Origin of the sequence: Rhizobium sp. Leaf321 (assembly GCF_001423215.1) — a bacterium.
Taxonomy (GTDB): domain Bacteria; phylum Pseudomonadota; class Alphaproteobacteria; order Rhizobiales; family Rhizobiaceae; genus Neorhizobium; species Neorhizobium soli.
In genome coordinates, this window is the sequence record NZ_LMOF01000007.1 from 708,216 (window position 1) to 765,886 (window position 57,671).

Consider the following 57,671-nt stretch of genomic DNA (forward strand, 5'->3'; position numbering starts at 1 on the left):
GACCGGTGACGCCTTCCGGCATCTGCCCGATCGGCCGGCCGTCCATGACGGTGGCCATTTCCTGCGAGGTCCAAAGAAAGCTCACGATGCTACGCCCTCCGCCAGGTCCTGCAATGCCTTGCGCACTTCGACATGATCGGAGAACGGCAATGTCGTTGCCCCAACCGTCTGTCCTTCCTCATGCCCCTTGCCGGCAACGATCAGCGTATCGCCAGTTTTGAGCAGTCCGACCGCGTGACGGATTGCCTTTGCCCTGTCGGCGATCTCTTCCGCGCCCGGCGCTGCCGCCATGATCTCGGAGCGGATCGTGGCCGGCTCCTCGGAGCGAGGATTGTCGTCGGTGACGATCACCACGTCCGCAAGGCGGGTGGCAATCTCTCCCATGATCGGACGCTTGCCCTTGTCGCGATCTCCGCCGCAGCCGAACACAACGACCACGCGGCCGGTGGTGAACGGACGCACGGAGCTCAGAACGTTCTCGAGCGCATCGGGCTTGTGGGCGTAATCCACATAGGCAAGCGCGCCATCCTTCGTCTGGCCGACAAGCTCGAGCCGGCCGGATGCGCCGACGAGCTTTTCAAGCGCTGCCATGGCAACAGCGGCCGGAACGCCGGTCGACATCGCAAGTCCTGCGGCAACCAGCGCATTGGCCACCTGGAAGTCGCCCGCGAGCGGGATATCGACCTCATAGATCTTGCCGTCCGCATGGATCTCCGCGGTCTGCTTGTGACGGAAGTGTTCGACACGCTTCAGGCAGAGATAGCCGCCCTTGCGCCCGACGGTCCGGATGCTGAGGCCTGAAGCAAGTGCCACCTCGATCGCAGTTTCAGTCCAGCGGTCGTCAGCAAAGATCACGGCCGGAGCGCCCGCAGGTGCCAGCGTATCGAACAGCCGCATCTTGGCGGCCATGTAGCTCTCGACGGTCGGATGGTAGTCCATATGGTCGCGGCCAAGATTGGTGAAACCGACAGCCGACAGCTTGACGCCGTCGAGACGGCTCTGGTCGAGACCGTGGCTGGACGCTTCCATCGCCGCGTGGGTGACGCCTTCGGACGCGAGTTCCGCCAGCAGCTTCTGAAGCTCGACGGGATCAGGCGTGGTCAGCGAGCCGTAGTCGTTGCGATCAGGCGAGACGACGCCCGTGGTGCCGATCTGTGCAGCCGCATGGCCGGCATAGGCCCAGATCTGCCGGGTGAAAGAGGCAACCGAAGTCTTGCCGGCAGTGCCTGTTACCGCAACCATCGTCTCCGGCTGAGCGCCATACAGCCGAGCGGCAGCGATTGCTAGAAAGCGGCGTGGATTGTCCACGACCACAACCGGGATGCTGCTGTCTGCCGGATGGGACGCGATGGCGACAACCGCGCCCTTGGCGGCGGCATCGTCGACAAAGCGCGAACCGTCTGCCTTGGATCCGGCAAGAGCTGCAAACAGCATGCCCTCGGCGATCTGCCGGCTGTCGGAGGAAAGACCGAGAATATCCACATCACCGGCTGGTCCAGCCAGGATATCGGCCGCTTCCGGAAAATCGTCTCCGGCAAGATCGCGCAGTTTCATCGGTAATCTTTCCATCTAACAGCAGGCTCCCTCACGAATCGAGGGCCCGTTCTTGATCCTCAATAAGACACAAGCAGGGCAGAACCGTCATTGCCGAATTTTGGCTTTACACCGAGAATGGGAGCAGACCGCGCGATAATCTCCTTGACCATGGGTGCTGCGGACATCGCAGCGAGCGCGGCGCCATTGCCTTTGTCGGTCTTCGGCTCGTCGCTGAAGGACAGGACGACATAGCGCGGATTGTCCATCGGGAAGGCAGACAGAAACGCGTTGAAGTTCTTGTCGTGGGCGTAGCGGCCGTTGACGACCTTGTCCGCCGTTCCGGTCTTGCCGCCCACATTGAAGCCGGCCACGCGCGCATTGCGGCCCGATCCGTTGATGCCGTTCCATTCGAACAGAAAGCGCATGTCCTTGCTGGTCGTGGGCTTCATGACCTGGGTGGCGATCTCGTCGGCCTGCGCCTGGGTGCGGGGCAGGAATGTCGGCGGAACGAGCTTGCCGCCGTTGACCAGTGCCGCACCGGCAACAGCCGTCTGTAGCGGCGTTGTCGACACGCCGTGACCGAACGAGATGGTGATGGAGTTGATCTTCTTCCATTCACGCGGCTGACTTGGCATCGCGATTTCAGGCAGTTCGGTCTTCATCCGGCTAAGAAGTCCAAGCCGCGTCAGGAAGTCCTTGTGTCCCGCAATGCCGACCATGTCGGCGATCTTCGCCGTGCCGATGTTCGAAGAATACTGGAAGATTTCCGGAACGCTCAACACGCGCCCCTTGCCATGGAAGTCCTTGATGGTGAAACCGCCGATGCGGATCGGGAAGCGCGCATCGAACGAGCTCTGCAGGTTCATCTTGCCGTCATCGAGACCCATGGCGAGCGTGAAGGATTTGAAGGTGGAGCCCATTTCGAACGTGCTGTTCGACATGCGGTTCATCCAGCCCTTTTCAGCGTCCACGCCATTCGGGTCGTTCGGATCGAAATCCGGTGCCGATGCCATGCCGAGGATTTCACCGGTGTGAACGTCGATGACGACGGCGCCAGCACCGATCGCCGAGTATTTGCCGATCGATTCGGCAACGACCTGCTGAACGATTGCCTGGACGCGCAGATCGATCGACAACTTGACCGGCTCAAGCGGCTGATCGGAGGTCATGCCGACGGCCGCAAGGTCCGCCAGACCCTGGGAATCGATGTAGCGTTCCATTCCGGCGACGCCGCGGTTGTCGATATTGACGTAACCAACGAGATGCGCAGCAGTTCTGCCACCGGGATAGAAACGGCGCTTCTCAGGCCGGAAACCGATGCCCGGGATGCCGAGCGCCAGAATCTGGCTCTGCTGCTTCGGGGTCAGCTGGCGACGCAGCCACTGGAAATGCGAATTGGAGCGAAGCTTCGTATAGGTGCCCTTCACGTCGAGATCGTTCAGCACGGTCGCGAGCTTTTCGATCACCTCGTCGGCGTCGACGATCTTGTGCGGCTCGGCAAACAGCGAGACGGTGCGGATGTCGGTGGCCAGCACCTCGCCGTTGCGGTCGACAATATCCGGGCGCGACGCCATGAACCGGTCTGCCGGCAGAATGCTCGACGTCACCTCAGGCATCGCAAAGCCGTATTGCACGAGACGTCCGCCGATGACGCCGTAGAACGCGACAAAGCCGGCGATCAGGAGGCCGACGCGGTTTTTCGCCTGGGCGGACTTGCGCTTGCGCGTACCTTCGAACGACGCGCCGCGCATCGATGGGCGGCCACGGCCCCCGGCCGAAAAATGCGCCCTGCTCTTCAAAACCATGATTCGTGACAGGAAGGACATCAGCGTCTCACCGATCCGGTTGAATGAACATCAAGAGAAGAAGCACCACGGTTTTTGGGCACCGGTATTTTCGAAGGCGGTCGGGACTTTGCAGCCTCGACGCCCTTCAGCGCCGCTGCGACTTCACTGTCCTTGCCGGAAATGATGTCCTCGATGGTGGTCTCGGGCTGCGGCAGACGCGACTTCATCATCGGCAATTCCTTGGGCATGGCGAGTTGCGTCGTATCGGTCGCGCCAAGGCCGAGCTCGGTGCCATAGACGCCGATCAGCCGGTGAAGACGGTTCGGCTGGGTTAGAAGCGCCCAGTCGGCCCTCAAGAGATCGATCGTATCTTTCTCGAGCCTGATCTCGGTTTCGAGACGCCGGACCTCTTCAAGTTTCTCATCGGCGCGATGCTTGATCGAATAGGTCACGACAGCCGTTGCCGTCATGACGCCGATCAGCACGAGATCGAAGCTTCTCAACATCCGTCAGACCCCCAATGTCGAAAGGCTTGCGAGGCTCGGCAGGTCGAAGATCGACATGTCGGAGCCACGCGATTTTGCTTCGGTGCGGATACCGGCGCGCAGCTTGGCGGAACGGGCGCGCGGATTGATCTCTGCCTCCTCCTCGCTTGCCGCCACCATCGCCTTGCCGAGCGGATCGAAGATCGCTTCCTTCACCGCAACCATCGGCAGATGCCTGGAGCCGGAGGTCTTGGACGAGCGATCGGCGAAGAACTGCTTGACGATCCGGTCTTCCAGCGAATGGAAGGTGACGACCACGAGCCGGCCACCGGGCTTCAAGGCCTGCTCGGCGGCAAACAGCGCCTGTGCCAGCTCGCCGAGTTCGTCGTTGACGAAAATGCGCAGCGCCTGGAAAACACGCGTCGACGGATGGATCTTGTCCTTGGCTTTACGCGGATTGACGCTCTCGATGAGATTGACGAGATCGCGCGTCGTGCGGAAGGGCTCGGTCACGCGGCGCTTTTCGATGGCACGTGCGATACGACCGGAATGCTTTTCTTCGCCGAGAAAGCCGAAGATGCGGATGAGATCGCCGACCTTGGCGCGATTGACGACATCAGCCGCCGATACGCCATTGCTCGACATGCGCATGTCGAGGGGACCGTTGCGCTGGAACGAGAAGCCGCGCTCGGCCTCATCGATCTGCATCGAGGACACGCCGATATCGAGCACGACGCCATCGAGCCCGCCTTCCGGCGCATGATCGGCAAGCTGCGAGAACTGTGAATGAATGAGAGAGAGGCGACCTGCATGCGCGGCAACAAGAGCCTGCCCATTGGCGATTGCGGAAGGATCGCGATCAAGGCCAATGACGTCAGCACCGGCAGCCAGCAGGGCGGACGAATAACCGCCCGCCCCGAAGGTGCCATCAAGGATGACCTTACCAGGAAGAGGCTGAAGCGCCTCCACCACTTGGTGCAGAAGAACTGGAATATGGCGAACCGGTCCGCCTTCGGGCTCAGTTTGACCTTCGCCTGGATTCGCCGACATCCCGCTCTCCTGTACTATGCGGGACGTGAACTCAAACGTCCCTCCCGTGCTGCCGCCTGCGCCTCGTGAAATGCTTGCGGCTGCCAAAGCTGAAAATGATCCGAACGCCCGACGAAAGTGACTTCCGAGCTGATACCCGTGAAATCCCGGATGAAATCCGAGACCATCAGCCGGCCTTCCGCATCGAGCCTCATGAAGACACCGCCGCCGTGAATCAGCAGCGACATCCTGTTGGCGTCCGGTGAAAACGGATCGACGGACGCAATCTGCCGCTCGTAGCGATCGAGCAGATCCGGACCGCCGACGCTGATCGCCGGATAGATGAAATCCTGGAGGCAGTAGAGCTCCTGAATTCCGCGCTCGGAAAGAACCGCGCGAAAGCCGGCAGGCACAGAGACCCGCCCCTTCGTATCGATCCTGTTCGTCGCATTCGACAGGAAGCGGCTCATCGCAACAAACACCCGCCCCGTTCGCAAAAGACACGGGAAACGTCCCGCCAGACTGCTTAGATTCAAACAAGGGAGATCCGTGCGGATAAGCAGATGCTTGCCCGATTGCGAGATCGAAACTCTTGATTTGATGGGCAAAATGCCCTTGTGCAGTGCGAATTTGGGATACCATGGGACCATATGGGCGTCAATGGGAGAGGCCCTGCAAGCTCCTCCATGTTCGGATTTATTTATAAGCTGTTAAGTTTAACAAAGGGTTATTGAGCGCTTTGGAGAAACTGCCTTTGCGACCCTTCGCAAGTGATATTTTGACAGTTGCTAAGAGCCGGAAACGCAAGGCGCTTTCCGGCCTGCTCATATAAAAAGCGGCACCGAAATTGGGCAATTTGCATGTCAGATTGCCCCGTCGGGGACGGGCACAATTGACGAATCAGAAGAGAGTAGTGACCAGTTGGCCTGTAAGCCGGGTTCTGTATGGCCCCGGTGCGAACACCGGAACGTGGCAGCCATTCATCTGGGACGCCGTTTACACGTCGCCTCGCGCAACCCACCCGGATGACTGGCCCGGAAACAGGCTGTAGACGTACTTGCGCACGTCCCGCGTCATCCCTATTCGGTCTTGCTCCCGGTGGGGTTTACCATGCCGCTTCCGTTACCGGTCGCGCGGTGGGCTCTTACCCCACCCTTTCACCCTTACCCCGCTATCTCATCGACCCTTGCCGCAATGCGTCATCCGGTCGATCAGAAAGCGGGGCGGTTTCCTTTCTGTGGCACTGTCCCTAGGGTCGCCCCCGCCGGACGTTATCCGGCACCGTGTTTCCGTGGAGCCCGGACTTTCCTCACCCTACCGCCTTTCGGCATTGGTAAAGTGCGGCTGCCCGGCCAACTGGTCGCGCGGCTCTTAGCCGAGATGCGCGGATAAGGCCATAGGCCTACCGGTATTCCGCATGGAAATCGACCGGATAGCCATCGTCGATGATCGACCCGTTAAAGATCAGTTCGGCGCCGAGCCGGCCTATCTCGTCGGAACTCTTGGCGGCAGCGCCACAACCGCCGGTCAGAACACCGATCCGGTCGGACGCCGTCATGGCGATGGCCGGATAGTTGTTCGGCGTGAAAGACGTGACGCAGGCTGCCATGGAAGATCGCGACAGATCGAGCCTCGGCATCAGCCGTTCCATCACGTCGGTCAGGTGGCGCCGGGTCGTCTCGCGTCCGCCGCTCTTGAACCAGTCCCGTATCTCGGGCTCTGACGGCAGCAGAAGATCGTCCGGATCGCCGCCGATCTTCACATAGGTTTTGCCATCACGATAACGGACCGGAGGCAGAAGGTAGATCCCGTCATCCTCCTCGTTCCATTTCCAGATCAGCGATGGCATGGCCTTCAGCTCCTCCATCGCCCCCTCGCCGACCTCGTAGAACGCGATGGTCCTTGCATAGACTGAGAGATCGAGACGAGCGCCGACAAGTGCCTCGTTGATGGAAAAGCCGCCTGCCGCCACAAGCACCTTGTCGGCCGTGTAACTGCGCCCTTCCGCCGTCGTCACGGTCACGATCGCCCCGTCCTGACGAACAGCCGAAACGGTCTCGGCAATCAGCGTGGCACCCTGCCGCTCCGCAAGCATGACTTGCGCCTTCACCAGCCGGCGCGGATTGATATGACCCGCCCGCTTCTCCTCCCAGACGCCTTCGGCGCCATCCTGAAAGGCGAAATACGAAAACCGCTTCGAAAGCGCATCATGCCCCAGCGTTTCGGTCTCGACCCCGAGCCGCCCGGCGGCATCGAGCACGCGACCGACATAGGATGGCTGCCCGGCGCGCCCAGGCCCGACCATCAGACAGCCCACTTCCGAGTAGAAATCGATACCGCTTTCGGACGCGATCTCGCCGTAGCGTTCGATCGAACGATTGGCGAGGCGGGCCCAGACGGGATCCTGATCGATCGTCCGGGTGATGCGCGCCTCGTCGTAATGGCTCGCGAACACGCCGTCATGCCGCTGGTAATCGTCCGGCTCTCCGGGCCCGATCAACGCCACACCATCGGTCCATTTGGAAAGATGCCGGGCCGCTGCCGCCCCCATCATGCCGCTTCCAATGATGATGTATTTGAACCGCGCCGCCATGCCCTGTCCTTTCGATTCCCTAGCTCGAATTGCCGCTCTTTTCAGGCAGTTCTAACCGTTTCCGGAATCAGAATACCAGAGGCGCCAGCACCGCATACCCCTTCGGCGGAAAATCGAACGCGAAGGTCTTTTCGATCACATCGTCCTTGTTGTCTTCAAGAACCGCCTCGACGCGCTGACAGTAGCGCTTGGACGTCGGGTTCATACGCTTGGCGGCGTGGCCCGCATTGTATTTGAGGATCGTGCCGCAAATCTTGCCGCCACCCAGATCATGGGCGCCCGCCAGATACTTCATGCCGTAGCGGATGTTGGTTTCCGGATCGTAGAGGCCATAATCAGGGCCCTTGTAGCCCATCAGCCTTGCGGTCGCCGGCTTCACCTGCATCAGGCCGATCTCGCCGGCACTGCCCTTCACGGTCGGGCGAAAATTGCTTTCGATCTGCACGACAGCCTCAGCAAGGTCGAACGGCACATCGTATTGATCGGCATATTTGGCGATCAGCGTCGTATAATGCATCCGGCGAACCATCTGCCTCTCGGTGGCCGTCGGGGCAGCAAACCCGGTTTCGCGTGTCTCCCAGGGAATGGTCAGCGGTTTGACATAAACCCGAACCACGTCTCCGCCGTCTTCGGCACGCACAGATCCACATCCCGCGAAAAGCATGGCAATGCCTGCCGCGACCGCACAAGTCATCTTAGTCAATTCTAAAGTATCTCCGGAACAACAGGCTCGCGGGATATCGTGATACGCAAACATCCCTCGTCGCGACGCCGGACGACGACGCGAGGTTTTACAAGACCTGTAGGTTTATCTTGGCAGCCCCCGTCTGGGGACGCTGCGTTAGCAACTCTTTAGAAAGCCGCATTAAGGAGATCATGTGGCAATGCAAAAAAGCCCTGTCCGCAAACGCTTCCGACAGTTTCGCGAAGCTTGCGCCTAGCTGTATTTCGGCAGTGCCTTGAGCAGCCGATGCAGCGTGTCGATCGTCGAAAAATCGGCAATCCCATCGACCAGCGCGGGCCTGAAATGCCGTTGGAAAGCCTCGACGACGCCCTTCGTGCGATCGCAGAATGTGCCCGTGATTTCAATATCGTATCCGTAGAGCGACAGCATCGACTGCAGGGCCTCGATCGGCTGGCCACTTTCGCCGTGCTGGAAAAACCGGCCGCCGCTGATCTGACCGGGCTCGACCCAGTGACCGATCCCCGCCACATACAATTTCTGCCAGGGGAAATTTTCGCCCGGGTCGAGCTTGCGGATGGGGGCGACATCCGAGTGTCCGACGACCCGTTCCCGGGATATTCCCCAGCGATTGCCGCAGTCTCGACACAATTCGACGACCGCGTCGATCTGGATATCCGGAAAATGGGGAAGTCCGCCGGGATGTCCGGGATTGGCGATTTCGATCCCGATGGAGCAGGAATTGATGTCCGTTTCGCCGGCCCAGCTGCTTTTGCCCGCATGCCAAGCGCGCCGCGCCTCGGGAACAAGCTGCACGATCCGGCCGTCTTCATGGATGAAATAGTGACTGGAGACCTGGCTCGCCTCGTTGCGAAGCCATGCCAGCGCCTGGTCGGCATCAGGCATGCCGGTATAATGCAGAAGGATCATGTCCGGCTGGCGCCCGCCTGCCCTTTCCCCATGATTAGGAGAAGGCTCGACCGTGGCGCGGGCATGATCGGCGGCAGAGGAAGCCGGAATTGTCATGCCGCGCGGCGCTCTTTCTCGATCGCTTCATAGGCCGCGTTGAGCGCGGCCATCCGTTCGGTCGCAGCCGCATGCAGTGTTGCCGGCACGCCGCGTGCGATCAGCCGGTCGGGATGATGCTCCGAAACCAGTAGACGGTACTGTTTGCGGATTGCCGAGAAATCGTCGTTACGCGAAACGCCGAGCACCAGATACGGGTCACGACCGTCGAGATGCACGTGGCGGGCCATGATGCGGCGGAAATGTTCCTCGTCGATCCGGAAGATTTCGGCGATGCGCGCCAGAAACGCCAGCTCGCTCTCATGCACGAGACCATCCGCCTTGGCGATATGAAACAGACCATCGACGACGCTCTCAAGCATCGGGCAGTTTTCCATGTCGCCGCTGCTGCACAGCCCCGAAAGCTTCGTGGCATACGCCTCGTAGCCGGCAATGTCCTGGCGTGCGAGGTTATAGAGACGTGCAACGTTGCGCGCTTCCTCGGCCGGAAAATCGAAAATCTGCTGGAAGGCACTCACTTCGGCTTCGGTGACCACGCCATCGGCCTTCGCCATCTTTGCAGACAGGGCAATGATCGCCACCGAGAAGGAAACCTGGCGCCGTGTTTCCGGATCGCCCTCGAACATGGTGCGGATCGCATCGACGACTCGGTTGAGCACACCGCCCGCGGCATCGCCGACGGCACCGAGCAACCTTTCCCACAGGGAGGACAATTGGAGGCAATTGAAATCGAAAATCATCCCTTAAATGACCAGATAACCGACGTTTTGGCAAGCTGAGGACGGTCCGCTGAAGATTAAACTCTGTTCATGTTTTTCGAACAATCATGCTGAAGCCCGGTCTGTCCGGCAACGGCACAAAGTCGTTGACGGCCAATGGGTCGAAACGCCGACCAAAACGACCCGTCCTGCCGTGTGCCACGGCAGCCCGCGAGGCTGGTGATTTCTTTGAAACGATTAGATCGGGGAACGGACAGGAAAAACCTCGAAGCGACGGAATTTTCTTGAGAAATTCACTTTACAGGCTCTAGCTGGTGTCGCATCCATTCATCCCGTTTTGTCAGTTTCTTGCGCCCTGAGCGCATCAAGGAGGATCGATGTCCAAACAGAAAGTCGCACTGCTGACCGCCGGTGGCCTTGCGCCCTGCCTCTCGTCTGCCGTCGGCGGATTGATCGAGCGCTACTCGGATGTTGCCCCTGATCTGGACATCATTGCCTACCGCTCCGGCTACCAGGGCGTGCTCTTGGGCGACAGCATCGCGATCACATCCGAGATGCGTGAAAAGGCTCCTCTCCTTCATCGTTACGGCGGCTCGCCGATCGGCAACAGCCGCGTCAAGCTCACCAACGCCGCCGATTGCGTCAAGCGTGGCCTCGTCAAGGAAGGCGACAACCCACTGCAGGTCGCAGCCGAACGACTCGCCAAGGACGGCGTTACGATCCTTCACACGATCGGCGGCGACGACACCAACACGACGGCAGCCGATCTCGCAGCCTACCTCGGCGCAAATGGCTATGATCTCACCGTCGTCGGTCTTCCGAAGACCGTCGATAACGACGTCGTGCCAATCCGCCAGTCGCTCGGCGCATGGACGGCCGCCGAAGTCGGCGCGCGTTTCTTCGACAATGTCAGCAACGAGCAGACCGCCGCCCCCCGCACTTTCGTGATCCACGAAGTCATGGGTCGCCACTGCGGCTGGCTGACGGCCGCAACGGCGCGCGCCTATATCGAGCAGAGCCGCGGCAACGAGTATGTCGACGGCCTCATGATGAACGCCGAGCTGAAAAGCATCGATGGCCTCTATTTGCCGGAACTGGAGTTCGACCTCGAACAAGAGTCTGCACGCCTGAAGCGCGTGATGGAAGAACGCGGCACCGTGACGATCTTCGTCTCGGAAGGTGCCGGCATGAATACGATCATCGCGGAACGGGAAGCCGCCGGCGACACCGTCAAGCGCGATGCGTTCGGCCATGTGAAGCTCGACACGATCAATGTCGGCGGCTGGTTCCAGAACCAGTTTGCGGGCCTGATCGGCGCCGAACGCTCGATGGTCCAGAAGTCAGGCTATTTCGCCCGCTCGGCCCCGGCCAATGGTGATGATCTTCGCCTCATCCAGGGCATGGTCGATCTTGCGGTCGAAAGCGCTCTCAACAAGGTGTCCGGCGTCACCGGCCATGATGAAGACCAGGGCGGAAAACTGAGAACCATCGAATTTCCCCGAATCAAGGGTGGAAAACATTTCGATCTGACGGCAAAATGGTTCGGCGAGGTGATGGACCATATCGGCCAGCCCTACGAAACCGTATAACGCGTCGCGCTGAGCGACAAACGAGAGCCGTGGGCTCCGGAGGAATGTGATGACGATCGAAACATGGTTCGCATTTGCCGCGACCGCTGTGGCCCTCGTCATCCTTCCCAACCCGCTGACGAGGACAGTCGCGCTCTATTCCAAGCAGCGCGGCCGTCTAAGCGCAGTCGTGACGGTCCCCGCATTGGCCTTGGGACTGGGTCTCGCCTTCACCGCGGGCCTCGCGCCGCTACTGCTTGTCTGTTTTCACGCGCCATCGGCCATGACCGCGATCGGCTGGGTCGGCATCGCCTACGCCATGGTCTATGTACTCTGGTGCTTCCAGGACCCACAGGTCCGCGCGCCGCTCGCCGACAATGACAATCTGCCGACGCGGCGGTTTGACCGGATCTTCGCAGACGTCTTCGTTCGATGCGTTCGCACCCCCAGATACGCGATCATTCTTGCCGCGCTGACTGCACAGTTTCTGCGCCCTTCGCTGTCGCTCTCGCTCCAGGCCGAAGTGCTGACGGCGATTTTTCTCGCCTCCATCGCTGGCAGTGCGTTGGCACAGGCACTCATCCCCAGCCTTGCGCTGCGGGGCACAAAGCGATTTTCGAGGCGCAATCCAGCCTTGAACAAGCCCGGCACGGTATTCATCGCCAGGCGTGCCGTGACGGCTGGTTTCCGGCGAATCGCTGCTTGAGGAAACAGAAGGCGTCCAGCGACTTGCCGGGCGTCGCCTTATACGTTAATGGAAATCCTCAATCGGTGACTTTTTGGCGGGTACGGTAACCATTTCAAATGAGAGCAACCTGATGACGGTGGTCAGATTCGTCAGCCGTAGAGCTGCTGTGGCGCTTGCGATGTCTTCCGTTCTGGCTGGATGCTCCAGCGTTGAACGCGATACAAAAGTCGCTTCCGGGCAGCCGTCTCAGACCACGTCAGCTGACGGTCAGTACAATTCTTCTGCCGCCGATCAATCTCAACAGATGGCCCCGGGCCAGACGATGGCGCAGATCGCCAAGAGCGGTCGCATATCCGTTCCGGTTCCACCGACCGTAGAAACCGTATCGGCTCAGAATGCTGCCATGGCGTCTCCGACCATTGCACCGATCGTTGCCTTCACGCCGCCGCCGATCGCAACCGCAGTCCAGCCTGTGAGCCTTGCCTCCGCGCAGCCGCTCAAGCCGGCAGCCGCTTCGGTCATGACCCAGAAGTCGAGCCGTCTCGTGTCGCCACCGGTCGCGACCGCCGTTGCGTCTGGCCAGATCCAGCCCGCAGCAGCGCAGGCCATCGCGCTCGACGAGGAAGAACTGACGCCGGATATGGTCGCGCTGCAATCGGTCGTGCCGACACCGCGTCCGGCCACGCTTACATCGAGCGCTATTGCTGGTGCTGCAACGCCGGCTGCCGCAAGCTCCACGCTTGCCTATGCAGCCGCTCCCCGCGCTGTGGCTGCGGTCTCGGCCATGGGCAATATCAAGGACTTTCCGCCGGCTCCCGGCGAGCCGATGCCGGATACCGCGTCGAACGCGCCCGCAGACCTCAAGAAGCTCATCAAGCGCTATGCCGGTCTCTACGGCGTGCCGGAATCGCTGGTGCACCGCGTCGTCCATCGCGAAAGCAAATACAATCCCAAGGCCTACCACAAGAACGGCTATTGGGGCCTGATGCAGATCAAGTACTCGACCGCGAAGTCGATGGGCTATCAGGGCAAGCCGGAAGGCCTGCTGGACGCCGAGACCAATCTCAAATACGCGATCCGATATCTACGTGGCGCCTGGCTCGTTGCCGACAACAAGAACGACAACGCCATCCGCCTCTATGCCCGCGGCTACTACTACGACGCCAAGCGCCGCGACATGCTGCATGTGCTGAAGGCCGATCAGAGCCCCACGACACCCGTCGCCTTCGCGACTGCGCCAAACAGCAAGCCCGGTTCGTAACCCAGCGACCGGGGCGTCAGCCCAAGCCGCACCACCACGAGATCCGCCGACGGCATGACAGCGATTGTCTGCCCATCATGGCCCTGCAGATAGAACGTATCTGCCGGCATGGCTACGTCGTCGGGCTTCGGCAGCCAGGTCTGCATCTTCGAAAACCGTCCGTTTGAATGCGCATTCGGCTCCTGCATCAGGTGCACGAACCCCTCCGGCAGCAGCCGCAGTCCGTTCCACACCCCGTCGCGTGCCAGAAACAGTCCGAACCGTGCCCAATCGCGCCCGGTCGCATAAAGATAGGAACTGCCGGCAAACGTCCCCGCTGCATCCGGCTCCACGACGGCACTTGTCATCCCGAGCGGATCAAACAGCGCGCGAGACGGATAGCCAAGAGCCTCCGCGCGATCACCAATCCTGTCCATCCAGATCTTCGACAGCAGTACACTGGAGCCCGATGAGTAACGGAAACGTGCGCCCGGATCTGCCTCGAGCGGGATCGTGGCCGTGAACGCGGCCATGTCAGGTTCGAGGTAGAGCATCCGTGTGACATCGGCGACGGCACCGTAATTCTCGTTGAAACCAAGCCCGCTTTCCATGGCGAGAAGGTTGGCAAGCGTGATTTCGCGTCGTTTGTCGTTGCTCCACGCGGGCAGAAGATCACGATCTCCGAGCGACATCCGGCCGCTGATCATCAATGTGCCGATCAGCGCCGCATTGACGGTTTTCGTCATCGACCATCCCAGCAACGGCGTGTCCTTCGAGAAGCCCTCTCCATAAGCCTCGCCGACGATGCGCCCGTTTTTGACGACCACCACCGCCCGCATGCCAGGCCCGGTCAGTGCCTTATCCTCTAGAACCGCCATCACGCGCGGATCGCGTTCGACCCCCTGCCCCACCGGCCAGGCCGGAGCTTCATCGACGGAAGGTGATGATCGCGGCGGCAGCGCGACTTGCGGCAATGCCGAACCATCTGGCGAAACAGTGCAGCCGAGGCCAGGCCTGTAGGTTGCCTGATTGGTTCCGATGAAGCCAAGCAGCCCGGCGTCGACACGTCCGGCATCGCGGTCAACGGTCACCCGCATCATCAGGAGCAGCGGGTTGCCCGGCGCCTGCACGTCGCTCGCCAGCACCTCTTGCGGATCACGTCCGGCCAGAAACACGTTGGAGCAGACGATCTTGGCCGCATAGCCACTTCCGACCCGAAGCAGTTGCGGCGGCGCAATGATGATCCACGCCAGTCCCCCGAAGATACCAAGTACCAATGCCCCGGCAGTTCCCGTCACGATCCGCTTCATCAGGCGCATATGTCAAATGTCCTTGTTCACCAACAGCCCGCGTCATCCAGCTGTAGCATGCCGGGTTTAGGCCTGCGTTCTACAGATCGCGAAATAATTCATGCAGCGAGAGACGCAATGGCCGACGTCGTCAGGGAAACCGGTTTCACCAGCAATCAGAAGCTCAAGGATGCGCTGCTCCAGCACAAACTATTTTCGCGCGAAGGGCTGTCGGAACGGCTGTTCGGGCTCCTGTTTTCCGGTCTCGTCTATCCTCAGATCTGGGAAGATCCAGACGTCGACATGGAAGCAATGGAGCTTTCAGCCGAGCACGCGATCGTCACCATCGGCTCCGGTGGCTGCAACATGCTGGCCTACCTCTCCCGCAATCCGCGCAGCATCGATGTCGTGGATCTTAACCCCCACCATGTCGCGCTGAATCGGCTGAAGCTCGCGGCATTCCGTCATCTGCCGAGCCATATGGATGTCGTCAGGTTTCTCTCGGCGCAGGGTACACGATCGAACAGCGTCACCTTCGACAGACTGATCGCGCCGAATCTGGATCGCGCAACCCGCAGTTACTGGCAGAAGCGGTCTATCACCGGCCGTCGCCGCATCTCCGTGTTCGACCGCAACATCTACCGCACCGGGCTTCTCGGCCGGTTCATCGGCGCGAGACACCTTCTGGCGCGCCTGCATGGCGTCGATCTGACGAAGATGGAGCAGACCAAATCGGTCCGAGATCAGCGCCGCTTCTTCGACGAAGAGATCGCGCCCCTGTTCGACAGAAAACTGGTCCGCTGGATCACCTCGAACAAGAGCTCGCTGTTCGGACTTGGCATTCCGCCGCAGCAATATGACGAGCTGGCCGGCATGGCGACCGGCGGCAGCGATAACGGCTCAATCGCGACCGTGCTGCGGGAGCGTCTCGAAAAGCTCGCCTGTCACTTCCCGTTGAAGGACAATTATTTTGCCTGGCAGGCGTTTGTCCGCCGCTATCCCGCCGCCCACGAAGGCACGCTGCCCACCTATCTCAAGGCCGGCAACTACAAGGCTATCCGTGCCGCCACAGACCGGGTCGCCGTTCACCACGAGAGTTTCACGGCTCTCCTCAAGCGCAAGACGGCAGGCTCAATCGATCGCTACGTCTTGCTGGACGCGCAGGACTGGATGAACGACCAGCAGATCAACGACCTCTGGTCGGAGATCGACCGGACGGCCGCTGTCGGCGCCCGGGTGATCTTCCGGACGGCCGCCGAGCGCAGCGTCATCGAGGGGCGCCTCTCGCCCTCGCTTGCCGCCCGCTGGACCTATCTCGACGAGCGCTCGCAGGCCCTCAACCTGCAGGACCGCTCCGCCATCTACGGCGGCTTCCATGTCTACGCAAAGGCCGACTGATGGCAGAGACCGACGCAGGCAACCTCGGACCGGCCAATCGTGAAGAGATCGGCCATGCCGGCAGGATGGACCGGATGTACCGCTACCAGCGGCATATCTACGACCTCACCCGCAAATACTATCTCCTGGGACGCGATGGCACGATCGCAGGCCTTGCCCCGCCAGTCGGAGGAAGCGTGCTGGAAGTCGGCTGCGGAACCGGCCGCAACCTTTTCCTCGCCCACAAGCTTTTCCCGAACGCGAAACTTTACGGCCTCGATATCTCCGCGCAGATGCTCCAGACGGCAGACGCGAATTTCCGCGGCACGGAAATAAAGCCTATTCTGAAGGTCGCAGATGCCACGACATTCACGGCGGAGGAGTTCGGCGTCAACGGTTTCGACCGGATCCTCATTTCCTATGCCCTGTCGATGATCCCAGACTGGGAGAAGGCGATCGACGCCGCCCTTGCGGCGCTTTCGCCTCAAGGGTCGCTGCATATCGTCGACTTCGGACAGCAGGAAAACCTGCCGAACATCATGGGGTCTGCGCTCAAGTCCTGGCTCGCCCGCTTTCATGTGACCCCGCGCGCCACCCTCGAACAGGCGCTGGAAAAGCGTCTCGCAACGGCAAAGGCCGACATGATGTTCGAGGTGATCGGCCGCGGCTATGCCTGGCGGGCGATCCTTCGCCGCCGGGGATAATCACTAAGCGTATTCCAGATCTTGCTTTCTAACTGAATTTTTACGAGCTTATGGTAAACGGGACGCTACGCCTCCCTTTTGCCCACTCGATCGCGGACAAGGCTCTTTGTCTCTGCCCTAACACGGAACCTTCATGCCCCGGCTTCCAACCGTTCTTTCTGCTGCCGTCCTGTCTGCCGCGCTTCTGATGTCCGGTTGTACGTCCACAAGCTACGATCTGGTCGATACTGGCTCTGTCCGGCAGATGAAGTTCAAGGACACGGATCCGCAGGATTTCGGCGCCAACCATCCGGGCCGCCACGAGGTTCACGGCATCGACCTGTCGAAATGGAACGGCACCGACATCGACTGGCAGACGGTGAAGAAATCCGGCGTCGCCTTCGTCTTCATCAAGGGAACCGAGGGCAAGGACCGCATCGATTCCGCCTTCACCACCCATTGGCGCAACGCCGCCAATGCGGGCATTCCGCACGCGGCCTATCACTTCTACTACTTCTGCTCGACACCGGAAGATCAGGCAGACTGGTTCATCGCCAATGTTCCCAAGGAAGCAAACATGCTGCCGCCGGTACTGGACATGGAGTGGAACCACGCCTCGCCCACCTGCAAGCTGAAGCCGGATCCGCAGACCGTGCGGGCCAGCATGAAACGCTTCATGGACAGGATCGAGGCCCACTACGGCAAGCGGCCGATCATCTACACGTCGGTCGATTTCCACCGCGACAACCTCGTCGGCGCCTTCCCCAACTACCATTTCTGGGTTCGCTCGGTCGCCGCCCATCCGACCAAGATCTATACGGACCGCAAGTGGGCGTTCTGGCAATACACGGCAACAGGCGTTGTCCCGGGCGTCAAAGGCGCAACCGATATCAATGTCTTTGCCGGAAACAGCAAAGCGTGGAAGACGTTTATTGCGTCGGCCGACTGATGTGCTAACCCGCACAAGCTCTCTGGCAATGTATCTGACGTTACGCTAAAACCGGCGCGACCTGAGGGTCTGCGCCCATGTCCACCAGTGACCATGTCGCGCGGAAGAAATCGATTTTAGGAAACCGCTGATGTCTTCGACACTTGTCTGCCGCGCAGCTTTGGCTTGTGCTCTCGCCGCCTGCCTCTCTTCCACCGCCCTTGCCCAGACAGCCGCTCAGCCGACCGCTCCGCCAATTCCGGCAGCACCATGCGGCGGCGATCTTGCAACCTTCCTCGAAGGCGTCAAGGCTGACGCGATCAAGGCTGGCGCAACCGCTGCCGCAGCGGATCAGGCATTTGCAGGCGCCGAGATCGACCAGAAGGTTCTGTCACGCGACCGCGCGCAGGGCGTCTTCCGCCAGACTTTCCTCGAATTCTCGCAGCGCACCGTCAGCCAGGGCCGCCTCGATATCGGTCGTCAGAAGATGAAGCAGCTTTCGGACGTGTTCGGCCGCGCCCAGACCGAATTCGGCGTCGCACCTGGCGTCATCACCGCATTCTGGGCGATGGAAACCGATTTCGGTGCCGTTCAGGGCGATTTCAACACCCGCAACGCGCTTGTCACGCTGTCGCATGACTGCCGCCGTCCTGGCCTGTTCCGGCCGCAGCTGATCGCGCTGATCGAGATGGTCCAGCACGGCGATCTCGACCCGGCCACCAACACCGGCGCATGGGCCGGCGAAATCGGCCAGGTGCAGATGCTGCCGGAAGACATCATCGCGCACGGCGTCGATGGCGACAACAGCGGCCATATCAACGTCAAGACGAGCGGTCCCGACGCCATCCTGACGGCGGCCAAATTCATTCAGAGCATGGGCTTCACGCCCGGCCAGCCCTGGATCCAGGAAGTGACGCTACCGGAAAGCCTGCCCTTCGAAAAGAGCGGCCTCGGCAACGAGATCCCGGCCAGCGAATGGTTTTCCTATGGCGTCACGCCGCGCGACGGCGTCACGTCCTTCGGCAATCTGCCGGCAGCACTCGTTCTGCCGCAGGGCCGCAAGGGACCCGCGTTCCTGACCTATCCGAACTTTGGCATCTACCTGCAGTGGAACCAGTCGTTCATCTACACGACGTCTGCCGCCTATTTCGCCACCCGCCTCTCCGGCGCCCCGCCTTACCTGAAGGGCAACCCGGAACCGGGTCTCGACGATACGGGCATGAAGGCACTGCAGACCAAGCTTCAGGCGCATGGCTATGACGTCGGCAAGATCGATGGCATTCTGGGCTCCGGCACGCGCGTTGCCGTCCAGAAGGAACAGGCACGCCTCGGCATGCCGGCCGACGGCTGGCCGACCCAGGCTTTGCTGTCCGCGCTCTGATCAGCGGGCCTTGCATCACATGACATGAAACGGGTGGCGGGCTGACCGCCGCCCGTTTTATCTTCGAGCAGCATCAATAAAGGCATTCCATGTCATCCGCCGCAGCCAGACTGACCCCCGTCGCCTGGGCATTGCTGTTCGTGCTCGGCCTTCTCTGGGGCGGCTCGTTCTTCTTCGCCCGCATCGCCGTCCAGGAAGTACCGCCGTTCACGCTGGTGTTTCTGCGCCTCGGTCTTGCGGCGCTCGCTCTCCACATCTACCTGCACGGCCGCAACGGAACCTACTCCATCCTTGCCACCCACTGGCGCGCCTTTGTCGCAATGGGCTTCCTCAACAACGCTCTGCCGCACACGCTGATCTTCTTCGGCCAGACGGAGATCGGCGCAGGCCTTGCCTCGATCCTCAACGCGACGACGCCGATCTGGACCGTCATCATCGCCAACCAGTGGACGTCGGACGAAAAGCTGACCGGGGCGAAACTTGCCGGATGCGCTGCAGGCCTTGTCGGCACCTGCATCCTGATCGGCCCGAGCACGATTACAGATACGGCAGCACCGCTCTGGGCGCTGCTCCTGCCGATCGGCGCCGCGATCTCCTATGGTATCGCCGGCACCTACGGAAAACGCTTCCGCGGCATTCCGGCCCCGGTGACAGCCACGGGACAGCTCACGGCGTCGAGCCTGATGATACTGCCGGTCTCGCTGGTCGCGGACCAACCCTGGACGCTTGCTGCACCGTCTCCTCACGTCGTCATGGCTATCGTGGCGTTGGCGTTACTCTCGACCGCGCTCGCCTACCTGATCTTCTTCAGGGTCCTGGCACTGGCCGGCGCAACCAACGCTTCCCTCGTCACGCTGCTCATCCCTCCGAGCGCCATTCTTCTGGGAGTATTCTTCCTCGGCGAACGACTGGAATGGACTGATATTGCCGGCATGGCGGTCATCTGTGCAGGGCTCCTTCTGTTGGATGGGCGAATCCTTCGCACCCGCACAACGGCGACATAGTCCTCGCTCGAAACGGTGCTGTTAACCGTCTGATCGCGATATTTAACACATTGAAAACTTCCGTTAACGGGGCTTTCCGTTGTCAAATCAATAAGATGGAAAATCATCGGTCGGTTTTGGCCGCATCTTGATGCGCCGCAGCACAGTTTCCCTCTTCCCATTTGCCATGAAACAGACATAAACTCTGTCAGTCAACGCAAGGAGGCAGACATGGGAAGAACCTACCCTCTCAATGTCCTGGTGGTTGGTATTGCGTTTGTGTTCGTCGCTTCGATGTTGTTCATCTAGACGCATTCCAAAACAACGCATGCAACCGGTGACCGGTGATACCTCGGACTGACCGTTTGATAATCGGCAGCATTACAAAAGCGCATGTTCACGCATGGAACATGCGCTTTTTCATTGTCGGCGCTACGCAGCGTTACCGACGTTTGCATCCTTGTCAGGATGCCGGCCAAGCCGTTCCAGCACACCTGAGACCAGCGGGACGCGGTTCATCGTGTAGAGATGGAAGTGATCGTGACCGCGGCGCATCAGGTCAGCGATCTGCTCGGCTGCAACATCGGCCGCCACCTTGGCACGATCATCAGGCTTGTCGTCCAACCCTTCGAAGCGGGCATCGAGAAACGCCGGAACGGTGGCGCCGCAGCGGCCCGCAAAACGCTTCAGCTGAGTCAGGTTCTGGATCGGCATGATACCGGGCACGATCGGGATGGTGATGCCCGCCGCATGAACGGCCTCGAGATAGCGCTCGAACACTTCGTTGTCGAAGAAGAACTGCGTCAGGGCACGGTTGGCACCTGCATCTGCCTTGCGCTTGAGCGTATCGATATCGGCGGCCATGCTCGGGCTTTCCGGATGCATTTCCGGATAGGCAGAGACGGAAATATCCATGTCGCCATACTCGACCAGCATGCGAACGAGATCGGCCGTGTCGGAGAACCCGTCCGGATGCGGCGTATAGGCCGCGCCGACGCCTGCGCTCGAATCTCCGCGCAGCGCGACGATGCGACGAACGCCCGCTGCCCGGTACTCCTCGACAACAGACTTGACCTCCTCGCGCGCGGCATCGACGCAGGTCAGATGCGCAGCGGTCTGGAGTTTGGCATCGTTGATCATACGCTGAACCGCTGCGAGCGTCGGCTCGCGCGTGGAGCCTCCGGCGCCATAGGTCATCGTGACGAATTCCGGCTTGAAGGCTGCAAGCGCATCGACCGTTTCCCAGAGCTGCGTCTGCATCTCATCGGACTTCGGCGGAAAGAACTCGTAGGAGAGCTTGAACGGGGCCTTGGCTGCGGGTGTATCCATGATCAGGCTCCTAGATAACGGTTTCGGCGAGAGCGGGTGTGTCGGCTTTCGCCATCAGCAGGCGACGGTCGCCGGCAAGCCACACTGTCACTGTGAGGGCGCCTTCGCGGCCCGGGCTGAGGTCGATCACCTTCTGGACGTCCAGGCCCACTCTGTTCAGCCACTCGTTCATCGCCTGATGGGAGAAACCGAGGCGCAGATGCGCGTGCTCGTCACGCAGATGCTCCAGCGCATGCGGCGCAAAATCGACGATCAGCAATCGCCCGCCGGGCCGCAGCATGCGGGCGGCTTCGGCGATCGCAAGATCCGGCCGGTCGAGGAAATGCAGCACCTGGTGAATGGTGATGAGATCGAAATCCTGGCCTTCGACAGGCGGATTGAGAATGTCGCCGTGCCGGACCGATGCCTTGACGATGCCTGCATCGTCGAGATTGGACCGGGCGACAGACAGCATGTCGCGGCTGGCATCGACACCGATCGCGCGGCGATAGCGGCTTGCCAGCAACTGCAGGATCCAGCCCGTTCCCGTGCCGAGATCGAGCAGCGAATCAACCGGCGAAGGACCGATCAGCCGCAGCAGCGCCTCTTCGACCGTCTCGTCGCTGGCATGCAGACGACGAAGCTCGTCCCACTGCGAAGCGTTGCGGCTGAAATACTCCTGCGCCTTCGCCGAGCGCTGGTTTTTCACAGTTGTCAGACGCTCGCGGTCACGCACAAGCACCGGATCATCCTGCGAAGCGGAGGCGAGCAAAGTCTGGACCAGTGCAGCGCCGTTCCCTTCCTGGCGCAGCCGAAAGTAAGCCCAGGCGCCTTCCTGGTATCGCTCGATCAGCGCTTCTTCGGTCAACAGCTTGAGATGACGCGAGATCCGAGGCTGAGATTGGCCAAGAATCTCGGTCAGATCCGTGACGGTCAGATCGCCTGCGGCCAAAAGCACCAGCAAACGAAACCGTGTGGGCTCCCCTGCCGTCTTCAGCACATCTACCAGTTCATCGAGGACCAACCCCATACAACACGCCTTCACAATCAACATATAAAGATATGTTTATGTGATTTCAAATTGTCATGCAAGACGCAACGGGATTTCAGCCTGCATTCCTACAAAAAAACCCGGGGACGACCCCGGGTTTTTGTAAGCTTCAAACTGCGTCTGTCGCAGTTAGCGTGTCAGGCGCTTGTGGGCCTGGCTGCCGGGATTGAGAGCATCAGGGCCGAGACGACGGATCTTGTCCTCTTCGTAATCCTCGAAGTTGCCTTCGAACCATTCCACATGGCCATCGCCTTCGAACGCGAGGATATGCGTCGCCAACCGGTCAAGGAACATGCGATCATGGCTGATGATGATCGCGCAGCCGGCAAACGCTTCGAGCGCGCTTTCGAGAGCGCCCAGTGTTTCCGTATCAAGGTCGTTGGTCGGTTCGTCGAGCAGCAGAACGTTGCCGCCGGCCTTCAGCATCTTGGCAAGGTGGACGCGGTTACGCTGACCACCCGACAGGTTGCCGACCTTCTGCTGCTGATCGCCGCCCTTGAAGTTGAAGGCGCCGCAATAGGCGCGGGAGTTCATGTCGAACTTGCCGAGCTTGATGACTTCGGCACCGCCCGAGATTTCTTCCCACACGGTCTTGTTGCCGTCGAGAGCATCGCGGCTCTGGTCGACGTAACCGAGATGGACGGTTTCACCGATGCGGACAGAGCCGGCATCCGGCTTTTCCTGTCCCGTGATCATCTTGAACAGGGTCGTCTTGCCGGCGCCGTTCGGGCCGATAATGCCGACGATGCCGCCTGGCGGCAGCTTGATCGACAGGTCGTTGATCAGCGTGCGGCCTTCGAAGCCCTTGTTGATGCCTTCCATCTCGATCACCACCTGGCCGAGACGTTCGGACACAGGGATAATGATCTGCGCATCGCCGGGACGGATGCCGTCAGCAGCATCGACCAGCTGTTCGTAGGCCTTGATACGAGCCTTCGACTTGGCCTGACGGGCCTTCGGGCTGGAGGCAATCCATTCCTGTTCGCGGCTGATCGCCTTCTGGCGACCGGCATCTTCGCGGGATTCCTGCTGCATGCGCTTGGCCTTTGCCAGCAGGTAAGCCGAGTAGTTGCCTTCGTAGGGAATGCCGCGGCCGCGGTCGAGCTCGAGGATCCAGCCGGTGACGTTGTCGAGGAAGTAGCGATCGTGGGTGATCATCATCACGGCGCCGGGATAATCGCGCAGGTGCTTTTCGAGCCAGGCAATGGTCTCGGCGTCAAGGTGGTTGGTCGGTTCGTCGAGCAGCAGCAGGTCCGGCTGCGACAGAAGCAGACGGCAGAGCGCGATACGGCGACGCTCACCACCCGAAAGCAGCGTGACGTCCGAATCCTTCGGCGGGCAGCGCAGGGCTTCCATCGCCATTTCGACCTGCTTGTCGAGATCCCAGAGGTTCTGTGCGTCGATGACGTCCTGGAGCTTGGCGCCTTCGTCCGCCGTCTCGTCGGAATAGTTCATCATCAGTTCGTTGTAGCGCTCGAGCACCGCGGTCTTGGCAGCAACGCCGACCATGACGTTCTCGAAAGCCGTCTTCGTTGGGTCGAGATGCGGTTCCTGCTCGAGATAGCCGACGGTCGCACCTTCAGCGAGCCAGGCCTCACCGGTGAACTCCTTGTCCTGTCCAGCGATGATGCGCAGAACCGTCGACTTACCCGCGCCGTTCGGACCGAGGATACCGATCTTGGCATCCGGATAGAAGGACAGGTTGACGTTCTCGAGGATCTTCTTGGCGCCGTAGGACTTGTTCAGCCCCGACATGTGATAGATGAACTGACGTGCCATGGATAAATGTGCTCCGGGGAATTTGTTTGCCCGCTATGTAGGCGAAGACGGGCTTGGGAGCAACGCATACGAGGCGCAAACCATGCGCTTTCCGAACGGAATCGTGGCACCGGAGGCTTTCTAGCGCAGGTTTGCGTGGTCGATCCGGAAAAGCTGAAACGGATTTGCGGGACCGGTATCAAGCCGTGCGAGACCGGGCCAGTCCTTGCCCGCGGACAATGCGTCGTAGAGCGGCGCCGATCCAGGCTCAGCCTGCGCGGGGAAACGGCAGACCGCCACATAATCGAACGGTGCAAGCGCTTCGCGACGCATCTCTGGGTCGGTTGTGATGAGGGCTGTATAGGCGTTCGCCATCCCGTGTGAGGCCCGATGAAACGGAATCGGCCCGACCGTCAGCCCTGAAGGCATCGGGTTCCTCAGCACCGACATGGCAAGTGTCGGGGGTGCTAGAAGATGCCCTTGGCCGAGATTTGAGAGAGCGGACATGTCGCCGGCCTTGCAGTCGTCGATGGTCATCGCCTGAACGGCATCGCCATGTATCGTTTGTGGCCGCGAAAGGCCCCAGAGACCGACCATGAGCAGAAAGACGCCGGTCCCGACGCTGAACAAGGTCCTTGACGCTCGGCCGGGCTGCCTTGATGTCTGATCGATATGGCGGAGCGCCAGTGGCACGAAAAGTGCGGCGAAGACGAATGGAAAGCGGATATAGCGAAGCAGACCGGTTGCCAGAAGCACACTGACGAGTGCGGTGACGAACAGGATCGCAAGGGCAGGATTACCGGCGCGAACCTCACTCAAGACCCGTGGCGCCGCAAGAGCCAGTATGGTGAGGAAAATACCGATCACCAAGATGCCCGGCAACGGCGAGCCGCCTGCATAATGGAGCAGTCCCTGCTCCTGCGGCACCCGGTCGAACCATAGCTGCTTGGCGAGCGGATCCATCCCGGCATAGGGGCCCGCAAGGCATTCAGGAAAAGAGATTCCGGTTGCAACGATGACGCCGATCGAGGCAGCGGCAAGAACGGCGAGTTTTACCCAGCCGGATGCATCGGCGAAACATCTGCAGGCAATCCAGGATGTGCCGGACAGACCGACAAGAAGAACGATATAGGGTGCAGAAAACGCATCGCACTGCGTCGACATCGTACCCGAGGCACCAAGCAGTGCCAAAGCTGTTGGAACAGTGGCGATACATATTGTGGCCGACGCCGCCGAGAGCGTTTCGGCCGCCCTGGTCGCCCCTGCGACGAATGCCACAACAAGTCCGCCGAACATGATGACCAGGAACGGCAGACCTTCGAGTGCGATGGCGACCGACATGACGGTGCCTACCCCGACAACGATACCGCCGATACGATCGAAGCGGACAAGACCGTAAGCGACAGCCATCAGTGCAACGATCTGAAAATTGTGATGATCGATCCGACCGGGTGAAAATTCGAAGACCGCATACAGCATCACGAACGTCCCAGCCGCCAGCCGGAGATAGTGAATCCCCTCGGTGATCGGAGCAATGCGTTTCCAGATCATGGCAACAAACAGCCCATAGACCGAAAGCAGCATCGGAGGCCAGATCAACAGGGACGCGGAGATGGCGCCGTCGCGGCCGAGCAGCGGCGTCAGCAGAAGCGAAAGGCCGGCATAGGGAAGGTCGACGAGACGAGACCAGGGCGAGACGTAGATCCCTGGGCTGTCGATCATCGGCAATGTCAGGTCCCAGAAGGACCCGGATGCGGATAACAGATGGCGAATCTGAACGCCCCGGAGAACATCATCCACATCCGCGAAGAACAGCCGTCCATCGGAAAGGTCGAGTAGCAGCAAAAGGAGTGCCGTCAGATAGACAACGAAAAAGATCCGCAGAAGCGATCCTTCCTGCCGCGTCGATGACGCGCCTGCCTCGCCTCTCCTCGCGCCAGCCATCCTCGAAGCCACCTGCGTTTTGCCCTTCAGCACCGGCTTACCTAGCTTGAATTAACATTGCGCTACCGGATTGCCTCTGCGAAAGATCGAACGGGAGAAGCGGCCGGGCAGGACAAGCGACTGACAGCGTCGGTGCCGCAGGAATAGCGATGTTTGACACAACCAACTGGCTCGATAGTTCGACGGGCGCGCGCATAGCATTTCATCATCAACCCGAGACATCGGACGGCCGTGGCGTCATCCTCGTCTTGCACGGTCTCGCCGACCATTCCCGCCGTTACCGGCGGTTTGCCGAAGCGATGGCGACGCACGGTTTTCATGTCTATGCGCCCGATCACCGCGGCCATGGCGAGACCACGGCACCCGGCATACCGCTCGGCCGCTTTGCTGTGCGCGACGGTGCAAGGCATGTAACTGCGGATGTGAAAGCGGTTCGCGATCTCGCGGCTGATGCCCATCCGGACCTGCCGATCATTCTCGTCGGGCATTCGATGGGCGGCCTCATCGCCCTCAATGCCGCGATCGATTATCCGCAGGCCTTCGACGGGATTGCCGTCTGGAACTCCAACTTCGATCCAGGCCTTGCCGGGCGCGGTGCCCAAGCAATTCTGCTTGTCGAGCGCGCGCTAAAAGGGTCTGATGTTCCAAGCACGCATCTGCCGAAACTCACTTTCGGGGCATGGGGAAAATCGATCCCCGGCCATCACACGGATTTCGACTGGCTGAGCCACGACCAAACCGAAGTCGATGCCTACATCGCCGACCCGCTCTGCGGCTTCGATGCCAGCGTCTCGCTCTGGCTCGACATCTTCGAGATGTCCTACCGGGGCCCCGCGCTTCTGGACCGCCTGCCCGCCGACTTGCCGGTCAATCTGGTCGGTGGCACGGACGATCCGGCGACGGATGGAGGGCGCGCCATCCGCTGGCTCGCGGACAGGTTCCAGAAACGCGGCATGCACAATGTCGAGACGATCATCTACCCACAAACCCGTCACGAGACCCTGAACGATCGCGTCCGGGATCGCGCGACAAACGCCTTTGCCGCATGGGCGAAAACGCTCACCTCGCGTCGCTCAGATCCGTTGCGCGATACCCGCACGCAAACGGAATGAGTTCATGACATTTCCTCAAGTGCGCTCGGAGAATGCCGAAGGTATAGCTTTGCCATGACGTCACCGCATGCGCATACGAGACCTGCTCTGCAAGCGTCCGGCATTTCCGCCGGCATGGGCCTGATGCTGCTTGCCATGCTAATCACGCCGCTGATCGACGTGTTTTCCAAGCTCGCGACCGACAACGCCTCCCCGACCCTCATCACGATGGTGCGCTTCATCGTCCAGTGCCTCTGCATGCTGCCGATCGTGCTGTGGACCGGGTCGTGGCGCAATTTCTCCTGGGAACTCAGTTTCTATCACGCCATCCGCGCAGCCGTGATCACGCTGTCGATGATATGCTTTGTCGCAACGCTTGCCGTGATGGAAGTCGCAGACGCCGTCGCGATCTTCTTCGTCGAGCCGATCATCCTCACCGTCATGTCGTCGATCTTCCTCAAGGAAGTCATCGGCTGGCGGCGCTACACGGCCTGCGGCGTCGGCTTTCTGGGCGCGATGATCGTCATCCGCCCAAGCTTTCAGGAAATCGGCTATATCGCGGTTCTGCCCGTGGTCACCGCCTTCGGCGTCGCCGTCTTCGCCCTGATGACGCGAGCGCTCGCGCACCGCGAAAACCCATGGTCGATGCAGTTTCAGATGTCGCTCTGGGGAATTCCGATCTCGGGTGCCCTCCTCCTCATCGGTCATGTCGGCGGCATCGAATTCATGGCCCCCTCGATCCCCGACTTGACGACGACGACATGGATGATCGGCGTCGGCGCGGTCGCCGCCCTGTCGGGCCTTCTTGCCGTCTATGCCTATCGCGCAGCACCCGCCTCGGTCATTGCGCCGCTTCAGTATTTCGAGATCGTCTCGGCCACTTTGCTGGGCTGGCTGGTGTTCGGCGACTTCCCGGATCCGGTCAAATGGCTCGGCATCTCCATCATCATCGGGTCAGGCCTCTACATCATCTGGCGCGAACGCCGCGCCGCCTCGCTTAAGCCCGTCACCAACAGCGAAAACACAGTGGTAAGCCCCTGATATGGATGAGCCGAAGAAAAAGCCGCCGCTCGCCGGCATCCGCGTTCTCGAACTGGCCCGCGTGCTCGCAGGTCCCTGGGCCGGCCAGATGCTGGCCGATATGGGAGCGGATGTGGTCAAGGTCGAAAACCCTGACGGCGGCGATGATACCCGCGCCTGGGGGCCTCCCTTCGTCGAAAGCATCAACGGAGAAAACCTCTACGCCGCCTATTACCATTCGACCAACCGGGGAAAGCGATCGATCGCGGTCGATCTGAAAACGGAAGAAGGCCAGGACATCGTCCGCCGCCTCGCCGCACAATCCGACGTGCTGATCGAGAACTTCAAGGTCGGCGGCCTCAACAAATACGGGCTCGACTACGCGAGCCTGAAGACGATCAATCCGAAGCTGGTCTACTGCTCGATTACCGGCTTCGGCCAGGACGGGCCCTATGCGACCCTTGCCGGATACGACTACATCGTCCAGGGCATGTCCGGCTTCATGTCGATCACGGGCGAACCGGACGGCCAGCCGATGAAGTCGGGCGTCGCCATCGCCGACATCTTCACCGGGATCTATTCCGTCACCGCCATCCAGAGCGCGCTGATCCACGTCATGAAAACAGGCGAAGGCCAGCATATCGACATGGCGCTGCTCGATGTCATGTCGGCGGTCCTTGCCAACCAGAACATGAACTACCTGATTTCAGGCATCTCGCCCGTCCGCCTCGGCAACGCCCATCCGAACATCTCGCCTTATGAGGTGATCAACGTCCAGGACGGCTACATCATTCTCGCCGTTGGCAATGACGGCCAGTTCCGCCGCTTCTGCCGTATCCTCGGTATCGAACACGTTGCTGATGACGAGCGGTTTTCCACCAACAAGGCGCGCGTCGCGCACAGGATCGAGGTCCGCAGTCTCTTGATCGCCGAGACGATCAAGTGGACCAAGGCCGATCTTCTCTCCGCCTGCGGCGAAAACGCCGTGCCTGTTGGACCGATCAATTCGATCGGCGAAATGTTCGAGGATCCCCAGGTCAAGGCGCGCGGTCTGCGGGTCGATCTCGAGGCCGCCGACGGCACTATCATTCCCGGCGTCCGCAGCCCGATCGTGCTATCTGAAACGCCTCTTGCCTATCACCGGCCAAGCCCGAACGTGGGCGAGCATACGGCCGAAATTCTTGCCGAACTGAATATGATCGAGAAGGAACGCAATCGATGAAAACGGGTGGAGAACTGATCGTCGAGGCACTGAAGGCAAACGGGGTCAGCAGAGTGTCCTGCGTTCCGGGCGAGAGCTATCTCGCCGTGCTCGATGCGCTCTATGAAAGCGGTATCGAGGTTCTCGTCTGCCGCCAGGAAGGCGGCGCGGCGATGATGGCCGATAGTTGGGGTCGTCTGACCGGCGAACCCGGCATCTGCATGGTCACCCGCGGCCCCGGCGCCACCAACGCGTCGGCCGGTCTACACATCGCCAAGCAGGATTCGATCCCGATGATCCTGTTCATCGGCCAGATCGGCCGCGACATGAAGGAACGCGAAGCCTTCCAGGAAGTCGAATACCGCCGCGCCTTTACCGAGTTCGCAAAATGGGTCGGCGAGATCGACGATGCCCGCCGCATTCCGGAATTCGTCACCCGCGCCTTTGCCGTCGCCACCTCCGGTCGCCCCGGCCCGGTCGTGCTGACACTGCCCGAGGACATGCTGACGGAAGCCGTCGAGGCGGTTCAGGCCCGACCCTACACGCCGGTCGAAAGCCATCCCGGCAAGAGCCAGATCGCTACCTTCGACGAAATGCTGCGCAATGCAAGGCGGCCGATGGTGATCCTCGGCGGCACCCGCTGGGATGAGAAGACGGTCTCGGACTTCCAGGATTTCGCCAGCCGCTTCAAGCTGCCGGTCGGCTGCTCCTTCCGTCGCCAGATGCTGTTTGATCACCTCCACCCGTCCTATGCCGGCGATGTCGGCATCGGCATCAACCCGGCCCTTGCCTATGAGATCAAGGATAGCGATCTCCTGATCCTCATCGGCGCCCGCATGTCGGAAATGCCGTCCTCCTCCTATACCCTGCTCGACATTCCCTACCCCAAGCAGACACTGATCCACGTCTATCCGGATCCGGAAGAGCTTGGCCGGATGTACCGCCCGGATCTGGCGATCTGCGCGGCACCGGCGGAATTCGTCGCGGCCATCAAGGATCTGCAACCGCCGGCACTGCCGCTCTGGACCGAGCGCAAGTCGTCGATGCACGATTCCTATCTGAAGTGGTCGACTCCTCCGAAAAGCGGTCCCGGCGACGTCCACATGGGACCGATCATGGCCTGGATCGAGGAAAACGTTCCGACCGACGCGATCTTTACCAACGGTGCCGGCAACTATGCCACCTGGGTGCACCGCTACCACCGGTTCCGGAAGTACAACACGCAGTCGGCACCGACATCAGGATCGATGGGCTACGGCCTTCCGGCGGCGGTTGCCGCCAAGCAGCTGTTTCCGGAACGCGAAGTCGTCTGCTTTGCTGGCGATGGCTGCTTCATGATGCACGGCCAGGAATTCATCACCGCGGTCCGCTACGGATTGCCGATCATCACAGTGCTCGTCAACAACGGCATCTACGGCACGATCCGCATGCATCAGGAACGGGAATATCCGGGCCGCGTCTCGGCAACGGATCTCATCAATCCGGATTTCGTCGCCTATGCGCAAGCCTTCGGCGGGCATGGCGAACTGGTAGAGAAGACGGAGGATTTCGGTCCCGCTTACCTGCGTGCCCGCGAAAGCGGAAAGCCGGCCATCATCGAAGTCAGGCTCGATCCGGAAGCGATCACGCCGGCCAAAACGCTGACGCAGATCCGCAACAGGAACTGAAACGGCGGCATCTGCGCAATCACCCGGCGGAACATTCCGCCGCCCATGCCGTTGATGGCGCATGGCAAATGACACAAAACGCAAAGCACTGGGTGGCATGACGACCTTCGTCGCCGTCATCTTTTTTATCGGTCTCGCACTCGCGGCTTACTACTTCATCGGCATGACGCCGGGCGAGCCGTGATCCCAAGGGATCGTCGATACAAAAAGGGGGCCGGTTTTCACCGGCCCCCTTTTTCATGTCAGTATGAACCGGCCGATCAGATCGCTGCGGTAACGATGAATTCGACCTTGTACTTCGGCGCAGCAAGCTTGGCTTCGCTGGTAGCGCGGGCCGGTGTATTGGCCGGATCGACCCATGCTTCCCAAGCCGCGTTCATTTCAGCGAAATCCGCGATGTCGGAGAGATAGATCAGGGTCTGCAGGATCTTCGACTTGTCGGAACCGACAGCAGCCAGCAGACGATCGACTTCGGCAAGCGCGTCCTTGCACTGGTCGGTGACGCTGTCGCCTTCGCCAACCTGGCCGGCCAGATAGACGGTGTTGCCATGGACGACGGCGCCGCTCATGCGGGCGCCGGGCTCGATACGCTGAATGCTCATAAAATGCTCCTGAATGCTGAGCTTCGGAAATGCAGGGCGTGGCATACCGCGCCCTTGCGTGGAAAAGCTTTCGAACCGATCAGCCGCGCAGGCGCAGGCTCTGTTCGTAGATCGCCGTGGAGCGTGCGCCCGAGCGGCAATAGCCAAGCAGCGGCTTGGGGAAATCTTCGAGCACGTCGACCATCTCGGTCACGCCTTCGGGTGTCAGGCCCATGCGGCCGACCGGAATATGGCGGATGTCGAGACCGAGCTCCTTCGCGCGTGCCTCGATCGCGGCGAAATCCGGCTGGCCGGGCTCTTCCTCGTCGGGGCGGTTGCAGACGATGGACTTGAAGCCGAGCGCCTTGATCTGGTCGAGGTCTTCGACCGTGATCTGGCCTGAGACCGAGTATTCGTCGTTGACCTGGCGGATATCCATGGCAGAGCCTCCATTCTCGATAGGGCGCAAGCTTTACGATGCACCCCGGGGAGCGTCAATCGCCAAGCGGCCTTTTACGCAAACACGAAGCGCAGGCCGTAGTCGACGCTTGCGCCGGGTTGAAGCCATTTCAGCTCGCCGGACGCTTCCAGTTCACTGCGGCTCGCCTGCCGATGCGAGACGGGCTCGATCCCCAGCACATGCGCCGGCGCCTTTTGGTTGCGCCACATCTGTAGGTATGGAAGCGTGTCTGTCCTGAAGCGCACCCTGAGCGTAAGACCACCGAGCGCCGCGATTGGTCCCAATGCCACTTCTGCCCACCGATCGCCCTGCCCTGTGGCCGGGACACAAAATACGCTCCCCGGGTCGGGCCCGAAATTCCAGGGCATGTCTTTTTGCTCGAACATGGCGCTCGAAAGACGAACGTTGTCATCCAGCAGCCAGGCCCCAAGATTCATGTGATACATATGCACCCGGGCGATGGCTTTCGTGCCGGTGTTGGTCACCGTATCTGACAGGCAGACTTCGCCGGTCACTCCATCGATCCGCCAGTGGCGTTCCAGCAGCGCCGATCCTCCATCGGCGGTGGCAACCGCGATGCGCGCCCGACATTCGGCATCCTCCTGCATATCCCAGAACACGATCTCGGCCGGGTGCGACGAGTAGGAGCCGTGCAGCGGGAATTTCGCGCCGTCGCTGCGACCCGGAATGATATCGGGATGGCGGATGTGGTCGGGACCACAGGTGAACAGAAACCCTTCCAGCGAATGATCGATTCGCGGATCGCCGTCGTCTGGAATCGCACGGCCTGGCGCAATGTCGATGCCGCCGACGAAACACGCGCCGATATCCAGCACCGATCCCTCGTCCAGGGTGAGCTTCGGCCCGTTTCCTGCTGAAAACGCTTTCATAAAACCTCCCTCACGGCTACTCTCGCCGGATCGTGATCGAATTTAACCAACGGTTCATAACGAATTCACTTTTCTCACGATAAAGTCGAAATTACCTTGTCTATGGCACCAGATACGAGAGCCGGGAACCATGTGCGCGGTTTCCCGCTTAACGTAGACGGAATAATTTCTTTCGGTGGAAACGTGAAGCGTCTCATTCTCGCAAGTATCAGCCTTATGGCAGTTTCAGCAGCCTTTGGGCCCGTGTCGGCGCAGGCCCAGAGCGGATATCTGTATCCGCAGGAGCAGACGACCCTTGTCGCACCTGACGGCGCCATTCTCGACTACAGGCCGGATCCGCGCGACGTCGTGATCAGCCGCGACGGCATGGGCCGTCGTGTCTATCTCGATCGCCGCGGAAACATCGTTGCGACCGAAACGCGCCAGGATGCCTACCGCCCCCAGCAGGCGGAATATCCGCCGGCGCCGAGTGGCTACCGCAACCGTCGCGACACCGTCTATCAGCCGCAGGATCAGTATCCGCAAGACCAGGGCGGATATCAGGATTACCGCCAGTATCGTCCCGGCGAAGAACCGGGTGCCGTGACCGGGTCGATTGCCGGCCCCGGTTCGATTACCCGCGAGCCTCTTACCAACGATGCACTTCCCGGCATCGACGAGAACTATTCCGAGCCCGAAGAAGCCTCGATCGACCCGAATGCGGGCTCGCAGCTTCCGGCACCGCAGCATGATGCCAAACCGGTCATCACCGTCACCAAGAAGCCGCAGGCCGAGATCGCCGCACTCCAGGTGTTTCTTGACCGCGAGGGCATCTCGCCCGGTGTGATCGACGGCCATCTTGGCGACAACGTCAACAAGGCGATCGCCGCCTGGCAGGAAATGACCGGCGAGACGCTTGATCCGAACAATTCCGAAGACATCATGCAGCGCCTGACCTATTCGGGCGGCTTGCCGATCATCGACTACACGATCACGGCTGCGGACGCTGCGGGCCCGTACGTTGCGTCCATCCCGGAAGACTACGCCCACAAGGCCGCACTTCCGGCGATGTCCTATATGTCCGTGACGGAAAAGCTCGCCGAGCAGTTCCACATGGACGAGAACTACCTGAAGTCGCTCAACCCGAATGTCGACTTCACCATTCCCGGCATGACGATCAAGGTGATCAACCCCGGCACGCCGAAGACCGGACAGGTGACGCGGATCGTTGCCGATAAGTATCGCAAGCAGGTCTTCGCCTACGGTGAAGACGGTGTGCTGATTTCGGCTTATCCGGCCACGATCGGTTCGAGCGATACGCCATCGCCGTCGGGCAACCATACGGTCCAGCGCATCGCGCTCGATCCGGGCTACACCTACAATCCGAAGATCAACTTCACACAGGGCAACAACACTCAGATCTTGCAGATCCCTCCGGGTCCGAACGGCCCGGTGGGCACGGTCTGGATCGCCTTGTCGAAACCCACCTACGGCATTCACGGCACGCCGGAGCCTTCCAAGATCGGCAAGACCAACAGCCACGGCTGCGTGCGCCTCACCAATTGGGATGCGACGGAACTTGCCAAGATGGTCAAGCCCGGCACGACCGTCGAATTCCTCGAGTAGGTTTTGCCAGACTTAACAACGCAAAAAGCCTCTCCGGCAAACCGGAGAGGCTTTTTTTATGGCTACGTTGAATTGGCTTCAGGCGGCGTTTCGGCGAAACGGAAACAGTTTCGATCCCATCGAGCGCACGACGCGGACCGGCATCATGCGCATCACTTCCTGAGCGAAACTGCGCGCATTGTCTTTTGCCTTGTCGACATTGCTGACCTTTGTCGCGTCGAGCGTGTGCAGGGTTCCGCCGGTCTCGAACAATTCCTTGAACGCGACCCGTTCGCCGATCGACGTCTCCAGCACATTGACGCCCTTGGCCGCCAGCAACCCCTTGATCGCCAGCATGGCTCGCGTCGTCACCATCGAGGTGACACGGGTAAGGACGACGGAATGCGGAATGTCGAGCTTGGCCTTGTCCTTCATCTGCGCGAGCAGATCGAGGATCTGTGCTGCGCCCTTCGCATCCATCGCCGAGCCCTGGACCGGAATGATGACGTGGTTGGAAAGCCCGATTGCAGTGGTTACCAGCGCGTCTCGCGCGCCGGCAAGATCGATGATGAAGTAGTCGGTCGAAGATGCCATCTCGCGCAGGTGGCATGGAAGCGACGCCGTCGTGACTTCTGAAATCACCGAGAGGTTGGGCACGGGGCCCGAGATCTCGCACCACTGGCTGATCCACTTCTGCGGATCGGCATCGATGATCGTGATGCGAAATCCCTGGTGGGCGAGTTCCGTGGCAAGCAGCAGGGCTGCAGTCGTCTTGCCGGCACCGCCCTTGGCATTGGCAAATGAAATTACGGGCATTCTCGGTCCTTGATGAAATAGAGCCGCATCGCTCACCACCACGCCGCTTCATGCGCAGTTAACGTATTCTTCATGAACTTGGTTAACGAGACGTAAATTAAGGGTTAACGCATATTGCCTGTCACATTTTAGCATGCCGACCTAAAAAGGCTGAGAACGCAAATGTGGCCCGCGAAGCGATCGCGGGCCACGTGTTGATCACGGATGTCTAGGGATCAGACCAGCGCCGCCGCCTGCTTGTGCTCCATCGCGAACTCTTCTTCCGGCGAAAGGATCAGACGATGGCGGCCAACAAGCGCGAAATAGGCGATCGCGACTGCAAACCAGATCACCACCCAGACGACGCCCTTGAAGAAGTTGGGATCCTGAACCTGATAGAGAAGCGTCACCACTGCGATGACGATCGTCAGGACGGCACCCGGGATGCCCAGTGGAGACCGGAACGGCCGCTCGATATTGGGCAGTTTTTTGCGCAGGATGATGAACGAGATCGCCTGCATGATGTAGGAGAACATCGCGCCGAACACCGCCATGTTGAGCAACACGCTGCCGATGGCGCTGCCGCCTGCTTCCGCACCGAGCGAGAACCAGATGACCAGCATCACGGCAAGACCGACCAGCGCTCCCGCCAGCATCGCGACGTAGGGCGTCTTGTAGGTCGGATGCGTGACCGAGAGCGCCGTCGGGAAATAGCCGGCCCTCGAGAGCGAGTAGATCTGGCGACCCTGTGCATAGAGGATCGTATGGAAGCTGGCGATCAGACCCGTCAGCGCCACCAGACCGAGGATAACGACGCCTCCGTCGCCATAAACGGACTTGAACCCGTCGAGAAGCGGCTCCAGCGCCGTACTCAGATGAAAGGCGCCGACACCCGGCAGAGAGGGATTGAGGAGCACAATCATGAAGGCCGACAGCATCAGCGTCATCATGCCGAGGATGATGCCCTTCGGCATGTCACGCTTCGGATCGACCGATTCTTCTGCCGCCAGCGGCAACTGTTCGATGGCAAGGAACAGCCAGACCGCGAAGGGAAGCGTTGCAAGCACGCCTGTGATCCCGAACGGGAACCAGTCGCCATTGCCTTCAGGCAGTTCGATCGCTGCACCATCAGGTCCGACGCCGATGTTCAGCGCCCAGCGGGAAAAGTCCATGTTGGGGATGGCGCTGACCCAGAAGAACACCAGCACCGCCAGCGAAACGATCGTGATGACCAGCGTCACCTTGAACGACAGTTCGAGGCCGAACACGTTGAGCGCTAGGAAGATGATGTAGAACAGGATCCACAGGATCGGCGAGTAGACGGGATCGAGGCCGAGGATCGAATTCACATAGGCCGTAATGAAGGTAACGATGACGGCGGGCGTGAGCACGTATTCGACGTTCTCGCAGAGCCCTGTAATGAAGCCGCCCCAGGGTCCCATCGCCGTTCGCGCAAAGGAATAGGCAGCACCCGTGTGCGGCAGCGCCGGGCTCATCTCGGCGATCGAGAACGTCAGGCCGAGATACATGACGGCGATGATGATGCCGGCAACCAGCATCCCTCCCCATCCGCCGGTCGCGAAACCGAAATTCCAGCCCGAGAAATGCCCTGAGATAACGGCGCCGACGCCGAGCGCCCAAAGCGACCAGACCCCTGCATAGCGCGAAAGCCCGCGCTTTTCGAAATAGGCAGCATCCGCCTTCTTGTAGCTGACGCCCGCTGATGAACTTTCCATGCCTTCTCTCCTGATCAAAGAAATAGGCAGCGAGGCCGTCCGGCCCGCCGTCCCCGTCCATTCCGGATCCGCCCGCTTTTGTCGGTGTCGGTATCCCGCAGCTCTGGCTGTTCCCCTGGTCTTTCAGTAAACCGGCTGGAGAGTTCCCACACCGGCCCGTCGAAAGCCTGCCTCGACCGTAGGCGGCTTCGTTTCGAATAAACTCGTTCATAGTCTAGGTCGTGAAGTCAGTGCCGGACGCGATGACTGTCCTTTGATCACGCCGACATCGGTCTTGAAGCGATTCCGTGAAGTATGAACACGCATTAACCACGACGAGAATTCTTCACTTCCGCCGCGTCGTCAACGGTAATTTCAGATCTCCTCCATAGGCCCCGTTGACTCGGTCCGGGAAACGAATGTTAATCCTGTCACAAACCGGCGCAGACCGGAGGGAACGGCTTTCGTATGACCGGCAGGATTGACCAGTGATGACAGGGCAAACACGATTGCCGTGTCCGAGCGCAGTTCCCTCCGGACAAACGGATTCAATTGGTGAGGGATATCTTCTAAATTCCTGAAATACAGGCCTGATTTCTAGCATGCGCTTGGAATGCGCGCTGTCACATACGATACACACAATGGCTCTACGAGTCGCGCCGAGACGCTCAACCCCAGGAGGACACCCGTGCTCAAGAACGCCCATCGTCTGCTGTCTCTGACGACAGCAGTCCTCATCGCTTCCACCAGCCTTGCAGCAGCCGAGCCGAGCGCGGAACTGATCGCCGCCGCCAAGAAGGAAGGCGCGCTGACCACCATCGCCCTGCCCCACAGCTGGTGCGGCTACGGCGACGTGATCGCCGGCTTCAAGGCAAAGTACGGAATCGAAGTCAACGAACTGAACCCGGACGCGAGCTCGGGCGACGAAATCGAAGCCATCAAGGCCAACAAGGGCAACAAGGGCCCGCAGGCTCCTGACGTGATCGACGTTGGTCTGTCCTTCGGCCCGTCCGCCAAGGCCGAAGGCCTGATCCAGCCTTACAAGGTTTCCACCTGGGACTCGATCCCGGCCGAAGCCAAGGATGCTGAAGGCTATTGGTACGGCGACTATTACGGCGTTCTCGCGTTCATGGTGAACAAGGATCTCGTCAAGGAATCGCCGAAGGACTGGAAGGATCTTCTGAAGTCCGACTACGCGAACGCCGTCGCACTCGCCGGCGACCCGCGCTCTGCCAACCAGGCTGTCCAGGGCGTCTATGCTGCCGGTCTCTCCGCCGCTAAGGGCGATGCCGCCAAGGCTGGCGAAGAAGGCCTGAAGTTCTTCGCAGAACTCAACAAGGCCGGCAACTTCGTTCCCGTCATCGGCAAGGCTGCCCCGTTCGCACAGGGCTCCACCCCGATCATCATCGCCTGGGACTACAACGCTCTGTCCTGGGGCGAAAGCCTGAAGGGCAACCCGCCTTATGAAGTCGTCGTTCCGCAGTCGGGCGTCGTCGCGGGCGTCTACGTGCAGGCGATCTCCGCTTTCGCACCGCATCCGAACGCTGCCAAGCTGTGGATGGAATACCTCTATTCCGACGAAGGCCAGCTCGGTTGGCTGAAGGGCTATTGCCACCCGATCCGTTTCAACGATCTTGCCAAGAACAACAAGATCCCGAAGGCACTGCTCGACGCCCTGCCGCCGGCTGCGTCCTATGAAAAGGCCGTATTCCCGACACTCGAAGAGCAGGCTGCCGGCAAGACTGCGATCACCACGAAATGGGATTCCGTGGTCGGCGCCAACGTCAAGTAATCTAGCCTAGACGGCCTTCCCGCTCCGCTTTTATGGGCGCGGGGAGGCCTTTTTCCTCCTCCGACAGAAACACCGGATTCATGTCCACCGCATCATCGTCCTTCATCGACCGCCGTACCGTCGTCGATTGGCTCGGCGTCGCGCCGTTCATGATCTTCGCGTTGATGTTTCTGATCGTCCCGACCTTCTATCTCGTCGTCGGCGCCTTCTTCACGCCCGAGGGAACGTTAACCTTCAAGAATATCGCAGACCTGTTCACGCCGACAATCCTTTCGGCCTACTGGATCTCGATCAAGGTCTCCTTCGCCTCATCGCTCGGTGGCGCGATCATCGGCTTTGCGCTCGCTTGGGCAATCGTTCTTGGTGGCCTGCCGTCCTGGATCCGATCGAGCCTCCTCACTTTCTCCGGTGTCGCCTCGAACTTTGCCGGCGTGCCCCTCGCCTTCGCCTTTATCGCCACGCTCGGCCGCACAGGCCTCGTGACCGTCTTCATGCGCGACTGGTTCGGCTTCAATCTCTATTCGACCGGCTTCAATCTCCTCTCCTTCGTGGGCTTGACCCTCACCTATATGTTCTTCCAGATCCCGCTGATGGTGCTGATCCTGACCCCGGCACTCGACGGTCTGAAGAAGGAGTGGCGTGAAGCCTCCGAGATCCTCGGCGCATCCACCTGGCAATATTGGCGCATGGTGGCGATGCCGATCCTGTGGCCAAGCCTCCTCGGCACCAGCCTGCTTCTCTTCGCCAACGCCTTCGGCGCGATCGCGACGGCCTATGCGCTGACCGGCTCCTCGCTCAATATCGTGCCGATCCTGCTCTATGCGCAGATCCGCGGCGACGTTCTGCACAATCCGAACCTCGGCTATGCGCTGGCACTCGGCATGATCGTCATCACCGGCGTGTCCAACGTCTTGTACATCTGGCTGCGCATGCGCGCCGAACGCTGGCAGAAGTGAGGATGCGCGAGATGAAGATGACCAAGTTCTTCGCCTGGCTCGCCATAGCCATCGGCGTCATCTACTTTTTCGTGCCGCTGCTCGGCACGTTCGAATTCTCGCTGCGCATGCGGCGCGGCGAATACTCGTTCGATGCCTACGACTCGGTCTTCTCGGATGCAGCCTTCCGCGCGACCTTCGGCTTCTCCATGCTGATGGCGCTGCTCACCATCATCTTCGGCATGCTGCTCATCGTGCCGACGGCCTACTGGGTTAGGCTACGCGTCCCGCAGATGCGTCCGGTGATGGAGTTCATCACGTTGATGCCGCTGGTCATCCCGGCGATCGTCATCGTCTTCGGCTATCTCAGGCTCTACAATTCGTCGTCTTACATCCCGTTCACCGGCTCGACCTTCGGCACCAACGTGCTTCTTGTCATGTCCTACATCACCCTGTCGCTGCCCTACATGTATCGTTCAGTCGATACGGCGATGCGCACCATCGACGTTCGAACCCTCACGGAAGCGGCGGAAATCCTCGGCGCCAAATGGCCGACGATCCTGTTTCGCTGCATCTTCCCGAACGTGATGTCGGGCGTGCTGTCGGGTGCCTTCATCACCTTCGCGATCGTGATGGGCGAATTCACCATGGCCGCCCTTCTCAACCGACCCGCATTCGGTCCCTATCTCCAGCTCGTGGGCGCAAACAAGGCCTATGAGCCTTCGGCGCTCGCCGTGATCGCCTTTGCAATCACCTGGCTTTCGATGGGCCTGCTCCAGCTCGTTTCCCGTTTCAGCAAGATGGCACCCTCCCGGGCTTAGGGACTGTGCCTCAAGGATTTTCACCTCATGTCGTTTCTCGTTCTCGACGGTATCAAGAAAAGCTTCGGCCAGACGCAGGTCGTCAAGGACTTCCATATGGCGATTGAGAAAGGGGAATTCGTCTCCTTCCTCGGACCGTCCGGTTGCGGCAAGACCACGGTTCTGAGGATGATCGCCGGGTTCGAGAACCCCAGCGACGGCACGATCGTCATCAACGGCCGCAACCAGTCGGGCCTGAAAACCAGCCAGCGCAATATCGGCATGGTGTTCCAGGCCTATGCGCTGTTTCCGAACATGAACGTCTTCGACAACGTCGCTTTCGGCCTCAAGGTCGCCGGCATGTCGAAGGCCGATATCGACGCCCGCGTGAAGGAAATGCTGAAGCTGATCGGCCTCGAGCACTTGGCCGATCGTTACCCGTACCAGATGTCCGGCGGCCAGCAGCAACGCGTCGCGCTCGCCCGGGCGCTTGCGCCGAAACCGCAGGTCCTGCTGCTCGACGAACCGTTGTCTGCGCTCGATGCAAAGATCCGCGTATCGCTGCGTGAGGAAATCCGTCAGATCCAGAGGAAGCTCGGCATCACCACGGTGTTCGTCACCCACGATCAGGAGGAAGCGCTGTCCATCTCGGATCGGATCGTCGTCATGAACGCCGGTCGCGCTGATCAGATCGGCACACCCTCGGAGATCTACAACCGCCCCGCCACCCGCTTCGTCGCCTCGTTCGTCGGCACGCTCAACATCATCGATGCGATCGTCGCCGATCCAGCCGCCAACACCATCCGCATCGGCGACAACCTCATCAGGCTGCGCGAACCGATCGGCGCCTTGAACCAGGGCGACACCGTTTCGATCGCGCTGCGTCCCGAAGCTGGTTCGCTTTCCGAGAGCGCCACGGGCGATACGGCTTTGACCGGCACCGTTGTCTCGACGCATTTCCTTGGCTCCGTCGTGCGCACCAGGTTCACCGCGGGCGGCAACCAGATCTCGTTCGACATGTTCAACGCGCCGGACAAGGTGCTGCCGCAGCCCGGCGAAACAGTGACCCTGCGTTTTGCCGCAAGCGACCTGCTCGTCGTCAAGGAATAGGCGCAGCGTTACGATATCCTGTGTGACCGCTGCTGTTGCCAAACTGCATCGTCCCTACCAGCGATGACCGTCGCCAGGACCCTTTTGCCTTGAAATGCGGGTCCCCATGGCGCATTGCGCACAGGTCTCTTCCGCTCCGGAAGCTCATTCCAGCATTTCAGTTGTATCTCATGTCCTCCAGTCTCTCCTCGTCCGCGCCTGTGGCCACCCCGCGCAAGCTGACCTCCCAGGATTTTCGGACCCTTGGTCTTGCCGCGCTCGGGGGTGCCCTGGAGTTCTACGATTTCATCATCTTCGTGTTCTTCGCGACGGTGATCGGCAAGCTGTTCTTCCCGCCCGACATGCCGGACTGGCTAGTCCTCATTCAGACCTTCGGAATTTTCGCAGCCGGCTATCTGGTCCGACCGATCGGCGGGGTCGTGTTGGCCCATTTCGGTGACACGTTTGGACGCAAGAAGGTATTCGCCTTCTCGATCCTGCTGATGTCGTTATCGACGCTCGGCATGGCGGTCATGCCCACCTACGCGACGATCGGCGTCTTCGCACCGATCCTGCTCGTCACGATGCGCATCCTCCAGGGCGCCGCGATCGGCGGCGAGGTCCCGGGTGCCTGGACATTCGTTGCCGAACACGTGCCCTTCCGCCGCGTCGGCTTTGCCTGCGGGTTCCTCGCGTCGGGCCTCTCGCTCGGCATCCTGCTCGGCTCTTCGATCGCAACCGTCATCAACACGGTTTTCACGCCCGATGCGATTGCTGCCGGCGCATGGCGTATTCCCTTCTTTCTCGGCGGCATCTTCGGCCTGCTGTCGGTCTGGATGCGTCGCTGGCTCCAGGAGACGCCGATTTTTGCAGAGATGAAGGCAAGTCGGGCTCTGGCGCCGGAAATGCCGCTAAAGACCGTCCTGCGCGATCACCTGCGCGGCGTCATCATCTCCATCATTCTAACCTGGATCCTGTCGGCCTCGATCGTCGTCACGACGCTGATGACTGCGACACTTCTCCAGAAGATCTACGGCTACACGGCCCAGCAGTCGCTGGCCGCCACGAGCTTCGGGACGCTGTTCCTTATTGTCTCGACCTCTGCCGCAGGCGCGATCGTCGACCGCATCGGTTCCGGCCGCTTCTTCACGATCGCCGGGATCGTCTTCGGCGCGGCGACCTGGGCATTCTACAGCCTGGCCAGCACCTCGATCACCACCGTCTTCGTGCTCTATGCCGTCATGGGCCTTGCCGTCGGCATGGTCGGCGCCGTGCCTTACGTGATGGTGCGCGCCTTTCCGGCGCGCGTCCGCTTCACCGGTCTCTCGTTTTCATACAACGTCTCCTACGCCATCTTCGGAGGAATGACGCCGATCGCCGTCACGACGGCACTGGCCATCAACCCGATGGCGCATGCCTGGTATCTTCTCTTTATCGCAGCGTTGACCACTGGCGTCGGCATCTACCTGAGCTTTTACGGCGAGACGGTCGAATCCGACGCAGGCATCGAGGAATTGACGACACGATTGGGAAAATCCTGATCGCTTAAAAGCGAGCAATATCAAACAGAAAAAGCCAGCAAGTGATTCAACTTGCCGGCTTCTTGATTCAATCTGTGAACATGGCGGCAGACCGCCTATGCGGCGTCTTCCACCGCCGCCACATTGGTCGGGATATAGTTGAGCACAGGCCCGAGCCAGCGTTCGACCTCTTCGATCGCCATGCCCTTGCGCGACGCGTAATCCTCGACCTGGTCCCGCTCCACCTTGGCGACGCCGAAATAGTAGCTGGCGGGATGGCCGATATAGAAGCCAGAGACGGATGATCCCGGCCACATCGCATAGCTTTCGGTCAGCGTCACACCTGTCGCCTTGGTGGCGTCGAGCAGCCTGAACAGCGTTTCCTTTTCCGTATGGTCGGGTTGCGCCGGATAGCCGGGCGCCGGACGGATGCCCGCATACTGCTCGTGGATCAACTCGTCGCTCGTGAGCGTCTCATCCGGCGCGTAGCCCCAGTACTCCTGGCGCACGCGCTGGTGCATGCGTTCGGCAAACGCTTCCGCAAACCGGTCGGCGAGAGCCTTGACCAGGATCGACGAATAATCGTCGTTGGCCCGCTCGAACCGTTCCGCAATCGCCACTTCCTCGATACCAGCCGTGACCACGAAGCCGCCGACATAATCGGCCTTGCCGCTCGAAACCGGCGCCACGAAATCCGATAGCGCCACGTTCGGCCGGCCGTCACGCTTGGAAAGCTGCTGGCGCAGCGTGAACAGCGTCTCGAGCTCCGTGCTGCGCGTCTCGTCGGTATACAGCTTGATGTCGTCGCCGACAGCGTTGGCCGGCCAGAAGCCGATCACCGCCTGGGGCCGGAACCACTTCTCCGCAATGATTTTCTCCAGCATCGCCTGCGCATCCGCAAACAGATGACGCGCGGCCTCGCCCTGCTTCTCGTCTTCGAGAATGGCCGGATAGCGGCCCTTCAGTTCCCAGGTCTGGAAAAACGGCGTCCAGTCGATATAGGTCGCGAGTTCCGCCAGATCATAGCCTTCGAACACTTTCGTGCCGAAGAACTGCGGTGGCTTCGGATCGTAGGATGTCCAGTCGACCGTCTCGGCATTGGCGCGGGCACGCTCGATCGGCAGCCGCTTCTTGTCCGCTTCCGAACGGGCATGCGCCGCTGCAACCTTGGCATATTCACCGCGGATCGTCTCGACATAGCCATCCTTGGCGTCCGGCGACAAAAGCGCCGAGACGACGCCGACGGCGCGCGAGGCATCCGTGACATAGACGGCCTGGCCCCGCTCATAGCGCGGATGGATCTTGACGGCTGTATGAACCCGGCTGGTGGTCGCGCCGCCGATCAGCAGCGGAACATTGAAGCCTTGCCGCTCCATTTCGGCTGCCACATGCACCATTTCATCGAGCGACGGCGTGATCAGGCCAGACAGGCCAATGATATCGACCTGCTCGGCAATTGCCGTTTCGAGGATCTTCGTCGCCGGCACCATCACGCCGAGATCGACGATCTCGTAATTGTTGCAGGCGAGCACGACGCCGACGATGTTCTTGCCGATATCGTGGACGTCGCCCTTGACGGTCGCCATCAGGATCTTGCCGGCAGTCTTGCGCTGGTCGCCGCCGTTGAGGCGCTTTTCCTCTTCCATGTAAGGCAACAGCACCGCAACCGCCTGTTTCATCACGCGGGCGGATTTCACCACCTGCGGCAGGAACATTTTGCCCGAGCCGAACAGATCGCCGACCACATTCATGCCGGCCATCAGCGGCCCCTCGATGACATGCAGCGGCCGCGCAGCTTGCAGCCGGGCCTCTTCCGTATCGGCATCGATAAATTCGGTGATACCGTTGACCAGAGCATGCGACAGCCGCTCTTCGACCGAGCGTTCGCGCCAGGCCAGATCCTGCACCCTTGCTTCCTTGCCGGGGCCGCCGCGATATTTTTCGGCCACTTCCAGAAGCCGCTCGGTCCCGTCGGCGCGGCGGTTCAGCACCACGTCCTCGCAGGCTTCGCGCAGTTCCGGATCGATGTTCTCGTAGATCGCCAGCTGGCCGGCATTGACGATGCCCATGTCCATGCCCGCCTGGATGGCGTGGTACAGGAACACAGCATGCATCGCCTCGCGCACCGGCTCGTTGCCGCGGAACGAGAAGGACAGGTTCGAAACGCCGCCGGAAATATGCACAAGCGGCATGCGCTCGCGGATCGTCCGCGTCGCCTCGATGAAATCGACGCCGTAATTGTTGTGTTCCTCGATCCCGGTCGCCACCGCAAACACGTTCGGATCGAAGATGATATCCTCGGGCGGAAAGCCTGCCTGCTCGGTCAGGATCTTGTAGGCGCGGCTGCAGATCTCGACCTTGCGGTCATAGGTATCCGCCTGGCCGGTCTCGTCGAACGCCATGACAACGACAGCTGCGCCGTAATTGCGAATCAGCTTGGCCTGCCCCAGAAACTTTTCCTCGCCTTCCTTCAGCGAGATCGAGTTGACGATCGGTTTGCCCTGAACGCATTTCAGTCCGCCTTCGATGATCTCGAACTTAGAGCTGTCGATCATGACTGGAACGCGCGCGATATCCGGCTCGGCGGCGATCAGGTTGAGAAACTCGATCATCGCCTGACCTGAGTCGATCAGGCCCTCGTCCATGTTGATGTCGATGACCTGCGCGCCGTTCTCGACCTGGTCGCGGGCAACGACCAGCGCTGCCGCATAATCGCCGGCGGTGATCAGCTTGCGGAATTTGGCCGAACCGGTGACGTTGGTGCGTTCGCCGACATTCACGAACGGGATGTCTTTTGTCAGTGTGAAGGGCTCGAGGCCCGACAGCGACATGAACGGCGAATGCTCCGGGATCTGGCGCGGCTTGTACTTGGAGACAGCCTCGGCGATCGCGCGAATATGCTCCGGCGTCGAGCCGCAGCAGCCGCCGACGACGTTGACGAGACCTTCGCGGGCAAATCCCTCGACCTGCTTCGCCATCATTTCAGGCGTCTCGTCATACTGACCAAACTCGTTGGGCAGGCCGGCATTCGGATAGGCGCAGATGAAGGTGTCGGAAACGCCCGACAATTCCTGCAGGTGCGGACGCATGGCATCTGCGCCAAGCGCGCAGTTGAGACCGATTGTGAACGGGTTCGAATGGCGCACAGAGTTCCAGAACGCAGACGGCGTCTGGCCGGACAGCGTGCGTCCGGAAAGGTCGGTGATCGTGCCCGATATCATCACCGGCAGGCGAATACCCTTCGCCTCGAAGCGCTCCTCGCAGGCAAAGATCGCAGCCTTGGCGTTGAGCGTGTCGAAGATCGTTTCGATCAGAATGATATCTGCACCGCCGTCGATAAGACCGTCGATCTGCTCGCCATAGGCAATCCGCAGGTCGTCGAAGGAGACGGCGCGGTAGCCCGGATTGTTGACATCGGGAGAAATCGAGGCCGTCCGGTTGGTCGGCCCGATGGCGCCGGCCACGAAACGGCGGCGGCCGTCTTCCTTTTCGGCGCGGATCGCGGCCCGGCGGGCAAGGCGTGCCCCGTCGCGGTTGAGATCGTAGACAGCGCCTTCCATCTCGTAATCCGCCTGGGCGATACGGGTGGAGGAAAACGTGTTGGTCTCGAGAATATCGGCGCCGGCCTTGGCGTAACGATAGTGGATATCCTCGATCGCCTGGGGCTGCGAGAGAATCAGAAGGTCGTTGTTGCCCTGCTGGTGACAGGCGCAACCGATGAAGCGTTCGCCACGAAAATGCTCTTCGTTGAAGCCGAGCCCCTGGATCTGGGTGCCCATGGCGCCATCTATCACGAGAATTCGTTCGCGTGCGGCCGCCTTTAGAGCTGCAAGGATTTCCGCACCGTCGCGGCGATCGCCTTCGGGACCGAAGAGTTCATCAAACAAGGGACACACTCCTGAACAGCATCAAACGGTATTCATAATCATATAAAGATGCGTTTATATGATGTCCAGCCGTCGTGCCGTGAGTAATAAACGAATTGTCGATGACAGGCCATACTCCTGACGGTATAGCCTTGAAGCAGAATGCAAAAGGGAGAGAAGCATGAGCGACGCGGGCCAGGTATCGAAATTCTGGAGCGATCTGCCCTACCACCGGCGCTGGCTGCTGCAACAGGCTGACGGCCTGTTCGATTTCTTCCAGCACAGGGCCATCAACCCCAAGGGCGGCTTCTTCGATCTCGACCCTACCGGCAACCCGCTCCCCGGCGACAATCCCGTTCGCGGCATTCACGCGTCCGCCCGCATGGTGCACTGCTATTCTATCGGCTATCTCTTGGGACGTCCGGGTACGGGCGACCTGGTCGACCACGGCATGAATTTTCTCTGGAACGGTCACCGCGACCAACAAAACGGTGGCTATGCCTGGTCGATGAACGACGATGGCCCGGCCGACAGCAACAAGCAGGGTTACGGCCACGCTTTCGTGCTTCTCGCCGCCTCCTCCGCCAAGGTCGTCGGCCATCCGCTGGCCGACGCGATGCTCGCCGACGTTACCGACGTGCTGGAAACGCGGTTCTGGGATCGCGAACACGGCGCCATCGCCGAAGAATTCGCGGCCGACTGGTCGCCGATCGACGGTGGCAGCTATCGTGGCCAGAACTCGAACATGCACCTGACCGAAGCGCTGATGGCGGCCTTTGAGGCAACCGGCGAACGGCATTATCTGGACAAGGCCGAAAGCATTGCGGACCTCGTGATCCGGCGCCTTGCCGGTAGCGTCGGCTTCCGCGTCGCCGAGCATTTCGATACCGACTGGCAGATCGACAAGGATTACTACCACAAAGACGAGATGTTCCGCCCGGCCGGCACGACACCTGGCCACTGGCTTGAATGGGCCCGCCTGACGCTGCAACTGTGGACGCTCGGCGACAAGAAGCACGCCTGGATGCCGGATGCGGCAAAGAACCTGTTCGTGCAGGCCATGTCACTCGGCTGGGACAAGGAAAAAGGCGGCTTCTTCTACACGCTGGATTGGGACGACAAGCCCGCCAAGACCAACAAGCTCTGGTGGCCGATGTGCGAGGGCGCAGCTGCTGCCCACTTCATCAACCAGCATCTGCCGGCCGACAGCTTCTACGAAGACAGCTACAGGCTGATCTGGGGCACCATCGCCAACAAGTTCGTCGACCACAAGAACGGCGGCTGGCACGAGGAACTCACGGAAGATCTGGTCCCGGCTCACACCCTGTTTCCCGGCAAGGGCGACATCTATCACGCGCTGCAGGCATGCCTCATCCCGCTGTTTCCCGCGGATGGCAGCCTGACGAAGATGATCGTGGAGGCGGACGGCCGGATCTGACGGCCGGTTCCGCCGGTCAGCCGGCCGAGACCATGGAGCGGATCAGCGAGACAAGGCTGTCGTAGTCATAGGGCTTGGTCACCAGGCCCGAACGCGACAGGCCTTCGGCGCCTTCGACATTGCGATCGCCCGTCGCGAAGATGACCGGGAGATCCGGAAATTGGGCGCGGAGTTTGATGGTCAGTTGCAGGCCTGTCATGTCAGGCAGATGCACGTCGGTAACCAGGATATCGACCGGCTGCTCGGAGGCAAGGCCCAGCGCCTCACCGGCCGTGCCGGCTTCGACGACGCCCATGCCGGCGTCCTGCAGGAAATCGGCTGTAGAGATGCGGATCAGGGCTTCGTCTTCTACGAACAAAACCTTGATCGGTGCGGCGCGCCCTTCATTTGCTTCGGCGGCTACGGTCGACATATCGAATTCTCCGGCAGCAGCCATGGCTGCGTGTGTGTTACCAGTCTGATTCTGGTTGATAACCTAGCGGAATGTTTAGGCCAAGGCCCAGCCTTATCGGGGTTGCCGACCAATTGCACGCCGGGATGAACAGGGTTCCGGAGCGAATGCGTGGTTTCTCTGACATATGGTGAAAAGCATGTGTATGAAGACCCCTCCCCGATTTGCCCGTTGGACGCTGCATTTAAGCCTGTGCTACAACGCGTTCAAGACATCCGCGCCCGTCTCTCCGCGCGCCTGTCGATCGCCTTTTCAGTAGGATGAGCGATGATCCTAAGCGAAATGACCGGGCGCACCGAACGCTTCGTACAGTTCATTCAGAAACGTGATTTCACCCGCGGTGAGGTCTATCTCCTTGCTGTGGTCGGCTTCCTGGTCGGCTTTGCAATTCGTCTGGCTCTGTCCGTTCCCATGAACGGCAAGGGAATTTACTTCTTTTTCGTGCCGTCGATCATCTTCGCCTCCGTCATCGGAGGCTTGAGACCGGGTGTGGTCGCTGCAGTCCTCTCCGTAATCGGTGTCTGGGCGTTGAAGGAACTGTCACCCGTCAGCGCGACCTCGGCGGAACTGAGAGTGGTCGCTCTGACCAGCCTGGCAATCGCCGTCACCGGCAAGGTCCTGCATATCGCCCGGATCATCATCGCAAAGACCCAGGCCAAGGCCGAGGTTCGCGAGGCGCATCTGCGATCGATCCTCGACACCGTGCTCGATGCCACTATCGTCATTACCAAGGAGGGTATCATCGTCTCCTTCAATTCCGCGGCCGTTCGCCAGTTCGGATATACGGAAGACGAGGTCGTCGGACGCAACCTGCGTATCCTCATGCCGGAGCCCTACCACAGGGAGCATGACGGCTATCTCGAGCGCTACGCGCGCACCGGCGAGAAGCGGATTATCGGCCGGGATCGCGTCGTGGTCGGCCGTCGCAAGGATGGCTCCACCTTCCCGATGAAGCTTGCCGTTGGCGAAACCCGGTCGGGTGGCGAGACCTTCTATACCGGCTTCGTGCGAGATCTTACCGAACGCGCCGAATCGGCGGCACGATTGCAGGAAATGCAGGGTGAAGTTGCCCGTCTCGCGCGACTGAACGAGATGGGTGAAATGGCCTCGACCCTTGCCCATGAACTGAACCAACCGCTTTCGGCCATCGCGAATTATGTCCACGGCTGCGCAAGACTCCTGCGGGACATGGACGACGACATGGCGTCGCGATTGCGAGACGCGCTGAAGGAAGCCGGCAACCAATCGCTCCGCGCCGGGCAGATCATCAAGCACCTGCGCGAATTCGTGACGAAGGGTGAAACGGAAAAAGCGCCCCACAACATACGCCGGCTGATTGAAGAAGCCGCGGCTCTGGCCTTGGTCGGCTCTCGGGAAAACGGCGTGCGGACGATGTTCGAATTCAACGACGGCCCGGAAATCGTCGTCGCTGACAAGATCCAGATCCAGCAGGTCCTGACCAATCTGATGCGCAACGCAATCGAAGCGATGCGCGACAGTGAGCGGAAAGAGCTCACGATCCGCACGCTGGTCCAGGACGACGAGCACGTGGCTGTGGTCGTCGAAGACACAGGCCCCGGGATTGCGGAGGAGATCGAGGCCCAATTGTTCAAGCCATTCGTGACGACCAAGGCGGGTGGTATGGGAATCGGACTTTCGATATGCAAACGTATTATCGAAGCCCATGACGGTGAGATGGTGGTCACCCGAAATGTCGCCGGAGGTGCCACGTTCCGGTTCACGCTGCCGTTGTACAAGGAGGACGAAGAGAATGCCGACCGCTGACTACGTGGTGCATATCGTCGACGATGAGGAGCCGGTGCGCAAGTCGCTCGCCTTCATGCTGACGATGAACGGATTTGCCGTGCGCGTGCATGAAAGCGCGACAGCCTTCCTGAAATTTGCGCCCGGAACTCGCAACGCCCTGCTCATCAGCGACCTCAGGATGCCCGATATCGGGGGACTCGAGCTGATCAGGTCACTCGCCGCCCAGAAGATCCGGATGCCTGTGATCTTCATAACCGGCCACGGCGACGTGGCAATGGCAGTGGAAGCAATGAAGGCCGGCGCTGTCGATTTCATCGAAAAACCGTTCGACGATACGACCATCATCGAAGCAATCGAGCGGGCTGCCAAGCTTCTCGTCGAAAAGCCGACGGAAGTGACCGAGGTGCAGGAAGTGTTGAGCCGCCTCCAGTCGCTCAGCGATCGCGAGCGCCAGGTCCTTTTGGCAGTCGTTGCCGGCTTGCCGAACAAGTCGATCGCCTACGATCTCGACATCAGCCCCCGGACGGTTGAAGTCCACCGCGCCAACGTGATGGCCAAGATGCGGGCGCGCAGCCTGCCGCAACTGGTTCGGATGACCATGGCGGCCGGCTTCGACCAAGAGTGACGCCGAACCTGAACAAACGGACAATCCGCGATTTAATTGCAACTTCTTGATCTAACGCAAAGTCCGCTTGGGGCGTGGCGCGCATATTACAATCGGCGTCCAATGTCGCCCTAGCGCCCCCCGGATCCTGGATAGTCCACGTGTTGTCACCCTCGACCACTATTGCAGTGATCGCTCCGGATGCCGGGCTTAGACAGTCGCTGGCGTTCGCGCTGGAGGTCGAAGGTTTTCAGGTCCTCTCCTATGAAAGCTGGTGCGCGGGCCACGCTTCGGCAGCCTCGTCAGCGTGCACGATCATCGACTCCCACGAAGTCCACGGCAACCTCGACGCCCAGCACAAGCTTCTCGACTCTCCCAGCCGTTTCATCATGCTGGCAGACGGAATGACGCCGATCCCATCCAAAAACACGGCGCGCATCCTGATAAAGCCGTTCGATGGTGCCGAACTCCTGCGGATGGTGAGGGATTTCGCCCATCTGAGCCACGCCACGCCAGCACCGGTTGCTACGTAGAACTCCGTAGGGAGACACCTCAATATCGCCGACGAGTGGCTTGCGGCATCCTAGCTCTGATCACTTGGAGGAAGAGCCGTGAACGCTCCGGTCGCGAACGCCCAGGCAAAGATGCTAAACGCAACGCCGATCGCGTTTCCGTGTTCCTCCGCACCAGTCACCCGGGTTACCCAGGTCCAGACCTATGCCGGCGGCAAGGAAATCTACACGCCCGGCGAGAAATCCGGCACGTTCTACGAGGTCGAATTCGGCGCCGTCCGCCTCCATCGGCTGCTGTCCGATGGCCGCCGTCAGGTCATCGGCTTCTACCTTGCCGGCGAGACCTTTGGTTTTGAAGCCGACCGCACGCATGCCTTTTTTGCGGAAGCGATCGTTCCGACGGGACTGCGCAGCTTTTCCCAGCCCGGCAATGGCGACGACATTCTGAAGCTCGCGTTGCGCGGCATGCTGCGCGCCCAGGAGCACTTGGCGGTCATCGGCCGCCAGACCGCGGTGGAGCGCATCGCCGGCTTCCTGCTGGACATGGCCAACCGCCAGGGCAATCTCGACCATTTCGACCTGCCGATGTCGAGACTCGACATCGCGGATTATCTCGGCCTGACGATCGAAACCGTTTCGCGTGTGTTCGCAAAGCTGCGCGCATCCAACCTGATCAAACTGCAAAGCGTCCGCTGCGTGCAGATCCAGGACTTCAAGGCCCTCGCCAGCCTCTGCGCCTGAGCGAACCCTCAGCTGCCGACACCATCCAAGATCGTCCGCATCTCGCGCACGATGACTTCGCTTGTCCGGTATGATTGCGTAGCCTCAAAACCGAACTCGACAGCCCTGCTGTCACCGCGCTTGAGAACAGCGCGGCAGGAGCCGTGGACCTCGCGGGCACCGGTGCAGTTCAACAATTCGACAACGTTTGCCGGCGTGACCCCGCTGCCCGGCATGATCGACAACCGTGTCCCGGCTTGATCGACCAGTTGCTTCAACAGGTTCACCCCGTCTATGGCGCGCGGAACCAGCCCGGACGTCAGGATGCGCTCAACGCCGAGCGTCATCGCCACGTCGAGGGCCTCAACCGGATCCGGCACCAGATCGAAGGCACGGTGCAGTGTCACACCGAGACCGTCAGCATGTCGCATCAGGCGTTCGAGCAGCGCCACATCGAGACGGCCGTCGGCCAGATTCGCACCGATCACCACACCCGCCAACCCGGCGGACCGCACAGCGTCGATATCGCCGAGCATGGCGGCCTCGTCACCGAGACCGAACACGAAATCCCCTGCCCTCGGTCGGATCATCGCATAAACCGGGGTCGACGCTTTCGCCGCCAGTGCCATCAGCCCCGGCGACGGCGTCAGTCCGCCCAGATCGAGCGCCGCGCAGAGTTCGATCCGGTCGGCCCCGCCTGCCACAGCCGCCTCGAACCCCTCAGGCGTATCGACACAGACTTCGAGCGTGATCCGCATCGCCATCAGCCCTCCTGCCGGCCGAGCACCGCTGCCCCGACCAGCCCACCATCCGCCTGCCGAAGCGCCGGGATCACCAATGGGTGACTTATCCGGTTGAGGATGCGTTTGCGCACTGCTCCGTCCAGCAGGTCGATCAGTGCCGGAACGGAGGCCAGTCCCCCTCCGACGGGCACGACCGACGCCCCTGTCGTGTTGACCGCGAGCGCCAGGGGATCGGCAATCAGTTCCAGCCAGACGGCGATCGTCTTTTCCGCCAACGCATCGCCGGCCTGCCAGTCTTCAATGATCGTGTGACTGGTCTCGGCTCTCTCATGGAGCCGGCCGTCGATACGCTCTATCCCGCGTGCGCCGCCGACCGTATCGGCACAGCCGGACTGGCCGCAACCGCAGGCCAGGCGCGGAATGTGGATCGTCTCGCCGGCGATCTCGACGGTCGTATTGACGATCGGCCCGTGGCCCCATTCGCCGGTCACGCCGCCCGCACCGCGCACCAGCTTGCCACCAATCGCCAGACCACCGCCGATCCCGGTGCCGATGATGGCGCAGAACACGACGTCATGGCCCTTGCCGGCACCTTCACTGGCTTCGGCAAGCGTCAGGCAATCGGCGTCGTTGGCCGCAACGACCGGCCTTCCGAGCCGCGCGGAAAGTTCCGCCGCCACGGGACGTCCTGTGATGCAGGGAATGTTGGCGGCAATCGAAACACCGGTCTTGGGATCGACGATCCCGGTGATCGACAGCGCCAGCGGCGTCGAGTCATTGTCTTTAACCAGATGGGCATGCCGCGCGATCAGGTCAGACAGCGCTGCCACGAACGCATCCCAGTCGGACGCGGGTGTTGGAACCCGCTCCAGAGGCTCGATGATGCCATGCGTCGGCGACACCGCGAACTTGATGAACGAACCGCCGATATCGGCACAGAATACCGGCTTGTCGTTTCCGGTCGTGAACACGTTACCTGTCAACCAATCCGCTCCTTGAGCCATTCGTGCACGATGACCTCGTCTTCCGCGTCGAGGCCATGATTGGCATCGAGTACCCGGGCCGTCACGTCGGCCCCGGCCGTCCGTAGCCTGTCCTCGATCTCGCCGGCAAGTGGGCCGTAAAAATCGTTGATGGCGCTGAGTGACAGGACCTCTGCCCCGGAAAGATCAACGACGGGTCGGTCTTCGAGCACGTTCATCGAGCGCAGTAGCACCGCTCTGCGGATGACCTCCGGGTAAAAGTGCATCGTCGCTCCGATCATGTTGCCGCCGTTGGAATAGCCGAGAAACGCCGTGCGCGCAGGATCCGCGCCATAGGCGGGACCGATATCCTCGATGAACCCGACGAAAGCCTCCACCTCGGACGCGATCTCCTTCTGGTCGAACGTCGTCTGGCTGAGCCTGCGGAAAAACCGCGGATAGCCCTCGTCCACGGAGCGGCCGCGCAAACCGATCAGCATGGCATTGGGTGCCACCTTGCGGCCGAGCGGCAGCAGCGCCGTTTCGTTGGCGCCGGTGCCGTGCATCAGCACCAGCGTCGTGCCGTCCCAGTTGTCAGGCATGTGGACCCGATGCACGAACGGCAGGTCGCGGTAGATGACGCGTTCCTCGCCCGGCAGACCGAACTGCGGCAGCATCACCTTCAGCGCCTCGCGATCCCCCTTGAAATGGTTCGGAATGAACAGCTGGCGTCCCAGCGTCTCGACAGTTTCATCGGTGGCAAAACCCGGCCCGTCCGAGGCAAATTCGATCAGCGAACCTCCGGGCTCGCGCACGTAGAGCGAATGGAAATACTGCCGGTCGTGGATGTTCATCTCGCCCGCATCGGCAGCAGCAAGCTCTGCATGCACCGCTTCGACCGCCGCGCGATCGGTGGCGCGAAACGCGATATGATCGATCGCGCCCGTGCCCGGCGCCGACGTCCAGAAACCCGATGCATCGCGGACATCGACGATATCATGCGCATCCGAGACCAGACGCTGGATGTTGCCTTCCCGGCTTCCAACAGCCAGCCCCATATGCCGCACGAGGAAATCGGCAGTCTCCTGGGGCTTCTCGGAAAGGATCGTCGCGCCGTAAAGCCTGCGGACAGAGTTCTCCTCGGCGATACCGCCATCCTGCCACCAGACCCAGAGTCCCGTTTCCTCGACGCCGACGAGCTTGACAATGATGCCGTCCGGATCCGTCAGCCGCAGCACGGGCTGGCCGAATTCCTGCATAGGTCCGGAAAGCTTGATGTTGAACTGCAACGCCCTCGTCAGCCATAAGCCGATCGCTTCCGGCGAAATCTCCAGGCTGATCTCGCTCGGCGCCCCATGCCCGACCCGACCGAGCGATCCATCTTCCCAGGCGAGAAACGTCACGATCGATCCGGGCGATGCGGCACCGTCGCCGTAAAACAGATGCAACTGCTGCGCATCCTCGAAACCGGCGGTGCGTTTCACCAGCCGCAATCCGAGGAAGCCGACATAGAAGTCGACATTCGCCTGTATCTTGCGGGTGATGGCGGTGATGTGGTGCAGGCCGCTGGTCATGTCGGAATTCCCGATTGGTCTTCGATATCAGCCATATGGACGCAATTTCTGGACGATGAAAAGATGCCGTGATGGGAGCGGCCGGTGCCGCACCGTTCACAAAGCGGCACCCGTCAGGCTTCGGGCTCGAGCGACATCATCAGGTTGGCCAAGAGGGCCGTCCGCGGCGCAACGCTCGACAGCAAGATATACTCTTCGAACGTATGCGCGCCTGCGCCATCAGCGCCGAGACCATCGAGCGTGGGCACGCCGAGCGCTGCGGTGAAATTGCCGTCGGAACCGCCGCCGGTCGTGACGCCTTCCAGCGCAATGCCCAGATCCGTTGCGACCTTCGCTGCGCTATCGAACAGTCTCCGCCCCGCATCCGACTGCGCAAACGGCGGCCGGTTCATCTGACCCTTGATCTCGAACGTGATATCCGGATCGACCGGCTGCATGGCGGCGATCTTCGCCGTGACTTCCGTGGCTGTCGCATCGTCGGGCACGCGAACATCCACCTGCATGCGGCATTCCGCCGGCACCGTATTGCGACCGGTGCCGCCGCTGATAGTTCCGACCGTCACGGTAATACCGCGCTCCGTGTCGTTCAGCGCCTCCAGATCGAGCACCAGCCTTGCTGCCGCCCTCACCGCGCTTCGTCCGTCCTGTGGCCGTGTGCCCGCATGCGAGGCCCGGCCACGCACGACGATATCGTACATCGCCACACCCTTGCGGGCGATGACGATCTTGCCGCCGTCGCGCGCCGGTTCCACCACCAGCGTATAACCGGCGCTGCGCGCGCATTCCTCCATGAAGGCCCGCGACGAAAAGCTTCCGACCTCTTCGTCCGGCACGAAAACGAGATCGACCGGCATTCTGCTGCCCTTTGCAACCGCGATCTTCAACGCCTCCAGCGCCATCAGTGCACCGGACTTCATGTCGTAGATCCCGGGACCGTAAAGCTTGTCGCCCTCCTGGCGGAGCGGAAGCTGGTTATCGATCACGCCGATCGCATGCACCGTATCGAGATGCGCAAGCACCAGAACCGATTTCTCGTTGCTCCCCGCCTGCCGTGGCGATCGGACCGCGAGGATATCGCCGAACCCGAGCGTGCCCGGCAGCCGTTCGACGGAAAGCCCGGCCTTAGCCGCACTGGCCTCCACCCGATCGGCCAGGAAGTTTACCGCCGCCGCATTGCCGGAGGGCGTCTCGATCCGCACCCACTCTTTCAGCTCTTCGATCAGAGCCTCGGCATCGACATCACCAGCGGAAATAACCTGCGTCATTGAAAGCTTCCTTTGAAAAATTCGCCTGTCTCTAGCGCTCGTTGACGAGCTGGAGGATCAGCTGCTGCACATTGCCGCCATCGCCGAGTTCCACCTTGTCGAAATCCCGGTTGCGTTGCTGATGGGCGGGAAAGATGACGGCGATCTTGCTCTGGAGTTCAGCCCGCACCTTGGTGCATTTCGGATCGTTAGGCACCGAAAGCCCGATACTGGCCGCTTCGATCTGGCGCACGAGATCCTCGATCATCGCGCCGTGGACCCGCTCATGCCGGCGCACGCCGTCAGTAAACGCGTCCCATTTCTGTTGAAGCGCTGGCGACAGTTTCGAGACAAGCTTTGGCAGCGTGTAGATGATGACGATGTTGGGGCGTGCCGAAACCAGCGTGCAGGCGCCGTCGGGCTGCGGTTCGTATTTGCGCGACCAGGTCAGCTTGAAATCCGTATGAGCAATCGCCCGAACCTGGCTGCCGACCTTGGGCCCGTTTTCGCCGATCGAGGAATAAAGCTCGATGCCGGACGTGCCTTTGACCGGATAGGTCTTCACCTGCTCCACCGGCTTCCACTGCGCCTGCGC

The 57,671-nt window shown here is 60.8% G+C and carries 51 protein-coding genes and 1 other RNA gene (2 of these 52 cut by a window edge); 24 read left to right on the forward strand and 28 right to left on the reverse strand.

Annotated features, from left to right (window positions below):
- The 11 genes from ASF70_RS16275 to ASF70_RS16325 form a co-directional block, all read right to left on the reverse strand.
- Window positions 1-85 carry the start of a UDP-N-acetylmuramoylalanyl-D-glutamyl-2,6-diaminopimelate--D-alanyl-D-alanine ligase gene (locus ASF70_RS16275; protein ID WP_062581105.1) on the reverse strand. The gene continues 1,349 nt to the left of window position 1, outside the view, so the window shows 85 of its 1,434 coding nt (coding positions 1-85); it begins with the start codon at window positions 83-85; its stop codon lies beyond the left edge, outside the window.
- A complete protein-coding gene (locus tag ASF70_RS16280) occupies window positions 82-1,554 on the reverse strand; it encodes a UDP-N-acetylmuramoyl-L-alanyl-D-glutamate--2,6-diaminopimelate ligase (protein ID WP_062456161.1) in 1,473 nt (490 codons plus the stop codon). Before ASF70_RS16280 ends, ASF70_RS16275 begins: the two co-directional genes overlap by 4 nt.
- Window positions 1,555-1,613: 59 nt before the next feature.
- Complete coding sequence (locus tag ASF70_RS16285; RefSeq protein ID WP_062581106.1) at window positions 1,614-3,362, reverse strand: penicillin-binding protein 2; 1,749 nt, start codon at window positions 3,360-3,362, stop codon at window positions 1,614-1,616.
- Window positions 3,362-3,829 carry a hypothetical protein gene (locus tag ASF70_RS16290; protein WP_062581108.1) on the reverse strand — a complete coding sequence of 156 codons (468 nt, stop codon included), beginning with the start codon at window positions 3,827-3,829 and terminating at the stop codon, window positions 3,362-3,364. The genes ASF70_RS16285 and ASF70_RS16290 overlap by 1 nt, the downstream gene beginning before the upstream one ends.
- A gap of 3 nt (window positions 3,830-3,832) precedes the next feature.
- Window positions 3,833-4,858, reverse strand: a complete 1,026-nt coding sequence (gene rsmH, locus ASF70_RS16295; protein WP_062456153.1) for a 16S rRNA (cytosine(1402)-N(4))-methyltransferase RsmH — start codon at window positions 4,856-4,858, stop codon at window positions 3,833-3,835.
- A gap of 14 nt (window positions 4,859-4,872) precedes the next feature.
- On the reverse strand, window positions 4,873-5,307 hold the full coding sequence (gene mraZ / locus ASF70_RS16300; protein WP_062457964.1) for a division/cell wall cluster transcriptional repressor MraZ: 435 nt from the start codon (window positions 5,305-5,307) through the stop codon (window positions 4,873-4,875).
- Between the two features lie 443 nt (window positions 5,308-5,750).
- An RNA gene (rnpB, locus tag ASF70_RS16305) (RNase P RNA component class A) lies at window positions 5,751-6,197 on the reverse strand.
- 42 nt (window positions 6,198-6,239) lie between these two features.
- Window positions 6,240-7,430, reverse strand: a complete 1,191-nt coding sequence (locus ASF70_RS16310) for an FAD-dependent oxidoreductase (protein ID WP_062581110.1) — start codon at window positions 7,428-7,430, stop codon at window positions 6,240-6,242.
- A gap of 67 nt (window positions 7,431-7,497) precedes the next feature.
- On the reverse strand, window positions 7,498-8,124 hold the full coding sequence (locus ASF70_RS16315; protein ID WP_062581112.1) for a lytic transglycosylase domain-containing protein: 627 nt from the start codon (window positions 8,122-8,124) through the stop codon (window positions 7,498-7,500).
- A 243-nt stretch (window positions 8,125-8,367) separates the two neighbouring features.
- Window positions 8,368-9,138, reverse strand: coding sequence for an N-acetylmuramoyl-L-alanine amidase (locus ASF70_RS16320; protein ID WP_062581114.1), 771 nt, complete (start codon window positions 9,136-9,138; stop codon window positions 8,368-8,370).
- A complete protein-coding gene (locus tag ASF70_RS16325) occupies window positions 9,135-9,878 on the reverse strand; it encodes a DnaJ family molecular chaperone (RefSeq protein ID WP_062581116.1) in 744 nt (247 codons plus the stop codon). The genes ASF70_RS16320 and ASF70_RS16325 overlap by 4 nt, the downstream gene beginning before the upstream one ends.
- Before the next feature lie 356 nt (window positions 9,879-10,234).
- Between ASF70_RS16325 and ASF70_RS16330 the strand changes: the two genes are divergently transcribed.
- The 3 genes from ASF70_RS16330 (at window position 10,235) to ASF70_RS16340 (ending at window position 13,374) form a co-directional block, all read left to right on the forward strand.
- Window positions 10,235-11,446: a pyrophosphate--fructose-6-phosphate 1-phosphotransferase gene (locus ASF70_RS16330; protein WP_062456140.1), complete on the forward strand. Its 1,212-nt coding sequence runs from the start codon at window positions 10,235-10,237 to the stop codon at window positions 11,444-11,446.
- A 49-nt stretch (window positions 11,447-11,495) separates the two neighbouring features.
- Window positions 11,496-12,131: a hypothetical protein gene (locus tag ASF70_RS16335; RefSeq protein WP_062581118.1), complete on the forward strand. Its 636-nt coding sequence runs from the start codon at window positions 11,496-11,498 to the stop codon at window positions 12,129-12,131.
- A 112-nt stretch (window positions 12,132-12,243) separates the two neighbouring features.
- Entirely contained in the window at window positions 12,244-13,374 is a 1,131-nt protein-coding gene (locus ASF70_RS16340) for a transglycosylase SLT domain-containing protein (protein ID WP_244474053.1), read from the forward strand.
- On the opposite strand, the gene ASF70_RS16345 is transcribed toward ASF70_RS16340, so the two are convergent.
- A complete protein-coding gene (locus tag ASF70_RS16345; protein WP_062581122.1) occupies window positions 13,314-14,672 on the reverse strand; it encodes a serine hydrolase in 1,359 nt (452 codons plus the stop codon). The genes ASF70_RS16340 and ASF70_RS16345 overlap by 61 nt on opposite strands.
- Before the next feature lie 108 nt (window positions 14,673-14,780).
- Between ASF70_RS16345 and ASF70_RS16350 the strand changes: the two genes are divergently transcribed.
- The 5 genes from ASF70_RS16350 to ASF70_RS16370 all read left to right on the forward strand — a co-directional run bounded on the left by ASF70_RS16350 (window position 14,781) and on the right by ASF70_RS16370 (window position 20,015).
- A complete protein-coding gene (locus tag ASF70_RS16350) occupies window positions 14,781-16,040 on the forward strand; it encodes a DUF3419 family protein (protein ID WP_062581124.1) in 1,260 nt (419 codons plus the stop codon).
- Window positions 16,040-16,723: a class I SAM-dependent methyltransferase gene (locus ASF70_RS16355; protein WP_062581126.1), complete on the forward strand. Its 684-nt coding sequence runs from the start codon at window positions 16,040-16,042 to the stop codon at window positions 16,721-16,723. Before ASF70_RS16350 ends, ASF70_RS16355 begins: the two co-directional genes overlap by 1 nt.
- 133 nt (window positions 16,724-16,856) lie before the next feature.
- On the forward strand, window positions 16,857-17,651 hold the full coding sequence (locus ASF70_RS16360; RefSeq protein ID WP_062456127.1) for a GH25 family lysozyme: 795 nt from the start codon (window positions 16,857-16,859) through the stop codon (window positions 17,649-17,651).
- Between the two features lie 130 nt (window positions 17,652-17,781).
- On the forward strand, window positions 17,782-19,011 hold the full coding sequence (locus ASF70_RS16365) for a lytic murein transglycosylase (RefSeq protein WP_062581128.1): 1,230 nt from the start codon (window positions 17,782-17,784) through the stop codon (window positions 19,009-19,011).
- A gap of 89 nt (window positions 19,012-19,100) precedes the next feature.
- Window positions 19,101-20,015, forward strand: a complete 915-nt coding sequence (locus ASF70_RS16370) for a DMT family transporter (RefSeq protein ID WP_062456121.1) — start codon at window positions 19,101-19,103, stop codon at window positions 20,013-20,015.
- A gap of 411 nt (window positions 20,016-20,426) precedes the next feature.
- Here the strand turns inward: ASF70_RS16370 and metF are convergent, their stop codons facing one another.
- From metF to ASF70_RS16390, 4 genes are all read right to left on the reverse strand, one after another.
- Window positions 20,427-21,323, reverse strand: coding sequence for a methylenetetrahydrofolate reductase [NAD(P)H] (gene metF, locus ASF70_RS16375; RefSeq protein WP_062456114.1), 897 nt, complete (start codon window positions 21,321-21,323; stop codon window positions 20,427-20,429).
- A 10-nt stretch (window positions 21,324-21,333) separates the two neighbouring features.
- A complete protein-coding gene (locus ASF70_RS16380) occupies window positions 21,334-22,332 on the reverse strand; it encodes a metalloregulator ArsR/SmtB family transcription factor (protein WP_062581130.1) in 999 nt (332 codons plus the stop codon).
- Window positions 22,333-22,482: 150 nt separating this feature from the next.
- On the reverse strand, window positions 22,483-24,132 hold the full coding sequence (ettA, locus tag ASF70_RS16385; RefSeq protein WP_062456108.1) for an energy-dependent translational throttle protein EttA: 1,650 nt from the start codon (window positions 24,130-24,132) through the stop codon (window positions 22,483-22,485).
- A 120-nt stretch (window positions 24,133-24,252) separates the two neighbouring features.
- On the reverse strand, window positions 24,253-26,055 hold the full coding sequence (locus tag ASF70_RS16390) for a hypothetical protein (protein WP_062581132.1): 1,803 nt from the start codon (window positions 26,053-26,055) through the stop codon (window positions 24,253-24,255).
- 149 nt (window positions 26,056-26,204) lie between these two features.
- Between ASF70_RS16390 and ASF70_RS16395 the strand changes: the two genes are divergently transcribed.
- The 5 genes from ASF70_RS16395 (at window position 26,205) to ASF70_RS24775 (ending at window position 31,218) form a co-directional block, all read left to right on the forward strand.
- Window positions 26,205-27,167: an alpha/beta hydrolase gene (locus ASF70_RS16395; RefSeq protein ID WP_062581134.1), complete on the forward strand. Its 963-nt coding sequence runs from the start codon at window positions 26,205-26,207 to the stop codon at window positions 27,165-27,167.
- A 54-nt stretch (window positions 27,168-27,221) separates the two neighbouring features.
- Window positions 27,222-28,187, forward strand: a complete 966-nt coding sequence (locus ASF70_RS16400) for a DMT family transporter (protein WP_062581137.1) — start codon at window positions 27,222-27,224, stop codon at window positions 28,185-28,187.
- A gap of 1 nt (window position 28,188) precedes the next feature.
- Window positions 28,189-29,388, forward strand: a complete 1,200-nt coding sequence (locus tag ASF70_RS16405; RefSeq protein WP_062581140.1) for a CaiB/BaiF CoA-transferase family protein — start codon at window positions 28,189-28,191, stop codon at window positions 29,386-29,388.
- Window positions 29,385-31,034 (forward strand): thiamine pyrophosphate-binding protein, encoded by a 1,650-nt coding sequence (locus ASF70_RS16410; RefSeq protein WP_062581142.1) that lies wholly within the window; start codon window positions 29,385-29,387, stop codon window positions 31,032-31,034. Before ASF70_RS16405 ends, ASF70_RS16410 begins: the two co-directional genes overlap by 4 nt.
- Window positions 31,035-31,095: 61 nt before the next feature.
- Entirely contained in the window at window positions 31,096-31,218 is a 123-nt protein-coding gene (locus ASF70_RS24775) for a hypothetical protein (RefSeq protein WP_256413794.1), read from the forward strand.
- Between the two features lie 76 nt (window positions 31,219-31,294).
- Here the strand turns inward: ASF70_RS24775 and ASF70_RS16415 are convergent, their stop codons facing one another.
- The 3 genes from ASF70_RS16415 to ASF70_RS16425 form a co-directional block, all read right to left on the reverse strand.
- Window positions 31,295-31,636: a RidA family protein gene (locus ASF70_RS16415; RefSeq protein WP_062581144.1), complete on the reverse strand. Its 342-nt coding sequence runs from the start codon at window positions 31,634-31,636 to the stop codon at window positions 31,295-31,297.
- A gap of 79 nt (window positions 31,637-31,715) precedes the next feature.
- Window positions 31,716-32,054, reverse strand: a complete 339-nt coding sequence (locus ASF70_RS16420) for a TIGR01244 family sulfur transferase (protein ID WP_062581148.1) — start codon at window positions 32,052-32,054, stop codon at window positions 31,716-31,718.
- 74 nt (window positions 32,055-32,128) lie between these two features.
- On the reverse strand, window positions 32,129-32,965 hold the full coding sequence (locus ASF70_RS16425) for a DUF4432 family protein (RefSeq protein WP_062581150.1): 837 nt from the start codon (window positions 32,963-32,965) through the stop codon (window positions 32,129-32,131).
- 183 nt (window positions 32,966-33,148) lie between these two features.
- Between ASF70_RS16425 and ASF70_RS16430 the strand changes: the two genes are divergently transcribed.
- Window positions 33,149-34,570: a L,D-transpeptidase gene (locus tag ASF70_RS16430; protein ID WP_062581154.1), complete on the forward strand. Its 1,422-nt coding sequence runs from the start codon at window positions 33,149-33,151 to the stop codon at window positions 34,568-34,570.
- Window positions 34,571-34,648: 78 nt separating this feature from the next.
- Here ASF70_RS16430 and ASF70_RS16435 read toward each other — a convergent pair whose 3' ends face one another.
- Both ASF70_RS16435 and ASF70_RS16440 read right to left on the reverse strand, forming a co-directional pair.
- Window positions 34,649-35,365 carry a ParA family protein gene (locus tag ASF70_RS16435; protein WP_062456077.1) on the reverse strand — a complete coding sequence of 239 codons (717 nt, stop codon included), beginning with the start codon at window positions 35,363-35,365 and terminating at the stop codon, window positions 34,649-34,651.
- A gap of 215 nt (window positions 35,366-35,580) precedes the next feature.
- The gene (locus tag ASF70_RS16440) at window positions 35,581-37,080 is read right to left on the reverse strand and encodes an amino acid permease (RefSeq protein WP_062456074.1); all 1,500 of its coding nucleotides are present in this window, start codon (window positions 37,078-37,080) and stop codon (window positions 35,581-35,583) included.
- A gap of 667 nt (window positions 37,081-37,747) precedes the next feature.
- Between ASF70_RS16440 and ASF70_RS16445 the strand changes: the two genes are divergently transcribed.
- The 5 genes from ASF70_RS16445 to ASF70_RS16465 all read left to right on the forward strand — a co-directional run bounded on the left by ASF70_RS16445 (window position 37,748) and on the right by ASF70_RS16465 (window position 43,216).
- Entirely contained in the window at window positions 37,748-38,851 is a 1,104-nt protein-coding gene (locus ASF70_RS16445; RefSeq protein ID WP_062581155.1) for an ABC transporter substrate-binding protein, read from the forward strand.
- Window positions 38,852-38,931: 80 nt separating this feature from the next.
- Entirely contained in the window at window positions 38,932-39,807 is an 876-nt protein-coding gene (locus ASF70_RS16450) for an ABC transporter permease subunit (protein WP_062581158.1), read from the forward strand.
- Between the two features lie 11 nt (window positions 39,808-39,818).
- Entirely contained in the window at window positions 39,819-40,607 is a 789-nt protein-coding gene (locus ASF70_RS16455; protein WP_062581461.1) for an ABC transporter permease, read from the forward strand.
- A gap of 27 nt (window positions 40,608-40,634) precedes the next feature.
- The gene (locus tag ASF70_RS16460) at window positions 40,635-41,696 is read left to right on the forward strand and encodes an ABC transporter ATP-binding protein (protein ID WP_062581160.1); all 1,062 of its coding nucleotides are present in this window, start codon (window positions 40,635-40,637) and stop codon (window positions 41,694-41,696) included.
- A 170-nt stretch (window positions 41,697-41,866) separates the two neighbouring features.
- Window positions 41,867-43,216 carry an MFS transporter gene (locus ASF70_RS16465; protein WP_062581162.1) on the forward strand — a complete coding sequence of 450 codons (1,350 nt, stop codon included), beginning with the start codon at window positions 41,867-41,869 and terminating at the stop codon, window positions 43,214-43,216.
- 95 nt (window positions 43,217-43,311) lie between these two features.
- Here the strand turns inward: ASF70_RS16465 and metH are convergent, their stop codons facing one another.
- On the reverse strand, window positions 43,312-47,082 hold the full coding sequence (gene metH / locus ASF70_RS16470) for a methionine synthase (protein ID WP_062581165.1): 3,771 nt from the start codon (window positions 47,080-47,082) through the stop codon (window positions 43,312-43,314).
- A gap of 160 nt (window positions 47,083-47,242) precedes the next feature.
- On the opposite strand from metH, the gene ASF70_RS16475 reads away from it, so the two are divergent.
- Window positions 47,243-48,499, forward strand: a complete 1,257-nt coding sequence (locus ASF70_RS16475) for an AGE family epimerase/isomerase (RefSeq protein WP_062581167.1) — start codon at window positions 47,243-47,245, stop codon at window positions 48,497-48,499.
- A gap of 16 nt (window positions 48,500-48,515) precedes the next feature.
- On the opposite strand, the gene ASF70_RS16480 is transcribed toward ASF70_RS16475, so the two are convergent.
- Entirely contained in the window at window positions 48,516-48,911 is a 396-nt protein-coding gene (locus tag ASF70_RS16480) for a response regulator (RefSeq protein WP_062456056.1), read from the reverse strand.
- Window positions 48,912-49,217: 306 nt separating this feature from the next.
- On the opposite strand from ASF70_RS16480, the gene ASF70_RS16485 reads away from it, so the two are divergent.
- The 4 genes from ASF70_RS16485 (at window position 49,218) to ASF70_RS16500 (ending at window position 52,574) form a co-directional block, all read left to right on the forward strand.
- Window positions 49,218-50,735: a PAS domain-containing sensor histidine kinase gene (locus tag ASF70_RS16485; RefSeq protein WP_062581169.1), complete on the forward strand. Its 1,518-nt coding sequence runs from the start codon at window positions 49,218-49,220 to the stop codon at window positions 50,733-50,735.
- Window positions 50,722-51,342 (forward strand): response regulator FixJ, encoded by a 621-nt coding sequence (fixJ, locus tag ASF70_RS16490; protein WP_062456050.1) that lies wholly within the window; start codon window positions 50,722-50,724, stop codon window positions 51,340-51,342. Before ASF70_RS16485 ends, fixJ begins: the two co-directional genes overlap by 14 nt.
- A 140-nt stretch (window positions 51,343-51,482) precedes the next feature.
- Complete coding sequence (locus tag ASF70_RS16495; protein WP_139283807.1) at window positions 51,483-51,854, forward strand: transcriptional regulator; 372 nt, start codon at window positions 51,483-51,485, stop codon at window positions 51,852-51,854.
- 78 nt (window positions 51,855-51,932) lie between these two features.
- A complete protein-coding gene (locus ASF70_RS16500) occupies window positions 51,933-52,574 on the forward strand; it encodes a helix-turn-helix domain-containing protein (RefSeq protein WP_244474054.1) in 642 nt (213 codons plus the stop codon).
- Between the two features lie 8 nt (window positions 52,575-52,582).
- Here ASF70_RS16500 and ASF70_RS16505 read toward each other — a convergent pair whose 3' ends face one another.
- From ASF70_RS16505 to ASF70_RS16525, 5 genes are all read right to left on the reverse strand, one after another.
- A complete protein-coding gene (locus tag ASF70_RS16505) occupies window positions 52,583-53,311 on the reverse strand; it encodes a copper homeostasis protein CutC (RefSeq protein WP_062457952.1) in 729 nt (242 codons plus the stop codon).
- A gap of 5 nt (window positions 53,312-53,316) precedes the next feature.
- Window positions 53,317-54,279, reverse strand: coding sequence for an ROK family protein (locus ASF70_RS16510; protein WP_244474055.1), 963 nt, complete (start codon window positions 54,277-54,279; stop codon window positions 53,317-53,319).
- Window positions 54,276-55,832 carry a VOC family protein gene (locus tag ASF70_RS16515; RefSeq protein WP_062581172.1) on the reverse strand — a complete coding sequence of 519 codons (1,557 nt, stop codon included), beginning with the start codon at window positions 55,830-55,832 and terminating at the stop codon, window positions 54,276-54,278. Before ASF70_RS16515 ends, ASF70_RS16510 begins: the two co-directional genes overlap by 4 nt.
- Window positions 55,833-55,945: 113 nt before the next feature.
- On the reverse strand, window positions 55,946-57,097 hold the full coding sequence (locus tag ASF70_RS16520) for a M20 family metallopeptidase (RefSeq protein WP_062581174.1): 1,152 nt from the start codon (window positions 57,095-57,097) through the stop codon (window positions 55,946-55,948).
- Between the two features lie 31 nt (window positions 57,098-57,128).
- Window positions 57,129-57,671, reverse strand: partial view of a DUF922 domain-containing protein gene (locus ASF70_RS16525; RefSeq protein WP_244474056.1) — the 3' portion only. 30 nt of this gene lie beyond the right edge of the window; only the last 543 of its 573 coding nucleotides appear in the window; its start codon lies beyond the right edge, outside the window — the gene reads right to left on this strand; the stop codon is at window positions 57,129-57,131.

Bases quoted from the DNA above. Each gene is read 5' to 3' on its own strand.
- ASF70_RS16280 (WP_062456161.1), bottom strand. From the start codon at position 1,554: ATGAAACTGCGCGATCTTGCCGGAGACGATTTTCCGGAAGCGGCCGAT.
- ASF70_RS16285 (WP_062581106.1), bottom strand. From the start codon at position 3,362: ATGTCCTTCCTGTCACGAATCATGGTTTTGAAGAGCAGGGCGCATTTT.
- ASF70_RS16290 (WP_062581108.1), bottom strand. From the start codon at position 3,829: ATGTTGAGAAGCTTCGATCTCGTGCTGATCGGCGTCATGACGGCAACG.
- rsmH (WP_062456153.1), bottom strand. From the start codon at position 4,858: ATGTCGGCGAATCCAGGCGAAGGTCAAACTGAGCCCGAAGGCGGACCG.
- mraZ (WP_062457964.1), bottom strand. From the start codon at position 5,307: ATGAGCCGCTTCCTGTCGAATGCGACGAACAGGATCGATACGAAGGGG.
- ASF70_RS16310 (WP_062581110.1), bottom strand. From the start codon at position 7,430: ATGGCGGCGCGGTTCAAATACATCATCATTGGAAGCGGCATGATGGGG.
- ASF70_RS16315 (WP_062581112.1), bottom strand. From the start codon at position 8,124: ATGACTTGTGCGGTCGCGGCAGGCATTGCCATGCTTTTCGCGGGATGT.
- ASF70_RS16320 (WP_062581114.1), bottom strand. From the start codon at position 9,138: ATGACAATTCCGGCTTCCTCTGCCGCCGATCATGCCCGCGCCACGGTC.
- ASF70_RS16325 (WP_062581116.1), bottom strand. From the start codon at position 9,878: ATGATTTTCGATTTCAATTGCCTCCAATTGTCCTCCCTGTGGGAAAGG.
- ASF70_RS16330 (WP_062456140.1), top strand. From the start codon at position 10,235: ATGTCCAAACAGAAAGTCGCACTGCTGACCGCCGGTGGCCTTGCGCCC.
- ASF70_RS16335 (WP_062581118.1), top strand. From the start codon at position 11,496: ATGACGATCGAAACATGGTTCGCATTTGCCGCGACCGCTGTGGCCCTC.
- ASF70_RS16340 (WP_244474053.1), top strand. From the start codon at position 12,244: ATGACGGTGGTCAGATTCGTCAGCCGTAGAGCTGCTGTGGCGCTTGCG.
- ASF70_RS16345 (WP_062581122.1), bottom strand. From the start codon at position 14,672: ATGCGCCTGATGAAGCGGATCGTGACGGGAACTGCCGGGGCATTGGTA.
- ASF70_RS16350 (WP_062581124.1), top strand. From the start codon at position 14,781: ATGGCCGACGTCGTCAGGGAAACCGGTTTCACCAGCAATCAGAAGCTC.
- ASF70_RS16355 (WP_062581126.1), top strand. From the start codon at position 16,040: ATGGCAGAGACCGACGCAGGCAACCTCGGACCGGCCAATCGTGAAGAG.
- ASF70_RS16360 (WP_062456127.1), top strand. From the start codon at position 16,857: ATGCCCCGGCTTCCAACCGTTCTTTCTGCTGCCGTCCTGTCTGCCGCG.
- ASF70_RS16365 (WP_062581128.1), top strand. From the start codon at position 17,782: ATGTCTTCGACACTTGTCTGCCGCGCAGCTTTGGCTTGTGCTCTCGCC.
- ASF70_RS16370 (WP_062456121.1), top strand. From the start codon at position 19,101: ATGTCATCCGCCGCAGCCAGACTGACCCCCGTCGCCTGGGCATTGCTG.
- metF (WP_062456114.1), bottom strand. From the start codon at position 21,323: ATGGATACACCCGCAGCCAAGGCCCCGTTCAAGCTCTCCTACGAGTTC.
- ASF70_RS16380 (WP_062581130.1), bottom strand. From the start codon at position 22,332: ATGGGGTTGGTCCTCGATGAACTGGTAGATGTGCTGAAGACGGCAGGG.
- ettA (WP_062456108.1), bottom strand. From the start codon at position 24,132: ATGGCACGTCAGTTCATCTATCACATGTCGGGGCTGAACAAGTCCTAC.
- ASF70_RS16390 (WP_062581132.1), bottom strand. From the start codon at position 26,055: ATGGCTGGCGCGAGGAGAGGCGAGGCAGGCGCGTCATCGACGCGGCAG.
- ASF70_RS16395 (WP_062581134.1), top strand. From the start codon at position 26,205: ATGTTTGACACAACCAACTGGCTCGATAGTTCGACGGGCGCGCGCATA.
- ASF70_RS16400 (WP_062581137.1), top strand. From the start codon at position 27,222: ATGACGTCACCGCATGCGCATACGAGACCTGCTCTGCAAGCGTCCGGC.
- ASF70_RS16405 (WP_062581140.1), top strand. From the start codon at position 28,189: ATGGATGAGCCGAAGAAAAAGCCGCCGCTCGCCGGCATCCGCGTTCTC.
- ASF70_RS16410 (WP_062581142.1), top strand. From the start codon at position 29,385: ATGAAAACGGGTGGAGAACTGATCGTCGAGGCACTGAAGGCAAACGGG.
- ASF70_RS24775 (WP_256413794.1), top strand. From the start codon at position 31,096: ATGGCAAATGACACAAAACGCAAAGCACTGGGTGGCATGACGACCTTC.
- ASF70_RS16415 (WP_062581144.1), bottom strand. From the start codon at position 31,636: ATGAGCATTCAGCGTATCGAGCCCGGCGCCCGCATGAGCGGCGCCGTC.
- ASF70_RS16420 (WP_062581148.1), bottom strand. From the start codon at position 32,054: ATGGATATCCGCCAGGTCAACGACGAATACTCGGTCTCAGGCCAGATC.
- ASF70_RS16425 (WP_062581150.1), bottom strand. From the start codon at position 32,965: ATGAAAGCGTTTTCAGCAGGAAACGGGCCGAAGCTCACCCTGGACGAG.
- ASF70_RS16435 (WP_062456077.1), bottom strand. From the start codon at position 35,365: ATGCCCGTAATTTCATTTGCCAATGCCAAGGGCGGTGCCGGCAAGACG.
- ASF70_RS16440 (WP_062456074.1), bottom strand. From the start codon at position 37,080: ATGGAAAGTTCATCAGCGGGCGTCAGCTACAAGAAGGCGGATGCTGCC.
- ASF70_RS16450 (WP_062581158.1), top strand. From the start codon at position 38,932: ATGTCCACCGCATCATCGTCCTTCATCGACCGCCGTACCGTCGTCGAT.
- ASF70_RS16455 (WP_062581461.1), top strand. From the start codon at position 39,819: ATGAAGATGACCAAGTTCTTCGCCTGGCTCGCCATAGCCATCGGCGTC.
- ASF70_RS16460 (WP_062581160.1), top strand. From the start codon at position 40,635: ATGTCGTTTCTCGTTCTCGACGGTATCAAGAAAAGCTTCGGCCAGACG.
- ASF70_RS16465 (WP_062581162.1), top strand. From the start codon at position 41,867: ATGTCCTCCAGTCTCTCCTCGTCCGCGCCTGTGGCCACCCCGCGCAAG.
- ASF70_RS16475 (WP_062581167.1), top strand. From the start codon at position 47,243: ATGAGCGACGCGGGCCAGGTATCGAAATTCTGGAGCGATCTGCCCTAC.
- ASF70_RS16480 (WP_062456056.1), bottom strand. From the start codon at position 48,911: ATGTCGACCGTAGCCGCCGAAGCAAATGAAGGGCGCGCCGCACCGATC.
- ASF70_RS16485 (WP_062581169.1), top strand. From the start codon at position 49,218: ATGATCCTAAGCGAAATGACCGGGCGCACCGAACGCTTCGTACAGTTC.
- fixJ (WP_062456050.1), top strand. From the start codon at position 50,722: ATGCCGACCGCTGACTACGTGGTGCATATCGTCGACGATGAGGAGCCG.
- ASF70_RS16505 (WP_062457952.1), bottom strand. From the start codon at position 53,311: ATGCGGATCACGCTCGAAGTCTGTGTCGATACGCCTGAGGGGTTCGAG.
- ASF70_RS16515 (WP_062581172.1), bottom strand. From the start codon at position 55,832: ATGACCAGCGGCCTGCACCACATCACCGCCATCACCCGCAAGATACAG.
- ASF70_RS16520 (WP_062581174.1), bottom strand. From the start codon at position 57,097: ATGACGCAGGTTATTTCCGCTGGTGATGTCGATGCCGAGGCTCTGATC.